Here is a 56,673-nt window from a genome sequence, read left to right as displayed (position 1 = left end):
GTCGAGCATGCCCTCGCCCGTGGGGCCGGCCAGGCGCCCCGGCGCGCTCTCGCGCAACTGCGCGCGCACGAAGACCGTGCCGCCGGGGGGCGAGAATTTGATGGCGTTATCAAGCATGTTGGCCACCGCCTGCTGCACCAGCGAGCGGTCGCCGTAAAAGAACAGGCGGGCGGGCAGGTCGAGTGCGAGGGCAATGCCATGCTCCTCGGCCACGGCTTCATACAGGTCGGCCACGTCGCGCAGCACGGGCACGAGGTCAAAGGTCATGAACGCCGAGCGGCGCGCGCCGGCCTCGATCTGGGCAATGCGCAGCAGGGCCTCGAACACGGCGGTCACGTTATCAAGGTCGCCCACCGCGCGCTCGATCGCGCCACGCAGTTCATCGGGCGTACTGGCATGGAGGGCAGCATCTTCAAGCTGGGTGCGGGCGCGGGCGATGGGGGTGCGCAGGTCATGGGCAATGGCGTTTGACACCTGCCGCACGCCATCCATCAGGCGCACGATCCGGTCGAGCATTTCATTGATGGCCTCGGCCACCTGGTCCATCTCGTCGCCATTGCCGACCAGCGGCATGCGGCGGCTCAGGTCGCCATGCGCAATGGCGGAGGTGGTGCGCGCCACGGTCTTGACCATGCGGCGGAAGATGCGGTGCACCAGCACGGCCCCGCTTATGGCCAGCAGCGTGACCATGACCCACGCCCAGAGCAGCGAATCGGTCAGCAGGTGGCGCAGGATGCCGCGCGCGCGCACATCGCGCCCCACCAGCAGGCGGTAGCCGCTGTCCAGTTGGCCTTCGGTATGGGTCTGCGCCGTGCCGGGCAGGTTATAGCCATGGAGCTGGGCCATGCCGCGCAGCCCGGCGCGGGTATCGGGCAGGTTGTACCACCGGTCGGTATGCTCCACCCGGGCGGGCCAGGCGGAGACGTTGCCGGTCAGGTAATTGCCCTGCGGGTCAATGACCAGGTAGATCGCGTCATCATCAAGGTTCTGTTCAAGCCGGTCCTCGATGGTCAGGGCCAGCGTGGGCAGGCCGCCCATCATCCAGCGCTCGGCCAGGCCGCGTGCGTCGGCGTTGATGGCGGTTTCCACCTGGCGCTCAAGGAACCCGATCGTGCCCCACCACATGAACGACATGAACAGGATGGAAGACAGCGCGAACATCGTGCCATAGGCCAGCGAAAAGCGCAGGCTGGCCGACCGCCACGCCCGCCAGCGCGAGCGGCGCGGCAGGGTGGGGGTGGAAAAGGCGGGCGTTGTCATGGCCACCCGCGCAGGGGGCATCCATGCAGGCACCCCCCATGCAGGTGCCACCGGGCATGGGCCGGGCCATGCGCGCGCCCTGCTGCGGCCCGGCCCGGGGCTGTGCCGTGGGGTGGGCTGCCCTGCGCCTGAGAGGGCGCGCGGCTGCCCCCGTGGTGTGGAAGGTGCGGCCTGTTACTCGGCACGCAGCATGTACCCCGCATTGCGGATGGTATGGATGAGGGGGGTGCCGAAGGGCTTGTCCACCTTCTGGCGCAGGCGCGAGACATGCACGTCGATCACGTTGGTCTGCGGGTCGAAATGGTAGTCCCACACGCCCTCGAGCAGCATGGTGCGGGTCACGACCTGGCCTGCGTGGCGGGCGAGATATTCCAAAAGGCGGAATTCACGCGGCTGGAGGTCGATCTTCTGCCCCGCCCGGCGCACCGTGCGCGAGAGCAGGTCGATCTCGAGGTCTGCCACTTCCAGCTTGGTCTGGGGCGCGGTCTCGGTGCGCCCCCGGCGGCCAAGGGCCTCGACGCGGGCCAGCAGCTCGCTGAAGGCGAACGGCTTGGTCACATAGTCATCGCCGCCCGCCTTGAGGCCCTGCACGCGGTCATCCACATCGGCCAGCGCCGAGAGCAGCAGCACGGGGGTGGTGTTGTTCTGCGCGCGGATGGTCTCGAGCAGGCGCACGCCATCAATGCCGCCGGGCAGCATGCGATCGAGTATGATCAGGTCGAACTTTTCGCTCACGGCCATGAACAGGCCGTCCTTGCCGTTATCGGTCATTTCGACCAGGTGGCCTGCCTCCTTCAGGCCCTTGGCCACGAAAGAGCGGACGGTGGGGTCATCTTCAACAACAAGAATATGCAAAACGGCCTCGTGTCGGTTGGGGCGGGGTCGGTCAGTCGTCCATGTCTTCGTCGGGGCGGTGGCCCACGCAGGCCTCCAGGCTCATGGTATCGTGGCGGCGGCGGATGTGCAGTGTTACGGTAGAGGCAGGCCGCTTCGCCGCGATCGAGCGGATCAGCATGCGCGCGGTGTCGATCGGCTCGTCATTTACCGCCGTAATGACATCGCCAATACGCAGGTGCGCTTTCATGGCCGGGCCGTCGCGGTCTATCCCCACGATCTGCACGCCGCCATGACCCGCGCCGTCGGCCAGTGTAACACCAAGCCAGCCACGGTCTATATGCCCGTTATGGCGCAGTTCTTCCACAATCGGGGCCACGATCTCCGATGGCAGGCCAAAGCCGATGCCCACCGAGCCGCCGGTGGGCGAGACGATGGCCGTGTTCACCGCCACCACCTGCCCGCCCAGATTGAAGGACGGCCCGCCGGAATTGCCGGGATTGATGGGCGCGTCGATCTGGAAAAAATCATCGAAGGGGCTGGTGCCGATATCACGCCCCCGCGCCGATACGATGCCCGCGGTCACACTCGAGCCCAGCCCGAACGGGTTGCCCGCCGCCATGATCCAGTCACCGATATTGACCAGCCTGCTGTCGCCCCACGGCACGAAGGGCATGGGATGGGCGGCATGGATCTGGATCACCGCGATATCGGTCAGGTCGTCGCTGCCCACCAGGCGGGCCGGGAACTCGGTGCCATCGGAGAGCGAGACGGTAATCTGGTCAGCGCCCCCCACCACATGCGCGTTGGTCACGATCACGCCGCCGGGGTCGATCAGGAAGCCCGAGCCCGCGCCCAGCATTTCCTCGCCATGGGCGCGCATGCGTTCGCGGAACTTATGCTCGAACGGTGTGCCCTTCACGCTTGGTGGCAGGGGCTGGCGGGTTGCGGCCTGGTGGCTGTCCTGCGCCTGCGATACGGCGATGTTCACCACGGCGGGGCCAACCTGGCGCACCAGGGGGGCGAAGGTGAGCGGCCCGGTCTGCACCACCGGCGGCACGGGGGGCGCGAACAGCGAGGGATTGGCGGCCACGGCGGGTGCCGGTGCCGCCACGTCCTGCGCAAGCGCCTCCGTTCCCGCGCCGGTCATGCCCAGCAGCAGGACCGGGAACAGGCGTGAAGCCGGACGGGCCGTGGCGATCCATGTCATGCCGGTGGGTGGGGGAATGCGTTCATGATGACGCATGTTATCCGAAAAAAGCGGCAATGCCATGTCTGCATGGCATGGTAGGTGCAGATGCATGCGTTTTTCGGGGCTGTCTGCCAAGACCGCACCCCACGGGCTGAAAACCACAAGGCATCCTGGGTGAAGATTTTTTTAAAAAGCTTTGAAACGATACTGCTTTCTTGGGGAAAGGGGGCAGCTGGAATCTTTTATTATTTTAATCTGGTTCCTACGTCCCCCGGCGCGGGCGTGGCGGCGGAGGGCTGGCTGTAGCCGGGTTCTCGGGCCAGTCGTGGCGGGGGTAGAGCCCGCGCATGTCGCGCCGCATGTCCGCCCATGACCCGGCCCAGAACCCGGCAAGGTCCGCCGTGATCGCCTGCGGCCTGCCCGCGGGTGAAAGCAGAGCGATGCGCAGGTCGAGCCTGCCATCGGCCAGGCGCGGGGTCTGGGTCACGCCATAGAAGGTCTGGGCGCGCGCGGCGGCAACCGGCACGGGTTGCAGGTAGTCGATCGCGGCGCGCCCGCCGGGCAGGTCAAGATGGGTGGGCAGCATGCGGTCCAGCCATTTCAGGCTGGCATGGTCCATGGTGGCGCGCAGCATGGCCAGCAGGTCCATCTCCGCCAGGGCGGACAGGCGGTTGACCCCGGCAAGCCACGGGGCAAGCCATGTTTCGGTGGTGGTGGCGAGTGCTGCATCCGACAGGTCAGGCAGGTCGGGGCGGTCAAGCTGCGTGCGGGCGGTCTCCACCCGCGCCTGAAGCTGGCGGCACGCATCGGACCATGTAAGCGTGGCGGCAAGGTTCTGCGCTGCCTGCGCGCACAGCAGGGCGCAGACCTCATCGGCGCTGGCTGTAACCGTGCGGTCGCGCAGCACGAGGGTGCCCAGCCGCAGCCTGCGCCGCGCCATTACGCTGCCCGTGGTGGTGTCGAGCGTGGTTTCCACCTGTTCCTTCGCACGCGCCAGCAGGATTTGCGGCAGGTTGTCGCGCTCCAGCGGGGCGGCAAGGCAGATCTCGGCGGCCTTGCGCACATGCATGCCCGCCACCGCCAGCAGGGTGCTGCGCGCCAGTTCGTCAGTCTTGGCAAGCCGTGCGCTGCCACCGCCCGCCAGCCGGAAGGAGCCGACATCACCCCGCGCCTGCGCCACCCGGTCGGGGAAGGCGGCGGCAATCAGGGCGGCAGGATCGCCCGCCGCCTCGATGTCGCGGCCCAGCCCCAGCCGCCTGCGATACTGCCGGGCGGCGTGGCGGATGCGCGAGAGAGCCGCGCGGTCGGCATCGGGGTGGTCGCCGCCCGCGATCAGGTCCAGGCGCAGGCGGATATCGGCAGGCGCTGCGGGTGGCGCACCCCGGCTGCCACCTGCGGGGCGACGCGGGCGCAGCGGGTCGCGTTCCTCCAGCAGGGCGGCGATATCGGCGGCCATGGCGCGTTCGGCGGGCGTGCGGGCGGCCAGCATCATGGCGGCTAGGCGGGGGTGCGCACCAAGGGCCGCCATGCGCGTGCCCTCGGCCGTGATCCGGCCCGCCTCATCAAGCGCGCCAAGGGCTTCAAGCAGGGTGCGCCCGGCCTCGAACGCGCCATTGGGGGGCGTATCGGGAAAGGGCAGGTCAGCGGGCGCGGTGCCCATGGCCTCCTGCCAGGCAGCGGCATCAAGCCGCAGACCGGTCAGTTCGGCCTCCATCATTTCCGGCTGGTCATGCGGCGGCATGGCGCGGGTGGTCATTTCCGTCCACAGCCTTATGGCGATGCCGGGCGCCACGCGGCCCGCACGGCCCGCGCGCTGCCGGGCGGCCGCGCGCGAGATGCGCACCGTATCGAGTCGCGTCAGCCCCGTGCCCACGTCCAGCCGGGGCACGCGGCGGAACCCGCCATCAACCACAATGCGCACGCCCGGCACGGTGAGCGAGGTCTCGGCAATGGAGGTGGACAGGATCACCCGCCTGCGCCCGGCGAGGTGGGGCGTAAGTGCCAGGTCCTGCTCGGCAGGGGGGAGTTCGCCATAAAGCGGCAGCACATCGGCATCGATGCCCGCAAGGGCCGTGCGTGCGCGGTGGATCTCGGCCACGCCGGGCAGGAAGGCCAGCACGTCGCCTTCATCCTGCGCAATGGCGGTGCGGATGGCTGCGGCCATGGCATCGGGCAGGTCGCGGCGGTGCACGAGGTCGCGCGTGGCGTGGCGGATTTCCACAGGGAACATCCGGCCTTCGCTTTCCACCAGTCCGGCGTTCATGCGTTTTGCCAGCGCCGCGCCATCCATGGTGGCCGACATGGCCACCAGCTTCAGTTCCGGCCGCAGGCTGCGCTGCAGGTCTAGGCAGAAGGCAAGGGCTGCATCGGCATCGACCGAGCGTTCATGGATTTCATCAAAGATCACGCAGGCCACGCCATCAAGCGTGGGGTCGGACAGCAGGCGGCGCACCAGCAGCCCCTCGGTTATCACCTCGATGCGGGTGCGCTCCGAGGTCGCGCCATCAAGCCGGGTGCGGTAGCCCACCAGCCCGCCAACCGGCTCACCCATCAGTTCCGCCATGCGGGTGGCCGCCGCCCGCGTGGCCAGCCTGCGCGGCTCGAGCATGAGGATGCGCCCCTCGCCACGCCATGGCGCATCAAGCAGGGCCAGCGGCACCAGCGTGGTCTTGCCCGCACCCGGCGGGGCGACCAGAACTGCATTGGATGCGTGCGCCAGCGCGGCCTGAAGGGCGGGCAGGGCATCGGCTACGGGCAGGGCGGCAGCGTTCTGGGCTACAAGCGCATGCAGCCGGTTTTGCAAGGTTGGGTCGAAAGCCATATCTTCATCTTATGGCGTCGGGCATGGTGGCGGGGCAATCCTTGCCGTGCCGTGTGGCTGCGTTTTTCCTCATCCCCTGTTTTCTGGTGGAGTACTGTCCGTGCCCTTTCTGTGGCTTGTGTCGATCCTGTGCATGCTGGTCACGGCCCTGCCGGTTGCCCGCGCAGCCCAGAGCGACCCCGTAACCTCGACCCGCGCCACCGCCACGCTGGTCACGGATGATGACACCTACAGCCCCGGCCGCGCCCTGCATGTGGGGCTGCGCCTGCAGCTTACCCCCGGCTGGCACACCTACTGGCTCAACCCCGGCGATGCGGGCGATGCGCCCACCCTCGTGGTGAACGCGCAGGGCGGGGCCACCGGGCGGGCCAGCACCATTGAATGGCCCACGCCGCGCGTGCTGCATGAGGGGCCGCTGACATCCTACGCCTATACCGGCGACGTGCTGCTGCCCGTCACGCTCACCCCCGTGGCAGGCGAAGGCGAGGGGCCGCTTACGCTCAATGCCGTGGCGGAGTGGCTGGTCTGTGCCGAGGTCTGCGTGCCCGAGCACGGCACGTTCAGCCTGAGCCTGCCGCGCGGGGCGGCCCAACCCTCGGCGCAGGCCGCAGCCTTTGCACAGGCGGCGGCGGCCCGGCCCGTGGCCTCGCCCTTTGCGGCCAGGCTCTCGCCGGAAGGGATCATGCAGTTGCGCGGGCGCGAACTTTCGCCCGACAGCGTGCGCGATGCCTGGTTCATGCCCGAGGTGGCGGGCGCGATCGATCAGGACGCCGCGCAGGCGCTCACGGTGCGCGATGGCGTGGTGCAGCTTGCGCTCCATCCGGGGCCGGAATTCCACGGGGGCGCCAACCTGTCCGGCATCGTGGTGCTGCGTGACGGCATGGGGCGCGAGCGCGGGTTGCAGGTCAGGCCGGAACCGGGAACGGTAAGCGTTCTTGCCGCGCCCGTGGCAGCGCCGGATGCACGCGCCAATGTGGGCGTGCTGCTGCTCATGGCGTTTGCGGGCGGCGTGATCCTGAACCTCATGCCCTGCGTCTTTCCCGTGCTGGCCATGAAGATCCTCGCCCTTGAGCGCATGGCGCGCGGGGCGCGGGGCGCGGCGCTGGCGGGGGCGGCGGCCTATGGCGCGGGCGTGGTGGTGTCCTTTGTGGCCCTTGGCGGCGTTATTGCGGCATTGCGCGTGGCGGGCCATCAGGCAGGGTGGGGGTTCCAGTTCCAGTCCGTGGGGTTCGTGACCGTCATCTGCCTGCTGCTGTTTGCCGTGGCCCTCAACCTGCTTGGCGTGTTCACCATCGGGTTGCGGCTGATGGGGGTGGGGAGCAGCCTGCCCGCCCATGCCGGTGATTTCCTGACCGGCGTGCTGGCGGTGGTGCTGGCCTCGCCGTGCACGGCACCGTTCATGGGGGCGGCGGTGGCTGCCGCCCTTGCGGCCTCGCCCGTGGTGGGCGTGGTGGTTTTTGCTGCCCTCGGGCTGGGGCTGGCCGCACCTTACCTTGTGCTGGCCGCCATGCCGGGCCTGCTGGCGTGGCTGCCCAGGCCGGGCCGGTGGATGGAAACGGTGCGCACCCTGCTGGCGCTGCCGGTGCTGGCCACCTGCGTGTGGCTGGGCTGGGTGGCGAAGCTGGAAGGCGGCATGGATGCCCTCACCCTGCTGGGCGCGGGGCTGGTGCTTGTTGGCATTGGCTGCTGGAGCCTGCGGTGCGCCAACCGGCTGGACCTGCGTGATGCCATGGAGGGCCGGGCCGGGCTGTACCGCGCGGTGGCCACATTGAGCCTGCTGGCGGCCTTCATTGGCGGCGCGGTGCTGCCGCCCGCCACGCTGCATGACCGGGGCACTGCGCGGGTGGCCGATGGCAGCTCCGCCTATTCCCCCACCCGCCTGGCCGAATTGCGCAGGCAGGGGCGGCCCGTCTTTGTGGACATGACGGCGGCGTGGTGCATTTCATGCCTGGTCAATGAGCGCGTGGCCCTGTCGAGCCAGAGCGTGCAGAAGGCCTTTGCCCAGCGCGGCATTATCTACATGAAAGGCGACTGGACCCTGCGCGATGCGGCCATTACCGCCTTTTTGCAGGCCCACGGGCGCGATGGGGTGCCGTTTTACGCCTATTACCCGGCTCACGGGGAGGAAGTGATCCTGCCCGAAATCCTCACCCCCGCCATCGTGCTGGACACGATTGCGCCTGCGGGTAAATGACCTGCACAGGCAGAGCAGAGAAAAGTTTTTGGTAAAGCTTTTTTCAAAAAGCTTTGAAAGAACGCCGCCTTTTTAAAAAAGGCGGTGCCCTGAAACGTTTCTTACTGGCCCGTGCCGCCCGGCAGGCTCAGGGTGCCCGGCGGCGGTGAGCGCAACTGCGGGGTCGGTGCGGCGGTATCGCTGCCTTCGGATGAATATCCTTCGGGGAAAATCGCATCCGGTTCCTCATGGATGGCCTTGGGCCGCGCGGGTGCGGCGGTTGCCGCCGGGGTGGGCGCGGCCTCCGGGTGGTCATCGGTCGGGCCGCCGCCGATGGTCATGGTATCCGCCCCGGTGGCCGGGCTGGCGGGGGAGGTGGTGACGGCGGGCGTATCGCCATCAAGCGGCTGGGCGGCCACGCTGCCCGGCGCCTGCGGTGTGACCAGCCAGTTGCCCAGGTTGGTGCGGATCTGGCTTGCCAGTTCCTGGTTCATGTCCTGCAGCATGAGGTTGGTCAGGGTGTTCAGGTTCTCGGGCGTGTCGCTGTTGCCGTGCTTCTTCTTGGGGTCGAACGAGCGGGTGACCTGGGCCACGGCATAGCCGGTGCGGCGGCCATCGGCGGAGGTCACGTCCAGATGCACGTTCAGCTGCCCGTCAAGGATGCCGCCCGGCTCATGCAGGATGGAAACGCGGTCGATGGTGAACGTGCCGCTGCCGCCGCTGCCTGCGGCCAGCAGCCGGTCATGCGCCAGCTGCTTGAGCAGGTCATCGGGCGGGTTGGGCGCGCGGCCCGACAGGTCGCCCGGCACCAGGCCCGGCCCGCCCCGGTCCACCACCGATATGGTGGCCACATTCAGGCTCAGCGGCGGCTCATCGCCATATTGCGGCCCGGCGAAGGTGGTCGGCTCGTCATGGTGGTGGCGGCTGTAGGCGGGCGCGCTGACCGCAGTGAGCGCAATGAGGGGCAGGCCTGCGGCCAGCACCACGCGCAGGCTGCGGCGGAACGACAGGGTGCTAAGCGGCGAACGGTTCGGTCGCATGGATATATCCCGATAACGGCTGGCGCACGCGGCGCGGTCGGTCGATCAGGAATGTGATCGTGCCATGTCCCGCGCCGGGTGGATAGGGGCTGTGTCAGGCGGTCTTGCCGCTGATCTCGCTGCGCTGGAAGTGGAAGTCATGGTTGCAGAACTGGCAGTTCATGGTGATCGTGCCGTCCTTGGCAATATGGTCGAGGTCATCGAGCGAAAAGGTTTCCAGCAGGCTCGACAGGCGCGCGCGCGAGCAGCGGCAGCCAAAGGCCAGCGCGCGGGGCTGGCCCGTAATCAGTCCCTCCGCATGGAACAGGCGGTACAGCAGGTCGGCCGAGCCAAGCCGGTCATCGAGCACTTCGCGTGCGGTGAGTGTTGTGGCGAGCGTGATGGCGGTCTCCCACGCATCCTCGCCTTCCTCCGGCGTTACGCCGGATTCGATGCCGCCGCCCATGGCGATCTTTTCCATCACCAGCGCGCCCGCGCGCCAGCCGGCTTCCGTCTTGTCACAGAACAGCTTGACCCAGCAGGCATGCTGCTCGGAGGTGGCGAAGTAGTGCGCCGCCATTTCCGACAGGCTCTCCCCGCTGATCTCGACAATGCCCTGATGGATGTCGGTATCGGGCCCCTGGTCCACGCTGAAGGCAATATAGCCCTTGCCCAGCAGGTCGCTCGCCGTCGGGTTGGGGTTGGCCTTGAGCAGTTCGGCCACCGCCTCGTCATCCGAGCGGGCATGAAAGCGCAGCGCGCCCGCATCGGTGCAGTCGGCCAGCAGCAGGCTCAACGGGCCATCGCCCTTGGCCTGTAGCGAGAACGACCCCTGAAATTTGAGCGCCGAGGCCAGGGCCGCCACCAGCGCCAGAGCCTCGCCTGCCAGCCTGAGCACGCAGTCGGGGTTGTCGTGGCGGGTCAGCAGCATATCGGTCAGCACGCCCGGCCGCACGAGGCGGCCGCGCACGGGCCGGTTGTCAAGATAGAACGGCACCACGCCCTGCGGCACGACCAGATCGGGCGTGTCGGGGCGGCTGGTGTCGAGAAAGGCGGGGGAGGAAATATTGGAGGTCATGGCACAAACCCGCTGCATCACGCCCCGCCGTGGTAGCGGGGCGCTGGGAAATCAGAGGTTGGCGGTAATATCCGCCTCCAGCGCTTCAAGGCGCTGGTCGAGGTCTTCAAGCCTGGCGGCAGGCAGCAGGCCCGTGTTTTCCACGGCGCTGAGGGCCTGCTGGCGGCAGCGGTCATGCTCCATGTCCAGGTCCTGCGTGCGGCCCGCACCGGCAAGGCAGTCCAGATAGGCATCGCGGATGGTGTCAAGCCGGGCGTCATGCACCGGCAGGGCCGCGAAAATGTCGCGCGCGCTCTTTTCCGCCCAGCCGGGCACCTCGGGCGTGTCTTCGGTGCCGGTGGGCAGGGCAGGCTGTTCGGCGGGGCCGGTCATGGGTTGGGTTCCTTTCCATATTGCTGCCAGTCCGCGCCACACAGCGCCCAGACCAGAATGCCCTTCTGTGCGTGCAGGCGGTTCTCCGCCTCATCGAACACGACGGAGCGGGGGCCTTCAAACACGTCTTCGGTCACTTCCTCCCCGATATGGGCAGGCAGGCAGTGCAGGAAAAGGGCATCGGGGGCGGCATGCGCCATCAGCGCCGCGTCAACCCGGTAGGGCTCGAACGCGCTCACCCGCTGGTCGGATGCCTTGTCGGACATGCTGACCCAGGTATCGGTAATGATCGCATCAGCGCCTTTTACCGCCACAGTCGGGTCGGTCGTGACCGTGATGTCGGCGCCATGTTCGCGTGCCCAGGCCACGGCCGCGACCGAGGGCGCATGGGTGGGCGGCGTTGCCAGCCGCAGGTGGAAGCCGAACAGGGCGGCCGCCTCGATGAAGGAGGTGGCGACATTGTTGCCATCACCCACCCAGGCCAGCGTGCGGCCTTTGATCGGGCCGCGATGTTCCTCGAACGTCATGATGTCGGCCATGATCTGCACGGGGTGCGAATCCGGTGTCAGGCCGTTGATGACCGGCACGCTGCTCCACCGCGCCAGCTCGCGCAGGTTCTCGGTCCTGCCGGTGCGCAGCACGATGGCATCGACAAAGCGCGAGAGCACGCGCGCCGTGTCGGCAATGCTCTCGCCGCGGCCGAGCTGCATGTCGGATGGCGCAAGCAGCACCACGTTGCCGCCAAGCTGCTGCATGCCCACTTCAAACGACACGCGGGTGCGCGTGGAAGGCTTGGAGAGCATCAGCCCCAGCGCGCGGCCACGCAGCGGCAGGGCCGGGTGCATCGGGCGCGCCCGGTGGTCCTGCATGCGCTTGATGCCGCTGGCCACGTCAAGGATGGCGCGCAGCGTTGTGGCGTCGATTTCCTTGAGGTCAAGGAAATGGCGGGGCGTGACATGGGTGGGGGTGCGCAGCGCGTTCATGCCACGGTCTCCGCATTGGTGGCCGCGAGGTGGGCCTGCACCCGCGCAGCCGCCCGGTCCAGCATGGACAGGGCTTCGGCGCAGTCGGCCTCGGTCACGGTCAGGGGGGGGAGGAGGCGCAGCACGTTGTCGCCCGCCGTCACGCACAGCATGCCTTCGCCCACCGCCGCATTCTGCACCAGCGCCACGTCGGGCCTGCACTTGAGGCCAATGAGCAGCCCGAGGCCGCGATGGGCGGTGAAGATGCCGGGATGGGTTGCGATCAGCTGGTCAAAGCCTGCGTCAAGCTGAGCCGCGCGCGCGCGCACGCCTTCAAGGAAGCCGGGGGCGAGGATGATGTCGAGCACGGCGTTGGCGGCGGCGCAGGCCAGCGGGCTGCCGCCAAAGGTGGTGCCGTGGCTGCCCGGGGTCATGTGCCTTGCAATGGTCTCGGTGGTCAGCACCGCCCCCATGGGGAAGCCGCCCGCAATGCCCTTGGCGGTGGACAGGATGTCAGGGGTTATGTCCGACCATTCATAGGCGAACAGGCGGCCGGTGCGGCCCATGCCGCACTGCACCTCGTCCACGCCCAGGAACAGGCCGTATTCATCGCACGCGGCCCGCAATTCGCGCATGAAGCGCGGGTCGGCCACATGGATGCCGCTCTCGCCCTGCACCGGCTCGATCATGATGCCTGCCGTCTCGGCGCCAATGGCGTCGCGCACGGCGTTCATGTTGTTGAGCGGCACATGGTCGAAGCCTTCCACCCGGGGGCCGAAGCCATCAAGGTATTTGGCGTTGCCGGTGGCCGACAGGGTTGCCAGCGTGCGCCCGTGAAAGGCGCCGTTGAAGCAGATGATGCGCGTGCGCTCGGGGTGGCCGGACTTGGCCTGCGCGCGGCGGATCATCTTGATCATGCCCTCGTTGGCTTCCGCGCCCGAATTGCAGAAGAAGGCGCTGTCGGCAAAGCTGTTGGCCACCAGCCGCTCGGCCAGCTGCTCTGCCTGCGGCACGCGATACAGGTTGGAGACATGCATGACACGCTGCGCCTGCTGCGCGATGGCCTGCACCAGATGAGGGTTGTTGTGCCCGACCGAGGAGGTGGCGATGCCGGAGCCGAAATCGAGGAATCGTCGCCCGTCCACCGTGTACAGCCAGGCACCTTCGCCACGCTCGAAAGCGAGGTCGGCGCGATTGTAATTCGGCATCAGGGCGGAAATCATGGAATGGCCTTGCGATTTCGGTTCAAAGAAAAAAGAATGATGGTCCAGAAACGAAAACAACCCACCGCTCGGGGTGGGCCTCTTTTCGGTCCTGCCTTTCCCGGCCCTCATGCGGGGCTTTCGCCCATGCCAGCCGGGAGCCGGAAAAGCGGGAGAATATGGCGCGCCGGGCCGAAATGCAACCTTCAGCGCCATTTCCACCCCGCGTTCCGGCCATGCCTGCCATACAGCCATAGGCGCGCGGGGGCTGATTGTGGCACACTGCGTACATTATGGTGGCCCGTCCTTCCCGTTCCGCTCCCCGCCCGTTGCCGCCCGCGCCTGATGGCGCGGCGCTGCGCGCGGTGGCGCTGGCCTATCTGGCCCGCTTCTCGGCCACGCGGGCGGGGGTGACGCGGGTGCTGACCCGCCATGTCGAGCGCTGGGCGCGACGCGCGGTTGATGGCGGGATGGACGGCGAGGAGGCGGCCCGCGCCGTGCAGCCCGCCCGCGCGCTGATCGGGCGCATCGTGGCCGACATGGAAGGGCTTGGAGCCGTCGATGATGCCCGCTTTGCCGAATTCCGGGCCCGTTCGCTGGCCCGCGCCGGGCGCTCGCGCCGCATGGTGGCAGCGCATCTGAGCGCGCGCGGCGTGGATGAGGCGACGGCAGGCGTTGCGGTGGAGGAAGCGCTGGGTGCGCGTGATGGCGAGGGGCGCGAGACCGAACTGGCGGCGGCGCTCGTCTTCATCCGCAAGCGCCGGGCAGGGCCTTTCCTGCGGGCCGATGCGGATGAGGCGGAGGCCGCCCTGCGCTACCGCCGCGCGATGGATGCCATGGCGCGCGCGGGCTTTGCGCGCGATACGGCGCGCGCGGCGCTGGACATGGAGCGTGACGAGGCGGAGGACAGGATCATGCGTATGAGGATGGCGTGAGGCGCGTGCTGGCGCGGGGGGCGGCAGGGCTTGCACTCCTGTCGCTTGCGGCGTGCGCCGGGGGCAGCGGGCGGGGCTGGCATGGCGCCGTGCAGTGCGCGCCCTATGCGCGGGAGGTCACGCATGTGCAGCTGCGCGGCGATGCGGCCTCATGGTGGGGGCAGGCGCAGGGGCATTACCCCCGCACGCATGTGCCCCATGCGGGGGCGGTGCTGGTGTTCAGGGCCACGGGCCGCCTGCCTGACGGGCATGTCTCGGTCGTGCGGCAGGTGCGCAGCCCGCGTGAGGTGCTGGTGGACCAGGCCAACTGGGTGCCGGGAAGGGTGGGCCACGGCGAGCCGGTGGTCGATGTATCGGGGCGCAATGACTGGTCGCAGGTCAAGGTATGGTGGTCCCCCATTCACGGCATGGGCAAAACCGTCTATCCTGCCTACGGGTTCATCCTGCCACGGGGCTGAGTGGCGTGCGGCAGGGGTGCTTGCATATCATGCGCTCTCCCCTCACATAGGCGGAGAGGGCAGGCCGCTCCCATGCGGGAGGGCGGCCAACACGGCATTTTGCGTCATGGACGCGGATCGAGGGATGCAATGGGTAGCTTGAGCTGGGGACATTGGCTGATCGTACTGGCGGTGGTGCTGGTACTGTTTGGCGGCGGCGGCAAGATCAGTTCGCTCATGGGTGACATGGCGCGCGGGATCAAGTCGTTCAAGAAGAACATGGCCGATGAGGAACCGCACGAAACCGCGGTCTCCGGCCAGCTCCCGGGGGCGGCCAAGGAAAAGGACGCCTCCTTCACCGAAGCGCCGCAGCCTTCCGCCAATAACGTGAAATGACGCGGCTTTTCGAGCGTGCGTACGGGCCACGTTAAACCATGACGCAGGCAGTTTTTCCCGCAGGGGCGTATTGCCGCGCGGTGGAGCGGATCATCGCCGCGGGCCAGCGCATGGACCGTTTTGGCTGGGTGCCCGCCACGGCGGGCAATATCAGCATCCGCCTGCCTGATGGCAATCTCGCCATCACGCGCTCGGGCGGGCACAAGGGGCTGCTTGGGTCCGACGGGGTGATCTGCGTCGATCCGCAGGGGCGCTCGCTTGCCCGGGGCGACCGGCCCAGCGCCGAGACACTGCTGCACTGCCAGGTCTATGCGCATGACCCGGCGGCAGGGGCCGTGCTGCATGGCCACTCCGTCGCCTCCACCGTGCTGTCGATGGCCGGCGGCGACGCGCTGGTGCTTGAAGGCTACGAGGTGCAGAAGGTCTTCGCCGGGCAGGACACGCATGCCGCCCGCGTAAATGTGCCCATATTCGACAACGACCAGGACATCGCCCGCCTCGCGCGCGTGGTGGCCCCGCACCTTGATGGCATGCGCGCGGGCTACATCATCCGTGGCCACGGGGTGTATGTGTGGGGGGCTGACATGGACATGGCCCTTGCGCGGCTGGAGGGGCTCGAGTTCCTGCTCGCCTGCGAACTGGAAAAAAGGAAGCTCCCATGAGCCGCCTCAATGTCTATGCCGACAACAATCCCGGCACGCCCATCATCCACCTGACCGATCCCGCCCGCATCGCATCCGAACTCGCGCCCATCGGCGTGCGCTTCGAGCGGTGGAACAGCCCGGTCACCCCCGACCGCGCGGCCCCCGAGGCCGAGGTGCTGGCCGCCTACCGCCCCTATCTCGACCAGCTTATGGGCGAGACGGGAGCGGGTTCGGCCGATGTGCTGCGCGTGGGCCCCGATACGCAGGGCTGGGCGGAGGCGCGGCGCAAATACCTGTCCGAGCACACGCATGGCGAGGACGAGGTGCGGTTTTTCGTGCATGGGCAGGGTGACTTCATCCTGCATGTGAAGGGCCGCGTGTATGACGTGCGCTGCACGGCGGGCGACCTGATCTCGGTGCCCGCGGGCACGCCTCACTGGTTTGATGGCGGCGAGACGCCCGATTTCGTGACGCTGCGCATCTTCACCAACCCCGATGGCTGGATCGCGCGCTATACCGGCAGTGACATCGCCGCCAGCTTCCCCGCCGAAGCCTGAGCCGCACCGAAGGAGAACAAGACCGTGACCCAGGCCACGCAGCCGCCAGTACGCGCGGTGCTGCTGGATATCGAGGGGACGACCATTCCGGTTTCCTTCGTCCATGCGACCCTGTTTCCCTATGCCCGCAAGGCGCTGCCCGCCCTGCTGCGCACCCATGCGGATGACCCCGCGGTCAAGGCCCAGATCGCGGAAATCGCGCGTCTTGCCCCCGGCGTGCCCCCCCTGCACCAGCTTGAGGCATGGATGGACGCCGATGCCAAGGTCGCGCCCCTCAAGGCGCTGCAGGGCATGGTCTGGGCGCAGGGCTATGCCGAAGGCGTGCTCAAGGCCGCCCTTTACCCTGACGTGGTGCCCGCGCTGCGCTGCTGGGCGGCGGCGGGGCTGTCGCTCGCGGTCTATTCCTCCGGCTCGGTGGCGGCGCAGAAGCTGATCTATGGCCACACGACCGAAGGCGACCTGAGCAACGTGTTCGTAGGGTTTTACGACCTGCAGATGGGCGGCAAGCGCGATGCCGAAAGCTACCGCCACATCCTTGATGCCGCGCGCTGGCAGGCGGGCGACGTGCTGTTCCTGTCCGATGTGGTGGCCGAGCTTGACGCGGCGGCGGAAGCGGGCCTGCGCACCTGCCAGATCGTGCATGCGCAGGACGGCACGCAGCCCGGCACCACGCACCCGGTGGCAGGCTCGCTGGCCGAGGTGGCGCAGCGTTTCGGCCTGCCTCACCCGGAGGTGGCATGAAGGCCTGGCTGCATACCGACTGGCGGCACACCCCCGATAGCGCGCGGGGATGCGTGGCGGCGCTGGGCAATTTTGACGGCGTGCATCTGGGCCATGCCCATCTGGTCCATGCGCTGCACGCCGCCCGCCCCGAGCGTGAACTGGCGGTGGTGACCTTCGAGCCGCACCCGCGCGAACTCTTCCGCCCGCAGGATCCGCCCTTTCGCCTCACCCTGCCCGAGGAGCGCTTTGCAGCGCTTGCCGCCCTTGGGGTCAGGCATGTGTTCCAGATCGGGTTCGACCCCGAATTCAGCGCCATGGGGGCCGAGCATTTCGTGACCCGCGTGCTGCATGAAGGGCTTGGCCTGCGCCACGTGGCCTGCGGCATGGACTTCGCCTTTGGCCACCGCAGGCAGGGCAATGTCGATTTCCTGACCGAGCAGACCGAGGCGCTGGGCATCGGTCTGACGGTGGTGCCCCCGCTATCCGATTCGCTGGGCCCGTATTCCTCAAGCCGCATCCGCAGGCTGTTGCAGGATGGCTACCCCGAGCGCGCGGCGGAGGAACTCGGGCGCCCGTGGTCGATTCGCGGCGTGGTGCAGCATGGCGACAAGCGCGGCCGCCTGCTTGGCTTCCCCACCGCCAACATCGCCCTTGGCCGCCACCTCGAGCCCGCGCGCGGGGTCTATGCCGTGAGCGTGCGCCTGCCCGATGGCCGGGTCTGCCCCGGCGTTGCCAATATCGGCCGCAGGCCCACCATCAATGACGGGCAGGAAAGCCGGCTGGAAGTGCACCTGCTTGGCTTTGATGGCGACCTGTATGGCCAGACCCTGTCGGTCGCGTTGCACACGCTGCTGCGCGCCGAGCGCCGGTTTGACGGGCTCGATGCGCTCAAGGCGCAGATCGCGCGTGATTCCGCGCAGGCCAGTGCCTGGCTTGCCGCGCGCCAGTCGGCAAGCCCGCCCGCCAAGGCTTGACCGCGCCGCGCCGCCGCACCCATAAGGTTGCGCCCCCTGAGCGTGCATTCTCCGGGGCCAGCTGAACTTTCCCCTGCCAGAAGAACAGAACAGGCCATGTCCGAGTCAAAACCACAGGATCTCTATCGGGAGACGGTCTTCCTGCCGACGACCTCCTTCCCCATGCGCGGCAACCTGCCCCGGCGGGAACCCGAGATTCTGGCGGGGTGGGAAGGCGAGAAGCTCGATGCGCGCCTGTTCGAGCAGGCGAAGGGGCGTGACGTGTTCATGCTCCATGACGGCCCGCCTTACGCCAACGGCCACCTGCATATCGGCCACGCGCTGAACAAGATCCTCAAGGACGTGATCAACCGCGCCCACCGCATGGCGGGGTACGGCATCCATTACGTGCCGGGCTGGGACTGCCACGGCCTGCCGATCGAATGGAAGATCGAGGAGGAATACCGCAAGCGCGGGCAGGACAAGGACAGCGTGCCCGTGCTGCAGTTCCGCGCCGAGTGTCGCGCCTATGCCCAGAAATGGCTCGACACGCAGGCAGCCGAGTTCCGCAGGTTGGGCGTGCAGGCGGAATGGGCGAACCGCTATGCCACCATGGATTTCTCGTCAGAGGCAGCGATTGCGGGCGAGATCGGCAAGTTCCTGCTCAACGGCCTGCTGTACCGTGGCCTGCGCCCGGTCATGTGGAGCCCGGTTGAAAAGACCGCGCTGGCCGAGGCCGAGATCGAATATCGCGACCATGAATCCACCGCCATCCACGTGGCCTTCCCCTTCGTGACCGACCCGACGCCAGCGAAGGCGCTTGAAGACGTGGCCGCCGTGATCTGGACCACCACGCCGTGGACCATCCCCGCCAACCGCGCCATCGCGTACGGTCCCGACATCACCTATGCCGTGGTGCGGGTTGATGGCGTGAGCGAGAACGCGCTGCTGGAGCCCGAAGCGAAGGTGCTGGTGGCCGAGGACCTGATCGCGCCGTTCTGCGAGGCGGCGGGCATTACCGCCCACCACGTTCTCTACACCCTGCCCGGCAGCGCGCTCGAAGGTGCGATCTGTGCCCATCCGCTGCGCGGGCAGGGCTATGATTTCGACGTGCCGCTGCTGCCCGGCGACCACGTGACCACCGAGGCGGGCACCGGGCTGGTGCACACCGCCCCTGCCCATGGTGAGGACGACTTCAGCCTTGGCCGCGCCTATGGCCTGGAAATCACCGAACTGGTGATGGATGATGGCCGCTACGCCGATTATGTGCCGCTTTTTGCCGGTGGCCATGTGTTCAAGGCAGCCGAGCCGGTGTGCCAGGCCCTGCTTGAGGCCATGCAGCGTGCGGTAAGCGCGGGCACCGCGCCCAGCGGGCTGGTGGCGCGGGCGGTGCTGGTGCATTCCTACCCGCATTCATGGCGTTCGCGCGCGCCGATCATCTATCGCGCTACGCCGCAATGGTTCATCCGCATGGATGGCGAGGGCCACCTGCGCGACCGGGCGCTCGCGGCGCTGGAGAAGGTGACCTTCGTGCCCGCGCAGGCGCGTAACCGCCTGACCTCGATGGTGGCGGGCCGGCCCGACTGGTGCATCAGCCGCCAGCGCGCCTGGGGCGTGCCCATTGCCGTGTTCGTGGAAAAGCGCACCGGCGAGGTGCTGCGTGATAAAGAGGTGATGGAGCGCATCATTGCCGCCTTCCGCGCCGAAGGGGCGGATGCGTGGTACAGTTCGCCCGCCTCGCGCTTCCTTGGCGAAGGCCGCAACCCCGATGATTACGAGCAGGTGTTCGACATTGTCGATGTATGGTTCGAGAGTGGCTCGACCCATGCCTTCGTGCTGGGCCATGGCGACATGCCTTTCCCCGCCGACCTGTATCTTGAAGGCTCGGACCAGCATCGCGGCTGGTTCCAGTCCTCGCTGCTCGAAAGTGTCGGCACGCGCGGCGTAGCCCCCTACAAGGCGCTGGTGACCAACGGCTTCGTGCTCGATGATCAGGGCCGCAAGATGTCGAAATCGCTGGGCAACGTCATCGCCCCGCAGGATGTCAATGACAGCCTTGGCGCCGATATCCTGCGCCTGTGGGTCATGAACTCGGACACCAACGAGGACCTGCGTATTGGCAAGGAAATCCTCAAGCAGCAGGGCGAGCTGTACCGCCGCCTGCGCAACACGCTGCGCTGGCTGCTGGGCGCGCTGGATGGCTTTACCGAGGCCGAGCGCGTGCCTTATGCCGAGCTGCCCGAGCTGGAGCGCTGGGTGCTGCACCGCATGACCGAACTCGGCGGCCTCGTGGCCCGCGCGGTGGAAACGCATGAATGGGTGGGTGTCTATCCCGCGCTGCACGGCTTCTGTGCCGCCGACCTGTCGGCCTTCTACTTCGACGTGCGCAAGGACACCATCTACTGCGATGGCCCCCACAGCCTCAAGCGCCGCGCGGCCCGCACCGTGCTCGACCACCTGCACCGCAACCTGTGCGCATGGCTGGCCCCGGTGCTGGTGTTTACGGCGGAGGAAGCCTGGCTGGCCCGCCCCGGCAATACCGAGAGCGTGCACCTGCAATCCTTCGCGGACCTGCCAACCGAGTGGAACGACCCCGAACTGGGCGAACGCTGGGCCATGCTGCGCGCCGTGCGTCGCGTCATCACCACCGAGATCGAGACCGCGCGGCGTGACGGGCTGGTCAAGTCCTCGTTGCAGGCAGCCCTTGAACTGCCCCTGTCGGAGGCGGAAGCCGCACGCTTCGCGGGTGTGGACTGGGCGGAGCTGAGCATTGTCTCGCAGGCGGATGTGACCGTGGTGGCGGGCAGCGGCTCGATCTATCTGGGCGAGGACGAGGCGCAGGAAGGCACGCCCCACGGCATTCCCACCATCAGCGTGGCCACGGGCCATAAATGCGCGCGCTGCTGGAAGGTGCTCGAGGAGGTGGGGCAGGATGCCACCCACCCCGAGCTGTGCCTGCGCTGTGTCGATGTGGTGCAGGGCAAGGCATAGCCGCGATGAACAACCGCGTTCTGGGTGCCGCCTGCCTGCTCGGCGCGCTGGTGGCCGACCAGGCCAGCAAATACTGGATACTCAACATCTATGGCCTGCCGGCGCGTGAAAGCGTGCCGGTGCTGCCGGGCCTGAACCTGACCATGGTGTGGAACCACGCCATCACCTTCGGCATGCTGGGGGGCGCGGGGTCTGCTGGCCGCATCATCTTCTCGGTCGCAGCCCTGCTGATCGTGGCGGGGCTGGGCGTATGGATGGCGCGCACCCGGCGGCACTGGGTGGCGGTGGCGCTGGGCATGGTCATGGGGGGCGCGATTGGCAACGTGATCGACCGGCTGCGTTTTGGCGCGGTGGTCGATTTCATCCATGTCCATGCCCATGGCTGGTCATGGCCGGTGTTCAACATCGCCGATGCGCTGATAGATTGTGGCGTCGCGATCCTGATTATCGACAACCTGCGTGATCGCGATGCAAACTAGGGGAGGCGCGGCGTGCACATGCTTGCCGAACCGTTCCACTAACGGTAATAGGCGAGATATGGCGATTTCAGCTCTCAGACCCCTTTCGTGTGCATTGCTTGTCTCGAGCGGCTTCATGCTCTCGGGGTGCACGGGTGCCGATGTTTCGCGCGCCTTCGGGCTCGAGCGCAGCCTGCCCGACGAATACACCGTCACCACCCGCGCACCGCTGTCCATGCCGCCATCGGATGAACTCGGCGCGCCCAACAGCAACGCGGTCCAGCGCGCGCAGGACACCAACCCGCGCATGCAGGCGCTTGAAACCCTCTCGCCCAACGTGGCGCTGCAGGGGGCCGATGGCCCGGGCAGCACGGGGCAGACCGCGCTCGTGGGTGCCGCGCAGGAAGCCGCGAACGAGCCCGACAAGGGCGAGATGGGCCGGGCCGATACCAGCTTTGTGGACAAGCTGATGTTCTGGCATGGCGGCGGGGCGGGGAACCTGGTCAACGGCAAGGCTGAAAATGCCCGCCTGCGCGAGGATTCGGCCCTTGGCCGCAACCTGACCCAGGGGGCAACGCCCACCGTAAGCGGCCCGGCCAAATAAGGGCCTGGCGCTGCATGGGCGGCAGCCTGCCGCCCCAACCGCCGGTTTATCCGCATGAACACGTCTTCCACGCCTGAACAGCCGGTTATCCGTCGCCTGTCGGAGCAGGTGGTCAATCGCATTGCCGCGGGCGAGGTGATCGAGCGCCCGGCCGCAGCCCTGAAGGAACTGGTGGAAAACGCGCTGGATTCGGGGGCAAGGCGCATCGGTATCCGCCTCGACCGGGGCGGGATCGACCGTATCGAGGTGACCGATGACGGCTGCGGCATGTCGCCCGATGACCTGTGCCTCGCAGTCGAGCGGCACTGCACCTCCAAACTGCGTGACGAGACGCTGGTGCGCATTTCCACCCTTGGCTTCAGGGGCGAGGCGCTGCCCTCCATCGGGGCTGCGGCGCGGCTTACGGTCATGTCGCGGCAGCGGGGGATGGATTCGGCGTGGTCCATCCGCGTGGAAGGCGGCGCAGTGGGGCAGCCCGAACCCTGCGCCGGGCCTGCGGGCACCCGCGTGCTGGTGGAGGACCTGTTCTTTGCCACACCCGCGCGGCGCAAATTCCTCAAAAGCCCCCGCGTTGAATCCGGCCATGCCGAGAACGTGGTGCGCAGGCTGGCCCTGGCTGCCCCGCATGTGGCGTTCCGGCTGGAATTTGACCAGCGCGTGGTCCTTGACCTGCCCGCGCAGGACCGGGCCGCCCGGGTCGCGGCCATTCTCGAGGCCGGTCAGGCCGATGGCCTGCTATTGGTTGAAGGCCAGCGCGGCGACCTGAAGCTGAGCGGCTATATCTGCGCGCCCTCGGTGCACCGGGCTACGGCCAACGGGCAGATGCTGCTGGTCAACGGGCGGCCGGTGGTCGATCCCGTGCTGCGCACGGCGGTGCGGGTGGCCTATCGCAACGTGATGGAGCACGGGCGGCATGCGGTGGTGGCGCTGTCGCTTGAAATCCCGCCAGAGCAGGTGGATGTGAACGTGCACCCCGCCAAGACCGAGCTACGCTATGCCGACTCGGCTGCGGTGCGCGCGCTGGTGATTGGCGCGCTGGGCCGTGCCCTTGGCACCGGGGCCGGTGTGGCCGGCGTGCGGCCCGACCTGCTCCAGTCGCGCGGGCCATCCTCCGCCCGCATCTGGTACCCGCCCGAGCGCGGGAATGACGCGGCAGGCCTGTCCACCCGCATGGCAGAGCCACTGGCGCCAGCCCCGCCAGCCGATCCGGGCCTGCCCCCCGGTTTTGCCGAGTCGTCGCTCCCGCTCGCGGCTATGCCCGCAGCCCGCAAGGCCGTGCCTGAAGCCGTGCTGGAGCATGCCGATACCGCTGCCGCCATGGCTCACCCGCTGGGGGCTGCGGTGGCGCAGGTGCTGGGCACCTATATCCTGTCACAGACGGCGGATGGCGCGCTGGTGCTGGTGGACCAGCACGCCGCCCATGAGCGCCTGACGCATGAGATCCTGCGCGCGCAGTATCTGGACGGCGAGATCCGTGCCCAGCGACTCCTGTTGCCCGAGGTGGTGGACCTGCCCGCCCGGCAGGTGGCGGTGCTGCGGCCTTTCGCGCCCGCGCTGGCGCGGCTGGGCATCGAGATCGAACCCTTTGGCGGCACGTCCGTGCTGGTGCGCGCCCTGCCTGCTTTGCTAGGCAAGGAAAACCCGGCTTCCATGCTGCGCGACCTGGCCGAGGAACTGGAGGCTGACGAGCTTGCCACCCCGGCCCAGGCCGATGCGCTGGACAGCCGCATGGATGCGATCATTGCCCGCATGGCCTGCCATGGCAGCGTGCGGGCGGGCCGCAGGCTCACACACGAGGAAATGAACGCCCTGCTGCGCGACATGGAACGCACCCCGCGCGCGGGCACCTGCTCGCATGGCCGCCCCACCTGGCTGAAGCTGGAAAAGGCCGATCTTGAGCGGATGTTCGGCCGCCGCTAGGCCCCCCGCCGGGGGCTGCAAGGGCGTGGGGCAGGGCAGCGATGGCTGCGGTATGCCGGGGTTCCTCTGCATAATGTGAGCGGGGCGTGGCTGGATTCTTTTCATCCAACGCTCCTAGGGTCAGCGCATCATTCATGGATGATGTGAGACCGAATGTGCATCCGATCCTGCTCTCCCTAGTTACGTATCTGCCCCTTGCGGGTGCAGCGGCCATCATGCTCACGCGCGGCACGGCCCGGACCATCGAGACCGCCGCGCGCTGGGTGGCGTTGTGGACCAGCGGCATCGTGTTCGTGCTGGCTGTTGTCATGTGGGCGCAGTTCAACCCCATGCAGCCCGGCATCCAGTTCGAGCAGCAGGTGGGCTGGGCCAATGGCGCGGGCATCTCCTACCATGTGGGGGTTGATGGCATCAGCCTCATGTTCGTGCTGCTTTCCGCCTTCCTCACGCCCTTGGCCATCATTGGCGGGTGGCGGCAGGTCACGGGGCGGGTGCGCGACTACATGGTGGCCATGCTGGTGCTGGAAACCACGCTGATCGGCCTGTTCTCGGCACTCGATCTGGTGCTGTTCTATGTGTTCTATGAAGCGACACTGCTGCCTGCCAGCCTGATGATTGGCGTATGGGGTGGCCCGCGCCGGGTGTGGGCGTCGCTGCAGTTCTTCCTGTTCACCTTTGGCGGGTCGCTGTTCATGCTGCTGGCACTGCTGGCCATGTGGAACGCCACCGGCACCACCGACATCGTGGCCCTGCAGCATCATGGCTTTGGCCATGGCATGCAGTGCTGGCTGCTGGCGGGCTTCATCATTGCCTTTGGCGTCAAGCTGCCGCTGTTCCCGCTGCATGCGTGGCTGCCCGATGCCTACACGGAGGCACCGACCCCGGCCTCGGTCATGCTGTCTGGCGTGCTGTCAAAGGCGGGGGCGTACGGGCTGCTGCGCTTTGGCGTGATGATGTTCCCCGATGCGGCGCGCCTGTTCGCCCCCGTGGTGCTGACGCTGGGCGTGATCGCGGTGATCTATGCCGCCATCATCGCGCTGGCGCAGACTGACATGAAGCGCGTGATTGCCTATTCTTCGTTCTCGCATATGGGGGTGATCGCCATCGGGCTGTTTACGCTCACGCCTGAGGGGATTGATGGTGCGATTTTCCAGATGCTGTCGCATGGCATCGTGATCGCGGCGCTTTTCTTCTGTGTCTCGGCCGTGTCGTGGCGGGCGGAAACGCGCGAGATCAGCGCATTCTCCGGTGTCGCCCACAAGATGCCGGTGCTGGCCACGCTGGCCATGCTGTTTGTCATGGCCAATATCGGCCTGCCGGGCACGGGGGCCTTCGTGGGTGAATTCCTGGTCATGGTCGGCGCGCTGCATGTCTCGTTCTGGCTGGCCTTCCTCGGCGGCACGAGCATGATCCTGGGCGCGGTCTATATGCTGGTGCTCTACCGCCGCGTGCTGTTTGGCGCGGATCGGGGCGGCATCGTGGCCCTGCTGCGCGACCTGACCGGGCAGGAACTGGCCGTGCTGGTGCCGCTGGCCATCGTCACGGTGTGGATGGGGGTGCACCCCAACTCGTTCCTGCGCGTGTTCGACCCCGCCGTGACCTACCTGCTGCACCCGCTGGCTACCGTGGCGGCAGTCGAGCCCACGCAGATCACGCACGTGGCGGGATAAAAGGTCTGGGTGCCGCCTTTTTCACAAGGCGGCGTTCTTCTGAAGCTTTTTGAAAAAAGCTTCACCAAAAACTTCTGCTTTTAAAGCCCGGCCTTCATCTGGAGGCCGGGTTTTTTCATACGTCGAGGTTATCGACCTGATTGGCGTGTTCCTGAATGAAGCGGAAGCGCAGCTCCGCCTTGCGGCCCATCAGGTGCTCCACGCGTTCGAGCGTAAATGCCCGGTCCTCGGGCGGGGTAATGACCTTGAGCAGCGTGCGGTGTCTGGGGTCCATCGTGGTCTGCTTGAGGTCGGCAGGCGGCATTTCACCCAGGCCCTTGAAGCGCGAGACCTCGACCTTGCTGTTGGGCTTGAACACCTTCTTCAGCTTGCGCTCGCGATCGGCGTCATCCATGGCGTAAATGCTCTTGCTGCCCTGTGTCAGGCGGTAGAGCGGCGGCTGGGCCAGGTACAGATGCCCGCCCCGGATCAGGCCGGGCAGTTCGCGGTAGAAGAACGTCATGAGCAGGGAGGCGATATGCGCGCCATCCACATCGGCATCGGTCATGATGATGATGCGGCCATAACGCAGCTTGCTGGCATCAAAGCGCTCGCCCGTGCCGCAGCCCAGTGCCTCGACCAGGTCGCGCAGTTCCTGGTTGCCACGCAGTTTCTCATTCGAGGCGCTGGCCACGTTCAGGATCTTGCCCCGTAGCGGCAGCACGGCCTGTGTCTCGCGGTTGCGGGCCTGCTTGGCGGAGCCGCCAGCCGAATCGCCCTCGACAAGGAAGATCTCGGTCTCGGCCGCGTTCTCGCGCGTGCAGTCGGTCAGCTTGCCGGGCAGGCGCAGGCGGCGGGTCGCACTCTTGCGCGGCGTGTCCTTCTGCTCCTTGCGGCGCAGGCGCTCTTCCGCGCGTTCGACCACAAAGGCCAGCAGGTTGTCGGCCTGCGGCGGGTTGCCTGCCAGCCAGTGGTCGAAGCGGTCGCGCAATGCGGTCTCGACCAGCTTGCTGGCCTCGCCGCTGGTCAGCTTCTCCTTGGTCTGGCCCTGGAACTGCGGGTCGCGGATGAACACCGAGAGCTTGGCGGCGATGCAGCCCATGATGTCATCGGCAGTGATATTGGCCGCGCGCTTGTTGGCGCGCTGTTCACCCCAGTTGCGCAGGCCCTTGACCAGTGCGTTGCGGAACCCGGTCTCGTGCGTGCCGCCATTGGGGGTGGGAATGGTGTTGCAGTAGGACGCCAGCGCCGCAGGCCCCTGCTCGAGAAAGGCGATGGCCCATTCCATGCGCCCCGTATCCGCGCCATCGGGGCCGGTGGGCAGGTCGGCGTCACCAGCCCACAGGTCGGTCAGCAGGGCGGCTTTCTCGCCCAGTTCATCGCGCAGGCTGTCAGCCAGCCCGCCGGGGAAGTGCAGCACCGCCTCGGCGGGAATGTCGTGGTCCTTGATCAGCGCCGGATCGCACGACCAGCGGATGGTCACGCCACGGAACAGGAACGCCTTGGAGCGGCACAGCCGGTACAGTCGTGCGGGCGAGAAATGCAGCCGCCCGAAAATCTCGGGATCAGGCGTGAAACGGATCTGGGTGCCGCGCCGGTTGTTGACCGGGCCGACTTTTTCCACCCCCGAAAGCGGGCGACCGCGCTCATAGACCTGCCGCCACAGGGCGCGATCGCGCGCGATCTCGACTTCCATGCGCGACGCCAGCGCGTTGACGACCGATGAGCCAACCCCGTGCAGCCCGCCCGACGTGGCATAGGCCTTGCCCGAGAACTTGCCACCCGCATGCAGCGTGGTCAGGATCACTTCCAGCGCTGAGCGGTCGGGAAAGCGCGGATGCGCATCTACCGGAATGCCGCGCCCGTTGTCGCGGATGGTCAGGTAATCCCCGGCCTCGAGGGTGACATCGATGGTGGTGGCGTGGCCGGCCACGGCCTCGTCCATCGCGTTGTCGAGGATCTCGGAGGCGAGGTGATGATACGCCGTCTCGTCCGTGCCGCCGATATACATGCCCGGCCGCCGCCGCACGGGCTCAAGTCCTTCCAGCACCTCGATGGCGCTGGCGTCATAGGAATCGGGACCGTTTTTTGCGGGATCTGGCATGGTGGCGGGGGGAACCTTGTGCGGAGTGGGCCGGGCAGGCGGCGCAGGCGTGGAAAAAAGATCGTCGTTCATGAAGCGTTCTTTGTTCTGTCAGGTCACGTCCTGTCAAGCTGCGCGGCCTGTCTCCTTGCGCTGACTATGCCCGCACTTGCAGGCATGAAAAAGGCCGGACAAAGCCCGGCCCCGATTTTTCTTCAACTCTCTGCTGCGCAGGCTGGCGCGGGTCAGCTCCGCACCGTGCGGCGTGCGGGCGTGCGCGGGCGGGCGGGGGCTGCGGCCGGGCGGTTGGGGGCCGTGCAGGTCAGGTAGGAGGCAGGCTGGATGATGTCCTTGGCCTGGGCGTAGGCGGACAGGTCGGCGGTGCTTTCGAGTTCCTGCACCTCGTCGAACATGGAGACATGCTGCTGGCAGAATGCCGTGCCCGCCTGCAGGCCGCGCTCGGACTGCACGTTGGCGAGCTGCGTGATGTAGTCATCATGCTGGCGCTGGGCGTTGCGGCCATAGGTGGAGGAGAAATACCCGTTGAGCACATGCTCCTCGGCCGCAAGCTTGGGGCGGAACTTGCCAACGAAGTTGTTGTACTTGTCCTGCACGCCACAGGAGAGCGCGGTGACCATGAGCTGGCTCTTCAGCCCCTGCACGTCAAACGCCTCATGCGCGGGCGAGGGGGAGCACGGACCGGCAGCCAGTGCCTGCCCGCCATTAACCAGCCCCACAAGGGCAAGAGCTGCAGCGCCAGCGCGCCAGATCGACATGGACATCAGGACGGGTTCTCCAGAGGTAGTGGGGCGGATGCCAATGGGGGTAATGCACGGACCCCGCATATTCCGGCACGATGAAATCCGGATCAGGTCTATAGCGCAAACAGTCTGTGGCCAAAAGGGCGCGCGGCAGGCCCGCGTTCAAAAAGATGCGTTATGAATGCACGATGGGATGACAGCGCCCCGTGGGCCGGGTATGCCACACGGGCAGGGCATGCATGCCTGCGCAAAAGCTGGCGGCTGGGGCTTTCCCGCCTTGGTGCGTTGTTCTACAGCGTATGCCACGGTGGTTGGCCCGTGCGCCAGCCCTGACCGTTACGGGGCGGCGCAGGCGCAATGGTCCTTAACGGGTGATGTATCAAACACAGCGGAGCTGACGAGTGCGACTGCGACTGTCTGCAATCATGATGACGACGGGCATTCTGCTCGCCGGATGTGACAACAAACCGGCGGTAAACCTTGGTGGCATTGCCGGAACCCCCAATCCCTACAACTACATGAAGGCCTCCGGCCAGTGTCAGGTGGGCAGCCTTGCCGATGCGGGCAAGAACACGAAGTCCACCACCATGCAGGTGCGTAGCGATGATGGCTATTGCGCCATCGAGACGCGGGCCTCGGCAGGCCACCCCTATGCCTCGTTTGGCGTCTCTCCGGCGCCCGATCACGGCAAGGTGTTCATCTATAATTATAATGATCACACTTATGTGACGTACACGGCCAGCACCGCCTATTCCGGCCCGGACAAGTTCCGTGTCGTGCTGATTCCCGGTGGTGGCAAGCCGCGTGAATATATGGACGTGACCACCACCGTCACCGCCGCGAAATAACCCGGCGGCCTGTCGGCCCTGCTGCGGCAGGGCTGGCAGGTGGGGTCAGGTCAGATCGAAAACGTGATCGGCTCGGGCAGCGGGCGGCGCATGCCGGCATGCTCGGCCCGGCGCACAAGGTCATCAAGGCTGATCTTGCGGCACTGTTCATCGATCATCGTGTCGAATTCCTGCCAGCACGGCTCGACAACCTTCTGGAACAGGCCGCCAATCGGGCCGTCATCCGTGTTGTCCTCCGCCGTGATGACCGCAAGGATATCCGCCAGCAGGATATCGCGTCGCGGGCGGCCCAGGCGGTAGCCGCCACGGGGGCCGCGCACGCTTTCAAGCAGGCCCGAGCGTGATAGGGTCTGGAGCAGGGGCTCGATCCCGCGCCGGGCCAGGCCCGCGCGCTCGGCGATGTCGGCAGCGCTGATGGTGCCGTTCCGCCCCGCGTGAAAGGCCACGTCAAGCATGATCAGTATGGCGATCATGGTCCTGTCACGCCGCAGCAGCATATCGTTCAGCCTCGCCTTGCCTGGATGAAAAAACCGGTTTCCCCCATTTACCAGTAATTGGTCGAATGTTCCACGCTTCTGTTCAGGAGGATGCTGGATTATGTCAGACTGCACGCGTGAATAGGCCATTGCCGCACCAAGGAGTGATACCGGATGACGAAAACCACCCCGCCCGATCGCACGTACGGTTTTGCCGCCCCGCGCGGGCGGATATACGACTCCATTGTCGAGACCGTGGGGGGCACGCCGCTCGTGGCGCTGCCACATCTGACCCGCGAGGATGGCCTTGCCGCCCGCGTGCTGATGAAGCTGGAGTTTTTCAATCCGCTCGCCTCGGTCAAGGACCGCATTGGCGCAGCCATGATCGAGGATGCCGAGGCGCGCGGCGAGATCCATCCCGGCAAGACCACGCTGGTGGAACCGACCTCGGGCAATACCGGCATTTCGCTGGCTTTTGTGGCGGCCGCACGGGGCTACAGGCTGATCGTGACCATGCCGGAGGGGGCCTCGATCGAGCGGCGCAAGATGCTGCGCCTGCTTGATGCGCAGCTTGAGCTGACCCCCTCGCGCCTGGGCATGGCGGGCGCCATCGCGCGGGCCGAGGAAATCCTGCAAAAAACCCCCAATGCCTGGATGCCGCGTCAGTTCGACAACCCCGCCAATCCTGCCATCCATGCCGCCACCACGGCGGAGGAGATCTGGGTCGATACGGCGGGCGCAGTTGATATCGTGGTGGCGGGCCTGGGCACGGGTGGCACGGCGAGTGGCATTGCGCACGGGCTCAAGCCCCGCAAGCCGGGCATAGAGGTCTATGGCGTGGAGCCGATGGAAAGCGCCATTCTCAACGGTGATGAGCCGGGGCCGCACGGCATTCAGGGAATCGGGCCGGGCTTCTGCCCCCGCACGCTCGACCTTGCGGCGCTGGCGGGCGTGCTGCCGGTATCGGAGCGCGAGGCCATTGCTGCCGCCCGGCGCTGCGCACGGCTGGACGGGGTGCCGGTGGGCATCTCATCGGGGGCGGCGCTGCATGCTGCCATACAGCTGGCGGGACGGCCCGAGAACGCTGGCAAGACCATCGTGACCATCGCACCCTCCTTTGCCGAGCGCTACCTGTCCACGTCCCTGTTCACCGGGCTGGTCTAGCGCTTCAGGACGCCGCCTTTGTGTAAAAAAGGCGGCGTCCCGACAGTTCCATATGGAAAAAGCGGCTCCCTTGCGGTGCCGCTTTTTTCTTTTCCATGCCCGAATGTGAAAGGGCGGTCAGTGCAGGATGATTTCCACCCGGCGGTTCTGGGCCTCGCGCGTGTTGGCGGCGGTCTGCACCAGCGGGTTGGCGTCGCCATAGCCGTGGATGTCGATGGCGGGGCCAGGCACGCCGTCACGCACCAGTTCGGCCTTGATGACCTGCGCGCGCTTGAGCGAGAGGGCCTGGTTATACTTTTCCCCCTGCGGGCCGGGCCGGGCCGCCGAGTTGTCGGTATAGCCATTGACCTCGATGCGCGTGGTCTGGGTATTGGTCGAGGCCTGCGCGGCCACCGCCACGATGGCGCGGGCGCGGTCGGTCAGGTCGCTGCGGTCCCAGTCAAAGAACACGAGATAGGTCCGGTTCTCGGCCGGGGCGGGCACGGCGTTGGTTGAAGGTGGCGGCGGTGGTGGCGGGGCGGGGTTGAACTCGTAGCGCAGGCCGAGCATCAGCGAATGGTTGAAGTCGGTGCGGCTGTCGCGGTTGCCGTTGCGGAAGCCGAAATCATTGTTCATGGCGGCCAGCGTGGTGGCGCTGCCTGTCACCACGGAATGGTGCGACTGCGGGCCCAGCATGGTCCAGAACCGGTATTCCGCCGTAGCCGACAGGCCCACGACCCACGGCATGGGGAAGGAGAGGCCGAATATGCCCTGATAGGCGAAGTTGCCGTAGCTGCCGCTCACATGCTGGCTGTAGTTCGCCCCGTTCACGTTGCCCGTGATGGTGGTGTTCATGTTCTGCCAGCCATAGCCGATGCCCGCGCCAAAATACGGGAACAGCCAGCTTTTGCCGATATCAAGGTCGAACAGCGCATTGGCCATCAGCCCCGATTCCTGCTGCCGGCCATCGGCATGGGCATGATAGGCGGCATTGCCGCCCACGGTCTTGAGGTCGTTATTGCGGTAATGGCCCTCAAGCTCGACGCGGAAGCCATTGCCAAGCCCCCAGCCGATCGCGCCGAGGCCGATGGCACCGGTGCGAAACTGATCACGTGCCGAAGAATGCCGTATGACCTGGCCCTGATTGAAGGTCGCGCCACCTTCACCGCTCATGTACAGGCCCTGGACAGGCTGGGCGAATACCGGAGCGGAGATCAGCACGGGGCCCAGGGTAACCGAGGCAGCCAATAAAGACCCTGCAAGCAATCCGTACCGCAGATTCATACTCTTCTTCTCCCTTCGACGGGCCTCTTCCGGCATACAGGCCCGGTCGGGTGCACGTGCCATATTCCCTGGACTGATCAGCATCCGCATTCTTTTGCTGAAAGAAACCGCCCCTGACAATCCTTGCCACCACCTTAACCCGCCGCTCGGGGGTGTGTGGCCCACTGGCATGGCTGAGTGTGTGCCAGATGCCACACCTTGCTGGCCGGATCGGTTTCCCTGCTTTCAAACCCGTGGAATCACGTCTTTCATATCAATCTTGCTTCAAACGGCGGCGCCAGATCAGGGGCATCGAATTCAACAACCCACAAGTCAGGGTCGCGTTCCATCTGCCGTGTGACATAGGCGTCAACACCAGCCTGATCAACATCCGTCTCCCCTGTAGCGCGGAACCATGCCCGGCGTCCATCGGGGGTACGGGTCTGGGCCAGCACGCACATCCGCCCCTGCCGCCCCAGAAGCACGGCCAGCACGCCGCCCGCATCGTCATCGCCATGGTGCAGCACCATGCCCGGATTTCCCTTCTGTCCAGCCTGGCGCAGCATTGCCCGGACCCACAGGCCGGTTTTCAGGCGGGGTTCTTCCATGGGGTCTGATCTCTCCGGTAATGCATAAAAACAGAGGGTGGCATGCAGGAATAGCACAGTTTCAACCCGCGCGGGCTGCTCACCCCCCGTTTGGGGGGGCCGTGTCCTCTTCCGGTATGGCCGACAGGGCGGCGCGGTATTCCTCGGGGTTGTCGAGCAGGGAATGGGCGGCATCAACGTCGCTATCGGTGCCAATGGCGGCAGGGCAGGCCTTGCGGATGGCCAGGATGTGCGACAGGTCGGCAGGCGAGCGCACCTGGCGCGCCGCCATCACCCACTGTGCGCTGTCTGCCGTGCCTTCGGCCAGGTTCTGCAACTGGCGCTCGAGTTCGCTTTCGCCCCGGCTGGTGCAGACCTGCGGCATGACGCCCAGCCCCTGCAGCGGCCAGCCCAGCGGCGCGAGCACGCGACTCCATGTAACAAACAGCTCGGCCCCGTTGGGCATCTGGCCGATGGTCTGTACCAGCCCCTTGCCCAGCGTGGCGCTGCCAATCACCACGCCGCGCTTCTGGTCCGACAGGGCGGCGGCGAGAATCTCGGCGGCACTCGCGGTCCGGCCATCGACCAGCACGATAATGGGCAGGCCATTGGTCATGTCGCCGCCCTGCACGGCCCAGACATGGTTGGCCTGCGGGTCGCGCCCCTGCGTAATGGCGGCCACCCCGTGGTCGAGCATGAGGGCCGACGTGGTCACGGCTTGCTGCAGCACGCCGCCCCTGTTGCCGCGCAGGTCGAGAATCAGGCCCGCAATGCCGGGCACGTTCATGGCCTCATCGAGGTACTGGCTCATTTCCTCCGCCGTGTTGGCGGAGAAGGCGGTGATGTGCAGCACCACATGCTTGCCGCTGGTATAGGCGAACACCGTCTCGGGCGGGGTGGAGGCGCGATGCAGGGTGACCGTGGTCTGCCGCCCCTTCGCTTCCACTGTGATGCGCACGAGGCTGCCAGCGGGGCCATTGAGCCACGAGGTTACGGTATCGACCGTGCGGGACTCGGTGGAGCGGCCATTGACCGCGCGCACGATCTGCCCCGCCGCCAGGCTGGTGGGCCAGGCGGGACCGTTGGCGTTGACCGCCGTGATCTTGATTGTGTGGTGGTCCAGCCCCAGCGTCAGCCCCGCCGTGGCCTCGCCCCCGGTGCGGGTGCTGCGGTCCGATACGGCGGCGCCGGGCGGGACATAGCGTGAATAGGGATCAAGATGATTGAACAGCTCATCGAAGAAGCCCTGCAGCACCCCGTCCTGCCCGGTGTTGCGCATGGTGGGCGAATGCCGCCACGCCACATCGAGGATGCGGGTGATGGCAGCACTCCATCCCGCCACGTCATCGGGCGGGGGCACGGGCAGGGCGAGCACGGTCTTCTGGGTGGCGGCAAGTTGCAGGAAGCCGTGCTGCTCATCAATGCTGAGCGAGGGGTCGAGCGCGCTCAGCCCGTTCAGCCCCCACAGGGCAAAATCGTGAATCGCGTGGCTTTCGAGCGTGCGGGGCTGCAAAAAGGCCAGACTCGCCTGCATGACAGAGGACAGCACGGCCAGGTCCATACCGGGCATGTCCGGGTTTTCCACGCTGTCCTCATGCAGCGGTGGCTGCGGGGTGGGCGTGCGCGGGGTGGCGGGCAGGTCATCGGCGCAGGCGGCGGTGGTCAGCCGGGCAATGATGAGCAGCAGGATGAACGTATCACGCGGGAGATGGCCCAGCGTGGACATGCGCCGCCGCCACGTGCCCGTCCCGTCGCCGCACGGCTTCATGGGCCGGGCGATGATGACGGGAAACAGGGCGCGTTTCACGGCCTGCGTTTCCGCAGGCGGGGTGCCACGTCGGGCAGGGCCAGAAGGACGGTGCCCCGGATGGCGCATGCTTCTTCGATCCGTACGCGCAGAGCCTGACCGGGGCGGAATGCCATGGTCGTGTCGCGTGCATGCAATGTCTGCGTTTTTTCATCGTGATGCCATTGATCTTCCGGCAGGGCAGACATGGGCAGCAGGGCGGAGGTTCCTGTTGCATCCAGCACGACAAAAATACCGAATCGGGACAGGCTGGAAATATGCCCGTCCATCTCGGTGCCGATCCGCGCCTCAAGCCAGGTCGCGGCGTAGCGCTCCAGCGTCTCGCGCTCGGCCTGGGCCGCGCGGCGCTCGGTGCGGGTGATGGCCTCGCCTACTTCTTCCAGCGCCTCGTGGCCGGGTGCCGGGCCGGGCTCGAGCCCGGTGGCGACGAGCAGGGCGCGGTGGGTCAGCAGGTCGGCATAGCGGCGGATGGGGCTGGTGAAATGCGCGTAGGCCGCAAGCGAGAGGCCGAAATGACCGACCGGCTCGGGGCTGTATTCCGCCTGGTTCTGCGCGCGCAGGATCAGTTCATTGACCAGGGCGGCCTGATCGGTGTCGCGCACGCTGTCCAGCACGCGATCCAGGTCGGCGGCACGCAGGCTGCCCACGGGCGGCAGCTTCAGGCCCATCAGGTCGAGCGTGCGGCGCAGGCTTTCCAGCCGCTCGGGGGTTGGCGGGGCGTGGATTCGGTACAGGCAGGGAATATGCCGTGCTTCAAGGCAGCGGGCGGCGGCGACATTGGCCGCGATCATGAATTCCTCGACCAGTCTGTGGCTGTCGAGGCGGATTCGCGGCGCAATGGCCGTGATCTGGCCCTCATCCCCCAGCCGCACCAGCCGCTCGGGCAGGTCGAGGTCCAGCGTGCCGCGCGCGCGCCGGGCATGGGTGAGGCAGGTCCACGCGCCAAACAGGCTGTCGAGCAGCCCCGGCGGCAGGGCCTGCATGGTGGTGTCGGGCGTGCCATCGCGCGCGGCCTGTACCTGCTCGTAGGTCAGGCGGCCGGCACTGCGCATGATGCCCCGGCCAAAGCGCGCGTTGCTGGTCATGCCATCGGGCGCCACGTTCATGGTCACGAACAGGCAGCCCCGCTCCTCATCGGGGCGGAGCGAGCACCAGCCGTTCGAGAGATCCTCGGGCAGCATCGGGATCACCCGGTCAGGGAAATAGACCGAATTGCCGCGCAGCCGGGCATCGCGGTCGAGTGCCGTGCCGGGGCGCACGTACCAGGCCACATCGGCAATGGCAATGGTGATGCGAAACCCTTCGCCATCGGGTTCGGCGTAGATGGCATCATCAAAATCGCGTGCGTCTGCGCCATCGATCGTGACCAGCGGCATGTCGCGCAGGTCGGTGCGGCCTGCGGGGGCAACGCCACGGGCGGCCTTTGCCTGGGCCAGCGCCTCTGTGGGGAAGACGTGGGGAATGCCCAGCATGGCGACGGACACCATGCTGATGGTGCGCGCATCGCCCTGCGGGCCAAGCCGCTCGATGATGCGCGCGGGGTGCAGCCCCGGCCCGGACTGGGGCAGGGGGGTGGCGATGACAATCTCGTTATCCGGCGTGCCGTCATCCTCGCCTGCAGGAATGACCCATTCGGCCTTGGCGCGCCGGTCTGCGGGGGTGAGGCGGCCAGCGGGGCGGAATCGGGCCGGGGTGCTGGCTGCCGGGTCATCAGGCGGCAGGGTGCGGAACAGGCCCACGATCTGGGTGGGCGCATCACTCACGCGGCGCAGCGTGCGGCCTTCATATCTGCCAGGCCCCACCCGGCGCAGGCGGGCCACCACGCGCTCGCCCGGGGCAAGGGCGGCGCGGCCGCGCAGTTCGGGGTGCATGAACACGGTAGGCGGCGGGCCTTCGCCATCCCACTGTACGGGCCGGGCGATGGGGTCGCCATCGGCATCGGTGCCGGTGACCTGCACCACCATGGATTCGGGCAGCCGGTCCGATACACGAAAGCGCCGTGCGCCAGCAGGGGCCAGCGTGCCATCAAGCGCCATGTCGCGCAGCATCTGGCGCAACGCCGCCTTGTGCTCCGGCCCAAGACCGAATTCGCGGCTGATCTCGCGCTTGCCGATGCGCCCTGTCGCCCCTTCGATAAACGCACGAAGCTGCTCACGATCGGGCAGGCCACCCGTACGGGCTGGCGGCGTGCCCGTGGGCAGGCGGTCCGGCATCTCGGGAGTTGCTGGACGCTGCCGCTTCATGATCAGTCCGTCTCGCTTTCAGTCTTGGCCGGGGCGGCCTTCTTGCGGGTGGTGGTGGTCTTTTTGGCGGCTGGCTTGGCTGCCGTCTTTTTCGGGGCTGCCTTTTTCTTCGGTGCAGCCTTTTTGGGTGCGGCTTCCTTGCCGTCCTCGCCTTCCGCCGCCTTGGCCTTTATCTTGCGGGCTGCGGGCTTGCGGGCGGTGGTGGCCTTCTTGCCCTTGGCCTTGAGCGGCTTGCCCTTTTCGGTCAGCAGCGTCAGGGCTTCCTCCATGGTCACGTCGTTCATGTCCTGCCCGCGTGGCACGGTAGCCACGATGGAGCCGTGCTGGACATACGGGCCAAAGCGGCCCTTGCGCACCATGACCGGCTCGCCATCCTTGGGGTGCGGGCCGATGGTGCGGATCGAGGCCAGCTTCTTGGCCAGCGCATCGACCGCGCGGTTCAGCCCCACGGTCAGGACATCGTCATCCTTGTCCAGCGAGCCATAGACCGCGCCCATCTTCACATATGGCCCAAACCGGCCCAGCCCCGCCTCGATCGGCTCGCCCAGCTCGGGGTGAATGCCCACGATGCGCGGCAGCGACAGCAGGCCCACCGCCTGCTCGAGCGTGATCTTGTCGCCATCGAGCCCGCGCGGAATGGTGGCGCGTTTCGGCTTGGCCTTCTTGTCCTCGGGGTCGGGCTCGCCCTGCTGCACGTACAGCCCCCACGGGCCACGGCGCACGGTCACGTCCTCGCCCGTGGGGGCCGTGCCCAGCACGCGCATGCCGTCCTTCAGGGCGGCGGCATCATCGCCTTCCTTCGGGTCGGCCACGAGTTTGCGGGTGTACTGGCACGTGGGGTAGTTCGAGCAGCCGATGAACGCGCCATAGCGCCCCAGCTTGAGCCCCAGCCTGCCGGTGTTGCACGCCGTGCACAGGCGCGGATCCTGCCCGTCCTCCCGCGCGGGGAAGAAATAGGGCGAAAGGTCCGCATCCAGCGCCGTAATGACGTCGGATATCTTGAGGTCCTTCGTCTGGTCCACCGCGTGCGAAAAGTCAGACCAGAAGGCGGACATCACATCGCGCCAGTTGGCCCGCCCGCCTGAAATGTCATCAAGCTGTTCCTCAAGCCCTGCGGTGAACTGCGTGTCCACGTACCGCTCGAAGAACGAGGTGAGGAAGGCCGTGACCAGCCGCCCGCGATCCTCGGGGATGAAGCGGCGGTTCTCAAGCTGCACGTAATTGCGGTCGCGCAGCACGGTCAGGATGGAGGCGTAGGTGGAGGGGCGGCCAATGCCGATCTCTTCCATCTTCTTGACCAGCGAGGCCTCCGAATAGCGCGGCGGCGGCTGGGTGAAGTGCTGGTCCGCCGTGACCTCGCCGCGCCCGATGGCGTCGTGCTCCTTCATGGAGGGCAGCATGCGGTCCTGCTCGTCCTCCGCCTTGGCGGGCGAGTCGTCGCGGCCTTCGCTGTAGAGTTTGAGAAAGCCGTCAAACGCGATCATGGAACCCGTGGCGCGCAGGGTCACGCGCTTTTGCCGGTCCACGATGTCAACCGCCACCTGGTCAAGCTCGGCGGACTGCATCTGGCTGGCGACCGAGCGCTTCCACACCAGGTCATACAGCTTCTTCTGCTCGGGCGAGAGGTAGCGCGCCATGTCGGCTGGCGTGCGGCGCACGTCGGTCGGGCGGATGGCCTCATGGGCTTCCTGCGCGTTCTTGGCCTTGGTGGAATAGATGCGCGGCTTGTCGGGCACGTACTCCTCGCCAAAGCTGTGGCCGATATGGCCCCGGATGGCGCTGATCGCCTCGCCCGCCATCTGCACGCCATCGGTTCGCATATAGGTGATGAGGCCCACGGTCTCGCCACCGATGTCGATGCCCTCATAAAGCTGCTGGGCCGTGCGCATGGCCACCTGGGCCCCCATGCCCAGCTTGCGCGAGGCCTCCTGCTGCATGGTCGATGTGGTAAAGGGCGGCGGCGGGTTGCGGCGCACCTTGCGGCGCTCGACCTTCTCCACCCCGAAGTCACCGGCCTCGACCGCGGCCTTGGCCGCCATGGCGCTGGCTTCGTTGTTCAGGTCGAACTGATCAAGCTTGTGGCCATCAAGATGCGTGAGCCGCGCGGTAAAGGCGGCGCCGGCGGGCGTGGTCATGCGGGCCAGCACGGACCAGTATTCACGCGGCTTGAAAATCTCGATCTCGGCTTCGCGCTCGCAGATCAGCCTAAGTGCGACCGACTGCACGCGCCCTGCGCTGCGCGAGCCGGGCAGCTTGCGCCACAGCACCGGCGAGAGCGTGAAACCCACGAGGTAGTCGAGCGCGCGGCGGGCGAGATAGGCCTCGATCAGCGGGAAGTCGAGTTCACGCGGATGGGCCATCGCGGCCTTGATGGCGCTTTTGGTGATTTCGTTGAAGGTGACGCGCTGCACCTCGATGCCCTTGAGGAGCTTCTTCTCCTCCAGGATCGAGCGCACATGCCACGAAATGGCTTCCCCCTCGCGGTCGGGGTCAGTGGCGAGGTACAGATGTGTCGCCCCGCGCAGCGCCTTGGCGATGGCCGCGATCTGGCGGCTGCCGCGCTCATCGGTTTCCCACACCATGGCAAAGCCTTCATCGGGCTTGACGCTGCCATCCTTGGGCGGAAGGTCGCGCACATGCCCGAACGAGGCCAGAACCGTATAGTTATCACCCAGATACTTATTGATCGTTTTCGCCTTGGCTGGCGATTCGACCACCACGACGTCAGTCATTCTGTCTCCGGATCACGATTCTCAAAACCTTGCTCTATCCCGCGCTCAGGCCGGGGGTGGACGCCGCACGACCAGATCCCCCGCGAGGAATTCGATCGTGCCCGCAATCTCCATTTCCGACAGGACGGTCAGGACTGCTGCTGTCGAGAACTGGCAGCGCCGTACGAGATCGTCAACAGGCGATGGCGTGAAAGATAGAAAACCTTCCACCATTTCATGCAGGTCGCCCTGGGCGCAGGGCGGTGGTGGCGGGTCTGGCTGCGGCGGGGCCAAGGCTTGCCCACCCGATGGGGCAGCATTGTGGCGCGGTGGGCAGGGCGGGGCGGAAAACAGGTCGTTTTCCTCTATTGTTTCAGGCAGTTCACGCAATATGTCGCGTTCGGTTTCGGTCACGACCGCGCCCTGACGCAGCAGGTCGTTGCTGCCCCGGCAGCGCGGATCAAGCGGCGAGCCGGGCACGGCGAAGATGGTGCGCCCGTAATCCAGCGCCATGCGCGCGGTAATCAGGCTGCCCGAGCGCAGTGCAGCCTCCACCACCACGCAGCCCAGCCCAAGCCCCGCAATGAGCCGGTTGCGGCGCGGGAAGTGCCGGGCCTGCGGCACCGTGCCCGGCGCGGCCTCGGTCACGACCGCGCCGGTGCGGGCAATCTCGGCCTGCAGGGCAGCATGTTCGGGCGGGTAGGGGCAGTCCAGACCGCCCGCGATGGCGGCAACCGTGCGGCCCGCCGTCATGGCGCCGCGATGGGCCGCGCCATCAATGCCGCGCGCCAGCCCCGATACGGTGTGCACGCCGTGTGCCGCCAGCAGGGCGGCCAGGCTCTCGGCCATGCGCAGGCCGCCTGATGAGGCATTGCGCCCGCCCACGATGCCCACCATGCGGGCGGACAGAAGCGTCACGTCGCCCAGTACCGACAGCACGGGTGGCGCATCAGGCAGTGCGGCCAGCAGGGCCGGGTAGCCGGGCTGGCCATGCACCAGCAACGTGCCGCCCAGCGCCTGCAGGCGTTCAAGTTCGCGCAGGCCGTCATCACGCGGGTAGAGCGGGCCGATGGTGCGGCTGATGCGGGTGGCCCCGCGTTCGAGCATGGCGAGGGCTGCTTCAACACTGCCATGGGTGCGGACGAGCTTGCGGTAGCTGACCGGGCCGATGCCGTCCGTTCGCGCCAGCCGCAGGCAGGCCAGCGCCGTTTCGGCATCGGGGGGATTCATGTGCTTTTCTGGCCGATTCTGGGCTCGGTGCCCTTGAGCAGGCGGGTAATGTTGGCGTGATGGCGGATGAGGATCATCACCGCGATCAGTACCCCGGCCAGATAGGCGGGGGAATGGAAGTCAATGCGGCCGGGCCGGATCATGAGCAGGGGCAGGGCGGCAAAGGCAACGATCGCGCCTGCTGATGAAATGCGCGTGACCTTGGCAAAGATCAGCCACAGCGCGCAGCAGCACAGCCCCACCCCGGGCATGAGCGCCAGGATGCACCCCAGCCCCGTGGCCACGCCCTTGCCGCCCTTGAATTTGAGCCAGACGGGAAAGCAGTGCCCGGCCACGGCAAAGATAGCGGCCAGCGATTCGGCGGCCAGCGTGTGGAACGGGCACAGCACGAAGGCGCAGAACACCGCGAATGCGCCCTTGGTGCCATCCAGCGCCAGCGTGCCCGCGGCCAGCCCCTTGCGCCCCGTGCGCAGCACGTTGGTCGCCCCGATATTGCCCGAGCCGATCTTGCGGATATCGCCCCCACCCGACAGCGCGGTGAGCACCAGGCCAAAGGGAATGCTGCCAATCAGGTAGGACAGGAAGGCGACACCGCCCATCAGCGGCAGGTCGTAGGTAGGAATGCCGTAGATCATGCGGCCTGCGCCCCGAACACGCGCACGCCCTTCTTCCACGTGCCCAGCACGCGGCCTTCCAGCGCGCGGCCATCGAACGGGGTGTTCTGCGCCTTGCCCGGCAGGTCGCCCGCGCGCACCACCCAGGCGGTGTCGGGGTTGAACAGGCACAGATCGGCAGGCATGCCCACGGCCAGCGTGCCCGCCTGGCTGCCCAGCACGGCAGCTGGGCGGTGCGTGAGCAGGCCAATGGCCTCCATCATGCCAAGATGGCCCGCATGCACTTGCGCAAGTGTTATCGCAAGCAACGTGCACAGCCCGGTGCCACCGGCGGCGGCCACGGCAAAGGGCTGGCGCTTGTCATCGGCATCACACGGCATGTGGTCGGATGCGATGGCGTCGATCGTGCCATCGGCCAGGGCAGCGCTTACGGCGCGGCGGTCGGCCTCGCTGCGCAGCGGCGGCGAGAGCTTGGCATAGGTGCGGAAATCCCCGATCACCGTCTCGTTGAGGTCGAAATAGGGTGGTGCTGTATCGCAGCTCACGCGCAGGCCATCGGCCTTGGCATTGCGGATCAGGTCCAGCCCGTCGGCGGTCGAGACATGGCCGAAATGCAGCCGCCCGCCGGTCATGCGCGCCAGCCGCAGGTCGCGTGCGATCAGGATGGCCTCGGCGGCTGCAGGAATGCCCGGCAGGCCGAGGCGGGTGGCCAGTTCGCCATCAGTCGCGCAGCCGCCGCGCGCGAGCGAGGGGTCTTCGGGGTGCTGCACGATCAGGGCGTTGAAGCCTCTGGCGTAGGTCAGCATCTGGCGCATCATGCGGCTGTCGGCAATGGCGTGCGGGCCATCGGTAAAGGCAATGGCGCCCGCTTCGGCCAGCAGGCCGATCTCGGCCATTTCCCTGCCCGCGCATTCCCGCGTCAGGGCGCCATAGGGCAGGATGTCGATCATGCCCGTTTCCTCGCCACGCGCGCGCAGCAGGCGGGCAAGGGCGGGGTTGTCGATGGTCGGGCTGGTATTGGGCAGCACGGCGATGGTGGTGATGCCGCCGGCCACGGCGGCGCGCGCGGCCGAGAGCACTGTCTCGCGGTATTCGTAGCCGGGCTCGCCAATGGTCACGCGCATGTCTACAAGGCCGGGGCACAGCACGAGCTGGCCGCCGCCATCAATCACATCCGCCCCTTCGGGCGCGCCTTCGGCGTTTGGTGCGTCGGTGCCTGCAATCAGGCCATCGTGCACCAGCAGGCGGCCGGGGCGGTCCGTGTTGCTGGCGGGGTCGATCAGGCGCACATTTTCAAAAACAACCGGCTTCATGCGCCTTCTCCCCCGCGTGCGAGCAGGTCGAGCACCGCCATGCGCACCGCAACCCCCATTTCCACCTGTTCACGGATCACGCTCTGGTCGGAATCGGCCACGCGGCTGTCAATTTCCACGCCCCGGTTCATCGGGCCGGGATGCATGACCAGCGCATGCGGCTTCGCCAGCGCCAGGCGCTTGTTGTCGAGACCATAGAAGCGGAAATATTCCCGCGCGCTGGGCACCTGCGTGCCCTTCATGCGCTCGCGCTGCACGCGCAGCATCATCACCACGTCCACGCCGCGCAGGCCGTCTTCCATGGTGTGATGGATGCTGACCCCCAGCGCGCCAATGGCGCCGGGCACCAGCGTGGGCGGGCCCACCACGCGCACCTGGCAGCCCAGTGCGGTAAGCAGGTGAATGTTGGAGCGCGCGACCCGGCTGTGGCTCACATCGCCGCAGATCGCCACCGTCAGCCCCTCGAACGTGCCGAAATGGCGGCGGATGGTCAGCGCATCGAGCAGGGCCTGCGTGGGGTGCTCATGCGTGCCGTCGCCCGCATTGACCACGCTGGCTTGCACCTTCTGCGCCAGCAGCGCGGGCGCGCCGGACTGGGCGTGGCGCACCACCAGCAGGTCGGCATGCATGGCGTTGAGCGTTGCCGCCGTGTCGAGCAGCGTCTCGCCCTTGTTGACCGAGGAACTGGCCACGGTCATGTTCACCACATCCGCGCCCAGCCGCTTGCCCGCCAGCTCGAACGAGGTGCGGGTGCGGGTGCTGTCCTCAAAGAACAGGTTGATGAGCGTGCGCCCGCGCAGCAGGTCGCGCGGGGTCTTGCGCGAGCGGTTGAGCAGGGCGTAGTGCTCGGCCAGGTCCAGTATGGGCATGATCCGGCTCGGATGCATGCCCTGCACGCCCAGCAGGTGGCGTGTGGCCGGGGTGGCGAAGACGTTGCTACCGTGGCTGCCGCGCTCACTCATGGGCGGCAACCGCGTTGATGCGCGCCAGAACCTCGTCACGGCCAAGGGCGAGCAACGTGTCATCAATGCCGGGCGACATGGTGCTGCCGGTCACGGCGGCGCGCAGCGGCTGGGCCACCTTGCCCAGCTTCATCTCGTGCGTCTCGGCAAACTGGCGCAGTGTCGCGTCGATCGCCTCCTTGCTGAAGGGCTCGGTTGCCTTCAGCGCCGCGGCCAGCCTGCCCAGCATCACGCGGTTTTCCGGGGTGAGCTGCTTTTCGGCCTTGGGGTCGAAGGCCAGTGGCAGCGAACGGCCGAGGAAGGCCGCGTTATCGGCCAGTTCCACCAGCGTCTTGGCGCGTTCCTTCAGGCCGGGCATGAGTGCAAGCACCTTGGCGCGGGTGGCATCCGATGTATCCACGCCGTCCATCTTGCCCAGCCGTTCCATCACGTCGTTGGTCAGGCGGGTATCATCGGCCTGGCGTAGCCACACGCCGTTGATGTGCAGCAGCTTGGCGTAATCCATGCGCGAGGGCGAGCGGCCCACGCCATCGAGGTCGAACAGTCTGATCTGCTCCTCGCGCGAGAGGATCTCGGCATCGCCGTGGCCCCAGCCAAGGCGCAGCAGGTAGTTGTTGAGCGCCTCGGGCAGGTAGCCCATCTCGCGGAACTCGACGACCGACTGCGCCCCGTGCCGCTTGGACAGCTTGGCCCCGTCGGGCCCGTGAATCAGCGGCAGATGCGCGAAATGCGGCAGCTTCCAGCCCATGGCGCGATAGATCATGGCCTGGCGGAAGGTGTTGGTCAGGTGGTCATCGCCACGGATGACGTGGGTGATGTCCATGTCATGGTCATCGACCACCACGGCAAGCTGGTAGACCGGCGTGCCATCGGCGCGCAGGATGATCATGTCATCCAGTTCGGAATTGGCCACGCGCACGTCGCCCTGCACCAGGTCGTGGATGGTGGTTTCCCCCTCGCGCGGGGCCTTGATGCGGATGGTGTAGGGGGTGTTGGCGGGAGCCTCGGCGGGGTCGCGGTCGCGCCACATGCCGTTGTAGCGGGGGGGACGGCCCTCGGCCATCGCCTTCTCGCGCATTTCCTTCAGTTCATCGGCCGTGCAGTAGCAGCGATAGGCCAGTCCCTTTTCCAGCAGTTCATGCGCCACCTCGGCATGGCGGGCCTGGCGCGTGGACTGGAAGACCGGCTTCTCGTCGGATTCGATGTCCATCCAGGCCAGGCCGTCGAACAGCACGTCGACCGCCTGCTGGGTCGAGCGTTCGCGGTCGGTATCCTCGATGCGGAGCACGAACTGCCCGCCGTGGTGGCGGGCATAGAGGAAATTGAAGAGGGCGGCACGGGCGTTGCCGATATGCAGCAGGCCGGTGGGGCTGGGAGCAAAACGCGTACGGACAGTCATGAACCGGGTTCCTAGCATGTTTTCGCCCTGCTGACAGGGGGCACTCTGGCGTGAAAACCGTTCCGCCCGCTAGGGTGTGCATTCCTGCCACGCCTTTTACGCGCATCATGGGGGTCTCCTGTCGGGTCTGTCTGCCATTTGCCATCAATGCCGATGCCGCTGGCCTGCCATGGGGGCGTGGGCAGCCGCCCGGCGGGTGGCGATTTTGGGCCGCGCAGTGGCATCCTTCGGGCGGGGTGGTCTGTGAGCCGGGTGCCGGCGCGCCTGCGGGCTGCGTTCACGGCGTGGCTGTGGGGGCAGAACACTCGCCTGGTGCTGTGGCTGCCGGTGGCCCTTGCAGGTGGCATCATTGCGTATTTTGCCCTGCCGTCCGAGCCGGGCGGGGTGGTTGTGGCAGGGGGCGCGCTGGCCTGCATTGCCGCGCTTGCCTGCCGCCTGCTGTGGCCTGGCCGGCTGGCCGTGCGGCTGGGCGCGGGCGTGGTGGGCGCCGGTGCCGTGGGGCTGCTCGTGGCATGGGGGCAGGCATGGCGCATGCCGCCTTTCCCCGACCTGCCGCGCCGGGCGGTGCATCTGTCGGGGGATGTGAGCGGGGTTGAGGTGCAGCGTCTGGCCGATGGCACGCAGGCGCTGCGCGTGGCGTTGCGCGGCGTACGCCTTGAGGATGGGATCAGCACTGGCATGCCGCCCCTGCGGCGGTGGCTGTCCGTGCGGCTGCGGGCCGATGATCCCGCGCGGCCCATGCCGGGCGATGGATTCCGGGTGCGTGCCCTGCTTTCGCCGCCTGCCTTCCCCGATGTGCCGGGCGGGTATGATGCTCAGCGCCGGGCGTGGTTTGCAGGCCAGGCAGGCCATGGCCGCGCGCTTGACCGGGCCACGATTACGCCTGCGCGGGCCGGTGGCGGGGCGGCGGGCTGGCTTGCGGGCCGGCGGCAGGCGCTGGCGGAGCGGATTCGTGCGGCCCTGCCCGGCACGCGCGGCGATATTGCCGCAACCATTCTGGCGGGGGCCGATGGCGTGGTGGCGGCCCCCGAGCGCGAGGTGTTTGCCGATGCGGGGCTGGCCCACCTGCTGGCCGTGGCGGGACTGCATCTGGCGATTGTGATGGGGCTGGTCATGGTGGTGCTGCGCACGGGGCTGGCATTGAGCGAGCGCGCCGCGCTGTACTGGCCGTGCCGCCAGATCGCGGCGGTGGGCGGGCTGCTGGCGGGTGGCGGCTACGTACTGCTGACCGGCGCGCACCTGCCCGCCCTGCGCAGCCTGCTCATGGCGGGACTGGCGGTGATGGCGCTGCTGGCGGGCAGGCGACCGCTGTCGCTGCGTGCGCTGGCGGTGGCCGCGACGGTGCTCATGGCCCTCAACCCGGAGGGCGTGACCGAGCTGCCGCTCCAGATGTCGGTAGCTGCCGTCATGGCGCTGATTGCGGGGTTTGACGCGCTGCGGCCTGCCCTGTCGGGCTGGGAGCATGATGATGTCTGGCTGCGGCGGGTTGCCGCCCGCCTGGCTCACCCACTTGCGGCCAGCGTGCTGGCGGGGAGCGCGTGCCTGCCGGTGGGCATGGCGCATTTCGGCACGGTGCAGCCATGGTTCGTGCTGGCCAACCTGCTGGCGGTGCCGCTCATGTCGGTCTGGATCATGCCATGGGGGCTGGCGGCGCTGGGGCTGATGCCGCTGGGGCTGGAAAAACTGGCCCTTGTGCCCATGAGCTGGGGCATTGGCGTGGTGGCATGGCTGGCGCATCTGGTCGCCCGCCTGCCCATGGCGCGGATGGGCGTGCCTGCCCTGGGCAGTGTGGGGCTTTGCGTGTTCTTCGTGGGGTTGTGCTGGCTGTGCCTGTGGGTGGGGCGGGTGCGGCTTGTGGGGTTTGCGCCGATCGTGCTGGCGGTGCTCTCGCCATGGATGGCGACACGCCCGGTGCTGCTGCTGGCCCCTGATGCGCGCATGGCGGGGATTGTAACACAGGGCCGCCTGCTGACTGGCCCCGGCACGCACCCTGATCCCTTCGCGCTGCGCGAATGGCAGCGCGTGACCGGCCTGCCCGCAGGCGTGCTGCCTGCCGAGGGAAGGGTGGGGACTGTGGCGTGCCACGCCGGGATCTGCCGCGCGGGCGATATCGTGCTGGTTCTTGCCAATCGCCCGCCTGCGCCCGGCCTGTGCCAGGGGGCCGGGCTGCTGGTCAACCTGCCGGGCACGTGGGGGTGTGACGGCGTGCCCTCCATCGGGCGTTTCGACCTGTGGCGCAACGGCGCTTATGGCATTGACCGCCGGCCCGATGGCGGGCTTGTGGTGCAGACGGACCGCGCCGTGCGCGGGGCGCGGCCTTGGGTGATGCGCCCCGGTGGAATGGGGCTGCCCAACCTGCCGCTGGCGCAGGCGGAATAGGGATTCGGTAAAAATGATAAAAGTTTTTGGGTGCCACCTTTTTTCAAAAAGGCGGCGTCCTTTCGAAGCTTTTTGAAAAAAGCGTCTATCTGTTCATGCCGGGGCCAGTCGCAGTTCGTCCTTCAGGCGGTACTGGCACGGTTCAAAGGCGGGGCAGCGCCAGCATTCGGGCTTGCGGGCCTTGCACACATAGCGCCCGTGCAGGATCAGCCAGTGATGGGCCGGGCGCAGCATGTCGGGCGGAATGCGGCGGACCAGCTGGTCCTCCACCGCGCGCACACTTGCCCCGGGTGCAAGCCCCGTGCGGTTGCCAATGCGGAAGATGTGGGTATCCACCGCCATCGTGCTGTCGCCAAAGGCCACGTTCATCACCACATTCGCAGTCTTGCGGCCGACACCGGGCAGGGATTCAAGGGCGGCGCGGTCATGGGGCACCTTGCCATCAAAACGATCAAGCAGCTGCCGCGACAGCGCCACCACGTTACGCGCCTTGGTGCGCCACAGCCCGATGGTACGGATATGCGCCCCCACCTTTTCCTCGCCAAGCGCCACCATGGCCTGCGGGGTCGGCGCATCGCGGAACAGGTTGACGGTCGCCTTGTTGACCGAGGCATCGGTGGCTTGTGCCGAAAGCACCACCGCAACCAGCAGCGTGTAGTCATCCACAAAGTCGAGTTCGCTCTCGGCATCGGGGTTGGCAGTGGCCAGCAGGCTGATGAAGGCGCGGACTTCGGCCAGCGTCATGGCGCGGCGGGCAGGCTTGGCTCTGGTGCGGGCGGGGGGTGTTGGCATCGGCTACTCGCTGGGGTGGATTGGTGCGTATTGTGCGGCGTAAGGGTGGGGTCTGTAAATTGCCCGGGCATCTCATAACCCGGTAGAGGGGCCTTGCATGCCACGCGGGGCGGGGCTAGTCGTTCCAGCCCTTTGCCGTGGCCGGTCCTGGCCGCGTTTTTTGCATTCTGGCGTGGTGGGCATGGCTTCTCCTTCTTCCCGATCCCTCACGCGGCGGCATGAATTTGCTGCCGTCCTGGGCTTTGTGTGGCGCCGGTGGCGGGCGTGGCCTGCCCTGCTGGCCGGCACGCTGGCGGGTATCGCGCTGGCTACGGTTGCGGATGTGATGATGCCGCTGCTGGCAGGCTGGCTGGTCGATGACGTGTCGCACCCCGCGCAGGCAGCGACCATTCACCGCGCCATACGCGATGTTGCGGGGCTGACCGGGCTGGGCGTGGGCGGCATCGTGGCGCGGCGCATGGCTTATGTAACCATCTCGCACCTCACCTCCCGCGTCATGACCGGCATCGTGACGGAGGCGTTTGGCCGCGTGCAGCGCTTCTCCAGCGAGTGGCATGCCAGCAATTTCGCGGGTTCGACCGTGCGGCGCATCACGCGCGGGCTGGGGGCGATCGACACGCTGGGTGACACGGTGCTGCTCATGCTGGTGCCCGAGGTGATCGTGCTGTGTGCCACGACCGGCGTGCTGGCCTTTCACTGGGCGCTGATGGGGCTGGTGTTGGCGGTGGGGGCGGCGGCCCTTGTGGGGCTCTCGGTCGTGCTGACGCTGCATTATGTCGCGCCATCCGCCCGGCTGGCCAATGCGTGGGATACGCGCATGGGGGCCACCCTGTCCGATGCCGTGACGTGCAACGCCGTGGTCAAGGCCTGCGGGGCGGAGGGGCGCGAGGATGCCCGGCTGGCCTGGGTGGCGGGAAGGTGGCGGCAGCGCATGGTGCGCTCGTGGCTGCGCGGCACCGACAGCGCCAATTTGCAGAACCTTGCCGCCCTGCTCATGCGCATGGCGCTGATTGCCGGGGTGGCGGTGTTGTGGGTGCGTGGCCGTGCCGGGCCGGGGGATGTGGCTTATGTGCTGACCATGATGTTCGTGATCCAGGGCTACCTGCGCGATATCGGCCAGCAGATTTCGGTCGTGCAGCGCTCGGTCAACGAGATGGAGGAACTCGTTGCCCTGTTCGCCATGCATCCCGGCGTGGCGGACCGGCCGGGTGCCCCGGCGCTGCGCGTAACGCAAGGGCATATCCGCTTCGAGCATGTGCGCTTTGGCTACGTGCGCCAGCACGGGCGGGTACTGTTTGATGACCTCAGCCTTGATATCGCGCCCGGCAGCCGGGTGGCGCTTGTTGGTCCGTCGGGTTCGGGCAAGACCACGCTCACGCGGCTGCTGCAACGGCTTTATGATGTGCAGGCCGGGCGCATCACTATTGATGGCACGGATATTGCCACGGTGACGCAGGCCAGCCTGCGTGGGCAGATTGCCATCGTGCCGCAGGAGCCGCTGCTGTTCCATCGCTCGCTGGCCGAGAACATTGCCTATGGCCGCCCTGACGCCACGCCAGCCGAGATCGCCCACGCTGCCCGGCAGGCCAATGCGGCGGACTTCATCGACCGCCTGCCGCGCGGCTATGCCACCATGGTGGGTGAGCGCGGGGTCAAGCTCTCGGGGGGCGAGCGCCAGCGCATTGCCATTGCCCGCGCCTTTTTAAGCCAGGCGCGCATCGTGATCATGGATGAGGCGACATCGAGCCTCGACTCCCAGTCCGAAGTGCAGGTGCAGCAGGCGATGGAGCGCCTCATGGCCGGGCGCACGGTGCTGGTCATTGCCCACCGGCTTTCCACCGTGATGGGGCTGGACCGCATCATCGTCTTCCGCCATGGCCAGGTGTGCGAGGATGGCCCCCATGCCGCCCTGATGCAGCGTGAAGGCGGGCTGTATCGTGACCTGTTTGAACTGCAGTCCCTGTAAAAGACTGTTCATTATAGAAAGTTTTTGGTGAAGCTTTTTTCAAAAAGCTTCGAAGAACGCCGCCTTTTTACAAAAAAGCGGCGCCCTGCAAGCTGTCATGCGTGTGCTCATGGAGTGGCGCCATCAGGCAACCGCCCCTGTCTGCCCGGCTTCAGCCCGGCAGCATGGCGCCAAGCGGGCGGCCACCAAACAGGTGCACATGGAAGTGCGGCACTTCCTGCCCACCCTCGATGCCAGTGTTCGACACCAGGCGGTAGCCCGGCGCTTCCAGCCCGAGGTCACGCGCGACCTTGCCCACCGCCCGGGTGAAGCCTGCGATTTCCGCCTCGCTCGCCCCGGCGCTGAAATCGGCAAAGGAAACATAGGCCCCTTTGGGGATCACCAGCACATGGATGGGCGCCTTGGGGGCGATGTCATGGAAGGCGAGGGCGTATTCATCTTCATACACCTTCCTGCACGGCAGTTCCCCGCGCAGGATGCGGGCGAACACGTTCTGCGGGTCATAGGCGCCGGTGCCATTTACGGGCATGGGTCTTGTCTCCTGTTGGGGTGGCTCAGGCCAGCGGGTCGCGCGGGCGCGCGGCTTTCTCGGCCACGCCGCTCGTGCCTTCACGGCGCAGCAGTTCGGCCCAGACCTCGGCCGGTTTCACGCCCGCATCCACCCACATCACGATCAGGTGGTAGAGCACGTCCGCACTTTCGCTGATCAGTTCCTCGCGGTTGCCCGCCACGGCCTCGATCAGGCATTCCACGGCTTCCTCGCCGAATTTCTGCGCAATCTTGCGCCGGCCCCGGGCAAGGAGGCGGGCGGAATGGCTGACGGAGGGGTCCGTGCCCCGGCGCGATTCCACAACATCGAACAGGCGGTCGAGCACATCAGGTGTCGCGGGGCCTACGGCCTCGATCTCGATGGTCGCGGCAGGGGCCTTGCGTGCGGCCGCCTTGCCGGAGGCCGGTTTGGCCGGGGCGGCCTTGGCGGGCGCGTTCTTGCGGGATTTTTCTGGCTTGGCCATGACAATGCTCCGATAGGCGGGAAAGGGAGGATCAGGCGGTCTGTCTGACCGGCAGGCCCGCTTGCGCCAGCGCCTGCTTGACCTGTGGAATGGTGAACTGCCCGAAGTGGAATACGCTGGCCGCCAGCAGGCCGGTCGCACCCGCGCGCGCGCCCTCGACAAAATGGTCGAGCGTGCCGACCCCGCCCGAGGCCACGATGGGAATGCGCACCGCCGCATTCGCCGCCCGCAGCAGGTCAAGGTCGAAGCCCTTGCCGGTGCCATCGCGGTCCATGCTGGTCAGCAGGATCTCGCCCGCGCCACGTTCCGCCACTTCCCTGCACCAGTCAATCACGTTGCGCCCGGTGGGGGTGCGGCCGCCATGGGTGTACACTTCCCACCCGCCATGCCCGTCGCTACGGGCATCAATGGCGACCACCACGCACTGGCTGCCGAATTTCTGCGCGGCCTCGCTCACCAGTTCGGGCCGGGATACGGCAGCCGAGTTCATGGCGCATTTATCAGCGCCCGCCAGCAGCAGGCGGCGCATGTCATCGGTGGTGCGCACGCCGCCGCCCACCGTCAGCGGCAGGAAGATGCGCTCGGCCGTGCGGCTGACCACGTCAAGGATGGTGTCGCGGTTTTCGTTACTGGCGGTAATGTCGAGGAAGGTGAGTTCATCCGCCCCCGCCGCGTCGTACACGGCGGCCTGTTCCACCGGGTCGCCCGCATCGCGCAGCGAGACGAAGTTGACCCCCTTGACCACCCGGCCGTTTTTTACGTCCAGACAGGGAATGACGCGCAGCTTGAGCATCAGGACAGGACCCGCAGGGCTTCACCAAGGTCGATGCGGCCATCATACAGCGCGCGGCCCACGATCACGCCTTCAATGCCCGGCGCCTGTGCCGTGGCCGCCCGCAGGGCTTCAAGATGGGCCAGGTTGCCCACCCCGCCGCTGGCAATGACCGGGATGGAGAGCGCATTGGCCATGTCGGCGGTCTGCTCGATGTCGATGCCGGTCAGCATGCCGTCGCGGCTGATCTCGGTGAAGATGACGGCGGCCACACCGGCATCCTGCATGCGCAGGCCGAGATCGACGGCTTTCATCTCCGATGTTTCGGCCCAGCCTTCGGTCGCTACCTGGCCGCTGCGCGCGTCAATGCCCGCCACGATGCGACCGGGGAACAGGCGGCATGCCTCGCGCACCAGCTCGGGGTTCTTGACCGCGATCGAACCCAGAATCACGCGGCTGATCCCGGCATTGAGCCATTTGCCGATGCTTTCAAGGTCGCGCAGGCCGCCGCCGAGCTGCACCGGCACCGAGGCATTGGCGATGATGGCCTCGATGGCCTCGGTATTGGCCGAGCGCCCGGCAAACGCGCCGTTGAGGTCGACCACATGCAGCCACGAGCAGCCGGCATGGATCCATGCCCGCGCCTGCGCGCCGGGGTCATCGGAATAGACGGTGGCGTTGTCCATCTCGCCACGGCGCAGGCGCACGCATGTGCCATCCTTGAGGTCGATGGCGGGGTAGAGGGTCAGGCTGTGTCCGGTCACGGGGGCATGTCCTGCTGCAGGGATGGGGGTGGAGGCAGCCTGCGGGTGGGCGGGCACGATCCGCTCGTTATCCTGCAGGCGCTTGGTGAAGAACAGGCCGCGCACGGTGCGGCCATCGGTGCGGGCATAGCTGGGGTGGGTGCCCCAGTGGTGGAAGCCACTGCTGCGGAACAGCCGCACGGCCTCGGCCTGGGTCTCGCGCACGTCGAGGTTGATGATCTGGTAGCCCATGCTGCGCGCGCAGTTTTCCACCTCGGTCAGCAAAAGGCGGCCCAGCCCCAGCCCGCGCGCGTAGGGGGCGATGTAGAAATGCATGAGGGCAGCGCTCATGGCCTGCGCCTCGTTGTTGCGCGGCGGGCGCACGAGCTGGGCGGAGCCTACGATCATGTCATCGAGCCGGGCCACGAACATCTGCCGCTCGGGCACCAGCAGCACGCCACGGAAGTAACGCTCCAGCGTCTCGCGCGGGGGCGGGGCCAGCCAGCCAAAGCCGCCGCCATCAAGTATGGCGGCGTTGGTTGCATCACACAGGGCGTGCAGGTCGTCCTCGTGCATGTTGTCGAGCAGGCGTTCGGCATGCAGCGTGCCGGCAAGGGTGGCCTGGCGGGTCATGGCGCGGGGTCCGGCGCGGGCGTCCAGCGCAGGAAGTTGGACAGGATGCGCAGCCCGACCTGCTGGCTTTTTTCCACGTGGAACTGGGTGCCCGCCCGGTTGCCGCGCGCCACGATGGCGGGCACGGGGCTGCCGTAATCGGTGGTGGCCACCATGTCGGCGCTGTCATAGCCCGCCAGTGCGAAGGAATGAACGAAATAGCCATGCGCACCTGCCGCCAGCCCTTCGGTCAGGGGGTGGGCGCCGGGGGTGAAGGCCAGTTCGTTCCAGCCCATCTGCGGCAGGCGCAGGCCGGGGGCCTCCATCAGCGCGATTTCCCCTGCAATCCAGCCAAAGCCGGGGGTGACGCCATGCTCGCGCCCGCGCTCGGCCATGAGCTGCATGCCAACACATATGCCCAGGAACGGCACGCCGCCATCGGTTGCCGCAACAATCGCATCACGCAGGCCGGGCCGGGCCGCAAGCCCTGCCGCGCAGTCGGCAAACGCGCCCTGTCCGGGCAGGACGATGCGGTCGGCCTGCAGGACGGCCTGCGGGTCCGCCGTGATGGTGACGGTGGCGTCGATGCCGCTATCGGCTGCCGCCCGTGTCAGGGCGCGGGCGGCGGAGGCCAGGTTGCCGCCATTATAGTCGATCACCACGATGGACCGGGGGCGGGAGGATGCGGGCGCGGGCATGGTCTGCCTCATGATACGGGGGAAGGGAGGGGAACAGGCCGGTTATGCTCCAGCCAGCGCAGCACGGCGGCGTTGCGGTCCGGCGCATACACGCCCGGCACGGGGGCATAGCCGCGCAGTTGCAGTTCCCATTGCCGGATTTCTGGCGTGTTGAGGGCCAGCAGCAGATGCAGCCCGCCCAGCACGGGCAGGGCAAGGGCCAGCGGCACGAACTGCATCAGCAGAATGCTCACGCCCCCCGCCAGCAGCCCGCTGATGAAACACCCCCGCAGCAGCAGTCCGCCCCAGCCGCACAGCAGCACCAGCCACGACATGCGGCAGGCCACCATTACCGGCCAGCCCCGCGTATCGGCGGGCCTGCCCGCAGGCGGCAGCAGGGCGGAATAGAATGTCACAGGCTGCCCTTGGTGGAGGGGATGATGCCACCCGCGCGCGGGTCGGGCTCGCTTGCGGTGCGCAGGGCGCGGGCCAGCGCCTTGAAGGCGGCTTCGGCAATGTGGTGGCAGTTATGCCCCGCGCGCTGGATGACATGCAGCGTGACCAGCGCGCTCATGGCGAAGGCGCGGAAGAATTCCTCGAACAGTTCGGTGTCCATCTCCCCGATCTTGTCGCGCCCGAAGGTGACGGACCACGCCAGGAAGGGGCGGCCGGAAATATCTACCACCGCCTCGCACAGCGCCTCGTCCAGTGGTACGGTGGCGCTGCCGTAGCGGCGGATGCCGCGCTTGTCGCCAATGGCCTGCGCGAAGGCCTTGCCCAGGGCGATGCCCGTATCTTCCACCGTGTGGTGATAGTCGATATGCAGGTCGCCTCTGGCGGCAATGTCCAGATCGCACATGCTATGGCGGCCAAGGGCTGTCAGCATGTGGTCAAGGAAGCCGATCCCGGTGTCGATGCGGGTCTGGCCGGTGCCATCGAGGTTGATGGTCACGGTAATGTCGGTCTCGCTGGTGGCGCGATGGACCGTGGCTGTGCGCGGGCTGTTCATGCCCCCCTTCTACAGAAGGCCGGGGCCGGAATCCATACCGATCCCGCCCGCGCCGCGCCGCCCGGGCATGCGTATTGGCAGGGCCGGGCGGTTGCGGCATGGTGTCGCGCGCGTTGGCTTCTGGCCTGCTGCTGCGTGTCTTCATATCAAGGGAATGACCATATGACATCGCTCGATCTTCTCCTGTCACGGTTTTCCACCGATGCGCTGGCGGAACCGGCCCCCGCGGGTGACGTGCTCGAGGCCATCCTCTCCACCGCCATGCGTGCGCCCGACCATGGCAAGCTGCGCCCGTGGCGCTACGCCATCGTGCAGGGGGAGGCACGGGTGAAGCTGGCCGAGCGCGTGGTGGCCAGCATGAAGCGGCTCGACCCCGATGTGGCGCCCGCCAAGGTGGAAAAGCGTTTCTCGCGCATGTCCACCATGCCCATGACCATCGTGCTGGGCATGCACCTGCGGCCCGAGAACAAGATTCCCCTGCTGGAGCAGGAACTGGCCGTGGGGGCTGCCGCCATGAACATTCTCAACGCCCTGCACGCCACGGGCTTTGGCGGCGTGTGGGTGAGCGGCGATGTTGCCCATGACCCGGAATTCGCTGCCGAGATGGGCTTCCCCGCGCCGCACAAACTGGCCGGTTTCCTGTTTGTCGGCACGCCCACGGCGCAGGCGAAAGCCCCCTCGCGCCGCCCGGTTGATGATTACGTGGCCCAGTGGACCGGTGCGCCCGCCTCGTTCGGCGCGGATGCGTAACCCCTGAAGGCCACACGGACAGGAACCCAGCCATGACCTATCATGATGTCACCATAATGGGTGGCGGCCCGGCAGGGCTTGCCGCCGCCCTGTCGCTCGAGGCCCGTGGCCTGTCCGTGGCTGTGCTCGAGCGCACGCCGCAGGCCCCGTGGGCGGAGCCGGGCTTTGACGGGCGCGAGATCGCGCTGACCCATCATTCGGTTGCGGTGCTCAAGGAGCTGGGGGCGTGGCCGCATATCCCTGAAGTGGCCATCTCGCCCCTGCGCGAGGCGCGGGTCGAGACGGGGCGGGGCAACCACCCCCTCCAGTTTGATACGCAGGGCCGGGGCGTGGATGCGCTGGGCTATCTGGTGTCCAACCACTGCATCCGCCATGGCTTATATATGGCAGCCAGCCAGCGCCCTGGCATCAGCCTACTTGGTGGCACCGCCACCCGCCATATCCGCCGCATCGGGGAGGATATGGTCGTGGTGCATGATGGGGGCGAGATCACCTCGCGCCTGGCCGTGGGGGCTGATGGCCGGTTTTCCCAGATCAGGCGCTCGCAGCGCATCGGGGCGATCGTGCATGACTTCAGGCGGTCCATGCTGGTCTGCCGCATGGCGCATGACCTGCCGCACCATCATGTGGCCACCCAGTGGTTTGACGAGGGGCAGACCGTTGCCCTCCTGCCGGTCAATGGCGGGGCCTCGTCCATCGTGCTGACACTGCCGACCGAGCAGATCGAGCGGCTGCGCACGCTTGAGCGCGATGCCTTCAATGCCGAGATCATGGAGCGGGTGGGCAGACGGCTGGGCAACATGCGGCTGGTCAGCACGCGGCATGCCTATCCATTGCGGGGCGTGTATGCCCATCGTTTTGCAGCGCCAGGCTTTGCACTGGTGGGCGATGCCGCCGTGGGCATGCACCCGATCACTGCCCATGGCTTCAACCTCGGGCTGAAAGGGCAGGAGACACTGGCGCAGGAAGTGGCTGCGGGCATGGCGCGCGGCGAGCCCGTGGGTAGCCTGTCCGCCCTGCGGCGTTTTGAGCGGCGGCACCGGATGGAAACCGCCCCCCTGTTTGCCGCCACCAATGGAATCGCCACACTTTATACGCGTGATGAACTCGCTTTCCGCGTGCTCAGGCAGGCCGGGCTGCGCGTGGCGGATGCCCTTTCGCCATTTAAATCAGCGGTGACAAATATGCTGATGGACCGGAAAGCGGCGTCCTAGCAGGCTTTTTGGCGCATCGGGGTGTTTGGGGCCGCGACTTTTTTCGCCCCTGCTGCGATTTTCTGATTGACGGTATGTGATGGTGGTCCTATATCCCCAATCACCGGCGGCGCTGAGGAAACTTCT

The 56,673-nt window shown here is 67.2% G+C and carries 50 protein-coding genes (1 of these 50 only partly in view); 20 read left to right on the top strand and 30 right to left on the bottom strand.

What is annotated here, in order from left to right; genetic code table 11:
- From DV027_RS04050 to hrpB, 4 genes are all read right to left on the bottom strand, one after another.
- On the bottom strand, positions 1-1,260 hold the 5' portion of the coding sequence (locus tag DV027_RS04050; RefSeq protein ID WP_130730750.1) for a sensor histidine kinase. The gene continues 324 nt to the left of window position 1, outside the view; only the first 1,260 of its 1,584 coding nucleotides appear in the window; it begins with the start codon at positions 1,258-1,260; its stop codon lies beyond the left edge, outside the window.
- Between the two features lie 174 nt (positions 1,261-1,434).
- A complete protein-coding gene (locus DV027_RS04045; RefSeq protein ID WP_130730648.1) occupies positions 1,435-2,115 on the bottom strand; it encodes a response regulator transcription factor in 681 nt (226 codons plus the stop codon).
- 31 nt (positions 2,116-2,146) lie between these two features.
- Positions 2,147-3,367, bottom strand: coding sequence for a S1C family serine protease (locus DV027_RS04040; protein WP_130730647.1), 1,221 nt, complete (start codon positions 3,365-3,367; stop codon positions 2,147-2,149).
- Between the two features lie 181 nt (positions 3,368-3,548).
- Positions 3,549-6,107, bottom strand: a complete 2,559-nt coding sequence (gene hrpB, locus DV027_RS04035) for an ATP-dependent helicase HrpB (RefSeq protein WP_242621716.1) — start codon at positions 6,105-6,107, stop codon at positions 3,549-3,551.
- A gap of 94 nt (positions 6,108-6,201) precedes the next feature.
- On the opposite strand from hrpB, the gene DV027_RS04030 reads away from it, so the two are divergent.
- Positions 6,202-8,301, top strand: coding sequence for a protein-disulfide reductase DsbD family protein (locus DV027_RS04030; protein ID WP_130730748.1), 2,100 nt, complete (start codon positions 6,202-6,204; stop codon positions 8,299-8,301).
- 101 nt (positions 8,302-8,402) lie between these two features.
- Here DV027_RS04030 and DV027_RS04025 read toward each other — a convergent pair whose 3' ends face one another.
- The 5 genes from DV027_RS04025 to DV027_RS04005 form a co-directional block, all read right to left on the bottom strand.
- A complete protein-coding gene (locus DV027_RS04025; RefSeq protein ID WP_130730646.1) occupies positions 8,403-9,320 on the bottom strand; it encodes a hypothetical protein in 918 nt (305 codons plus the stop codon).
- Positions 9,321-9,414: 94 nt separating this feature from the next.
- Positions 9,415-10,395: an Hsp33 family molecular chaperone HslO gene (gene hslO, locus DV027_RS04020; RefSeq protein WP_130730645.1), complete on the bottom strand. Its 981-nt coding sequence runs from the start codon at positions 10,393-10,395 to the stop codon at positions 9,415-9,417.
- 33 nt (positions 10,396-10,428) lie between these two features.
- Positions 10,429-10,749: a hypothetical protein gene (locus tag DV027_RS04015; protein ID WP_130730644.1), complete on the bottom strand. Its 321-nt coding sequence runs from the start codon at positions 10,747-10,749 to the stop codon at positions 10,429-10,431.
- Positions 10,746-11,732 (bottom strand): ornithine carbamoyltransferase, encoded by a 987-nt coding sequence (gene argF / locus DV027_RS04010; protein ID WP_130730643.1) that lies wholly within the window; start codon positions 11,730-11,732, stop codon positions 10,746-10,748. The genes DV027_RS04015 and argF overlap by 4 nt, the downstream gene beginning before the upstream one ends.
- A complete protein-coding gene (locus DV027_RS04005) occupies positions 11,729-12,934 on the bottom strand; it encodes an aspartate aminotransferase family protein (protein WP_130730642.1) in 1,206 nt (401 codons plus the stop codon). Before DV027_RS04005 ends, argF begins: the two co-directional genes overlap by 4 nt.
- Positions 12,935-13,206: 272 nt before the next feature.
- Here DV027_RS04005 and DV027_RS04000 point away from each other — a divergent pair, with 272 nt between their 5' ends.
- From DV027_RS04000 to DV027_RS03945, 12 genes are all read left to right on the top strand, one after another.
- On the top strand, positions 13,207-13,848 hold the full coding sequence (locus DV027_RS04000; RefSeq protein WP_130730641.1) for a regulatory protein RecX: 642 nt from the start codon (positions 13,207-13,209) through the stop codon (positions 13,846-13,848).
- Positions 13,845-14,306 carry a CHAP domain-containing protein gene (locus DV027_RS03995; RefSeq protein WP_130730640.1) on the top strand — a complete coding sequence of 154 codons (462 nt, stop codon included), beginning with the start codon at positions 13,845-13,847 and terminating at the stop codon, positions 14,304-14,306. The genes DV027_RS04000 and DV027_RS03995 overlap by 4 nt, the downstream gene beginning before the upstream one ends.
- Before the next feature lie 129 nt (positions 14,307-14,435).
- Positions 14,436-14,681, top strand: coding sequence for a twin-arginine translocase TatA/TatE family subunit (locus tag DV027_RS03990; protein WP_130730639.1), 246 nt, complete (start codon positions 14,436-14,438; stop codon positions 14,679-14,681).
- Between the two features lie 38 nt (positions 14,682-14,719).
- On the top strand, positions 14,720-15,343 hold the full coding sequence (locus DV027_RS03985; protein WP_130730638.1) for a methylthioribulose 1-phosphate dehydratase: 624 nt from the start codon (positions 14,720-14,722) through the stop codon (positions 15,341-15,343).
- Positions 15,340-15,882: a 1,2-dihydroxy-3-keto-5-methylthiopentene dioxygenase gene (locus DV027_RS03980; protein ID WP_130730637.1), complete on the top strand. Its 543-nt coding sequence runs from the start codon at positions 15,340-15,342 to the stop codon at positions 15,880-15,882. Before DV027_RS03985 ends, DV027_RS03980 begins: the two co-directional genes overlap by 4 nt.
- 24 nt (positions 15,883-15,906) lie before the next feature.
- Complete coding sequence (mtnC, locus tag DV027_RS03975) at positions 15,907-16,623, top strand: acireductone synthase (protein ID WP_130730636.1); 717 nt, start codon at positions 15,907-15,909, stop codon at positions 16,621-16,623.
- Positions 16,620-17,579 carry a bifunctional riboflavin kinase/FAD synthetase gene (locus DV027_RS03970; protein WP_130730635.1) on the top strand — a complete coding sequence of 320 codons (960 nt, stop codon included), beginning with the start codon at positions 16,620-16,622 and terminating at the stop codon, positions 17,577-17,579. The genes mtnC and DV027_RS03970 overlap by 4 nt, the downstream gene beginning before the upstream one ends.
- A gap of 96 nt (positions 17,580-17,675) precedes the next feature.
- Positions 17,676-20,549: an isoleucine--tRNA ligase gene (gene ileS, locus DV027_RS03965; protein ID WP_130730634.1), complete on the top strand. Its 2,874-nt coding sequence runs from the start codon at positions 17,676-17,678 to the stop codon at positions 20,547-20,549.
- Between the two features lie 5 nt (positions 20,550-20,554).
- A complete protein-coding gene (gene lspA, locus DV027_RS03960) occupies positions 20,555-21,028 on the top strand; it encodes a signal peptidase II (RefSeq protein WP_130730633.1) in 474 nt (157 codons plus the stop codon).
- Positions 21,029-21,122: 94 nt separating this feature from the next.
- Entirely contained in the window at positions 21,123-21,611 is a 489-nt protein-coding gene (locus DV027_RS03955; RefSeq protein WP_130730747.1) for a DUF3035 domain-containing protein, read from the top strand.
- A gap of 54 nt (positions 21,612-21,665) precedes the next feature.
- Positions 21,666-23,531, top strand: a complete 1,866-nt coding sequence (gene mutL / locus DV027_RS03950; RefSeq protein WP_130730632.1) for a DNA mismatch repair endonuclease MutL — start codon at positions 21,666-21,668, stop codon at positions 23,529-23,531.
- A gap of 134 nt (positions 23,532-23,665) precedes the next feature.
- Positions 23,666-25,201, top strand: coding sequence for an NADH-quinone oxidoreductase subunit M (locus DV027_RS03945; RefSeq protein WP_130730631.1), 1,536 nt, complete (start codon positions 23,666-23,668; stop codon positions 25,199-25,201).
- 115 nt (positions 25,202-25,316) lie between these two features.
- Here DV027_RS03945 and parE read toward each other — a convergent pair whose 3' ends face one another.
- Positions 25,317-27,356, bottom strand: a complete 2,040-nt coding sequence (gene parE, locus DV027_RS03940) for a DNA topoisomerase IV subunit B (RefSeq protein ID WP_130730630.1) — start codon at positions 27,354-27,356, stop codon at positions 25,317-25,319.
- A 152-nt stretch (positions 27,357-27,508) separates the two neighbouring features.
- Positions 27,509-28,045, bottom strand: a complete 537-nt coding sequence (locus tag DV027_RS03935) for a hypothetical protein (RefSeq protein ID WP_130730629.1) — start codon at positions 28,043-28,045, stop codon at positions 27,509-27,511.
- A 156-nt stretch (positions 28,046-28,201) separates the two neighbouring features.
- Here DV027_RS03935 and DV027_RS17375 point away from each other — a divergent pair, with 156 nt between their 5' ends.
- Together DV027_RS17375 and DV027_RS03930 are read left to right on the top strand one after the other, a co-directional pair.
- The gene (locus tag DV027_RS17375; RefSeq protein WP_165399100.1) at positions 28,202-28,357 is read left to right on the top strand and encodes a hypothetical protein; all 156 of its coding nucleotides are present in this window, start codon (positions 28,202-28,204) and stop codon (positions 28,355-28,357) included.
- A 92-nt stretch (positions 28,358-28,449) separates the two neighbouring features.
- Positions 28,450-28,872, top strand: a complete 423-nt coding sequence (locus tag DV027_RS03930) for a hypothetical protein (RefSeq protein WP_130730628.1) — start codon at positions 28,450-28,452, stop codon at positions 28,870-28,872.
- Between the two features lie 50 nt (positions 28,873-28,922).
- On the opposite strand, the gene DV027_RS03925 is transcribed toward DV027_RS03930, so the two are convergent.
- The gene (locus DV027_RS03925; RefSeq protein ID WP_130730627.1) at positions 28,923-29,369 is read right to left on the bottom strand and encodes an RrF2 family transcriptional regulator; all 447 of its coding nucleotides are present in this window, start codon (positions 29,367-29,369) and stop codon (positions 28,923-28,925) included.
- A gap of 153 nt (positions 29,370-29,522) precedes the next feature.
- On the opposite strand from DV027_RS03925, the gene cysK reads away from it, so the two are divergent.
- Positions 29,523-30,512, top strand: a complete 990-nt coding sequence (cysK, locus tag DV027_RS03920) for a cysteine synthase A (RefSeq protein WP_110568944.1) — start codon at positions 29,523-29,525, stop codon at positions 30,510-30,512.
- 117 nt (positions 30,513-30,629) lie between these two features.
- Here cysK and DV027_RS03915 read toward each other — a convergent pair whose 3' ends face one another.
- From DV027_RS03915 to gltX, 10 genes are all read right to left on the bottom strand, one after another.
- On the bottom strand, positions 30,630-31,775 hold the full coding sequence (locus tag DV027_RS03915) for an OmpA family protein (RefSeq protein WP_165399099.1): 1,146 nt from the start codon (positions 31,773-31,775) through the stop codon (positions 30,630-30,632).
- A gap of 248 nt (positions 31,776-32,023) precedes the next feature.
- Positions 32,024-32,362 carry a DUF1491 family protein gene (locus tag DV027_RS03910; RefSeq protein ID WP_130730626.1) on the bottom strand — a complete coding sequence of 113 codons (339 nt, stop codon included), beginning with the start codon at positions 32,360-32,362 and terminating at the stop codon, positions 32,024-32,026.
- A 79-nt stretch (positions 32,363-32,441) separates the two neighbouring features.
- Entirely contained in the window at positions 32,442-34,148 is a 1,707-nt protein-coding gene (locus tag DV027_RS03905) for a S41 family peptidase (protein ID WP_408884447.1), read from the bottom strand.
- The gene (locus tag DV027_RS03900; RefSeq protein WP_130730745.1) at positions 34,145-36,361 is read right to left on the bottom strand and encodes a ribonuclease R family protein; all 2,217 of its coding nucleotides are present in this window, start codon (positions 36,359-36,361) and stop codon (positions 34,145-34,147) included. The genes DV027_RS03905 and DV027_RS03900 overlap by 4 nt, the downstream gene beginning before the upstream one ends.
- A 32-nt stretch (positions 36,362-36,393) precedes the next feature.
- The gene (topA, locus tag DV027_RS03895; RefSeq protein ID WP_130730624.1) at positions 36,394-39,123 is read right to left on the bottom strand and encodes a type I DNA topoisomerase; all 2,730 of its coding nucleotides are present in this window, start codon (positions 39,121-39,123) and stop codon (positions 36,394-36,396) included.
- A gap of 45 nt (positions 39,124-39,168) precedes the next feature.
- Positions 39,169-40,332 (bottom strand): DNA-processing protein DprA, encoded by a 1,164-nt coding sequence (gene dprA / locus DV027_RS03890; protein ID WP_130730623.1) that lies wholly within the window; start codon positions 40,330-40,332, stop codon positions 39,169-39,171.
- Entirely contained in the window at positions 40,329-40,967 is a 639-nt protein-coding gene (gene plsY / locus DV027_RS03885) for a glycerol-3-phosphate 1-O-acyltransferase PlsY (protein ID WP_130730622.1), read from the bottom strand. Before plsY ends, dprA begins: the two co-directional genes overlap by 4 nt.
- Positions 40,964-42,259: a dihydroorotase gene (locus tag DV027_RS03880; RefSeq protein WP_130730621.1), complete on the bottom strand. Its 1,296-nt coding sequence runs from the start codon at positions 42,257-42,259 to the stop codon at positions 40,964-40,966. Before DV027_RS03880 ends, plsY begins: the two co-directional genes overlap by 4 nt.
- Positions 42,256-43,221, bottom strand: coding sequence for an aspartate carbamoyltransferase catalytic subunit (locus DV027_RS03875; protein ID WP_130730620.1), 966 nt, complete (start codon positions 43,219-43,221; stop codon positions 42,256-42,258). The genes DV027_RS03880 and DV027_RS03875 overlap by 4 nt, the downstream gene beginning before the upstream one ends.
- Entirely contained in the window at positions 43,214-44,620 is a 1,407-nt protein-coding gene (gene gltX / locus DV027_RS03870) for a glutamate--tRNA ligase (protein ID WP_130730619.1), read from the bottom strand. Before gltX ends, DV027_RS03875 begins: the two co-directional genes overlap by 8 nt.
- Positions 44,621-44,767: 147 nt before the next feature.
- Between gltX and DV027_RS03865 the strand changes: the two genes are divergently transcribed.
- Complete coding sequence (locus DV027_RS03865) at positions 44,768-46,999, top strand: ComEC/Rec2 family competence protein (protein ID WP_242621715.1); 2,232 nt, start codon at positions 44,768-44,770, stop codon at positions 46,997-46,999.
- Between the two features lie 93 nt (positions 47,000-47,092).
- Here the strand turns inward: DV027_RS03865 and nth are convergent, their stop codons facing one another.
- Complete coding sequence (gene nth, locus DV027_RS03860; RefSeq protein ID WP_130730618.1) at positions 47,093-47,791, bottom strand: endonuclease III; 699 nt, start codon at positions 47,789-47,791, stop codon at positions 47,093-47,095.
- A 181-nt stretch (positions 47,792-47,972) separates the two neighbouring features.
- Here nth and DV027_RS03855 point away from each other — a divergent pair, with 181 nt between their 5' ends.
- A complete protein-coding gene (locus tag DV027_RS03855) occupies positions 47,973-49,757 on the top strand; it encodes an ABC transporter ATP-binding protein (protein ID WP_242621714.1) in 1,785 nt (594 codons plus the stop codon).
- Positions 49,758-49,908: 151 nt separating this feature from the next.
- Here the strand turns inward: DV027_RS03855 and DV027_RS03850 are convergent, their stop codons facing one another.
- The 7 genes from DV027_RS03850 to hisB are packed head-to-tail and all read right to left on the bottom strand — an operon-like array spanning position 49,909 to position 54,583.
- Positions 49,909-50,286: a histidine triad nucleotide-binding protein gene (locus DV027_RS03850; protein ID WP_130730616.1), complete on the bottom strand. Its 378-nt coding sequence runs from the start codon at positions 50,284-50,286 to the stop codon at positions 49,909-49,911.
- A 25-nt stretch (positions 50,287-50,311) separates the two neighbouring features.
- Entirely contained in the window at positions 50,312-50,770 is a 459-nt protein-coding gene (locus DV027_RS03845) for a phosphoribosyl-ATP diphosphatase (RefSeq protein ID WP_130730615.1), read from the bottom strand.
- Positions 50,771-50,801: 31 nt separating this feature from the next.
- The gene (gene hisF / locus DV027_RS03840) at positions 50,802-51,563 is read right to left on the bottom strand and encodes an imidazole glycerol phosphate synthase subunit HisF (RefSeq protein WP_130730614.1); all 762 of its coding nucleotides are present in this window, start codon (positions 51,561-51,563) and stop codon (positions 50,802-50,804) included.
- On the bottom strand, positions 51,563-52,918 hold the full coding sequence (hisA, locus tag DV027_RS03835; protein ID WP_130730613.1) for a 1-(5-phosphoribosyl)-5-[(5-phosphoribosylamino)methylideneamino]imidazole-4-carboxamide isomerase: 1,356 nt from the start codon (positions 52,916-52,918) through the stop codon (positions 51,563-51,565). Before hisA ends, hisF begins: the two co-directional genes overlap by 1 nt.
- Positions 52,915-53,595, bottom strand: a complete 681-nt coding sequence (gene hisH, locus DV027_RS03830; RefSeq protein ID WP_130730612.1) for an imidazole glycerol phosphate synthase subunit HisH — start codon at positions 53,593-53,595, stop codon at positions 52,915-52,917. Before hisH ends, hisA begins: the two co-directional genes overlap by 4 nt.
- Before the next feature lie 8 nt (positions 53,596-53,603).
- Positions 53,604-53,990: a hypothetical protein gene (locus DV027_RS03825; protein WP_130730611.1), complete on the bottom strand. Its 387-nt coding sequence runs from the start codon at positions 53,988-53,990 to the stop codon at positions 53,604-53,606.
- Positions 53,987-54,583 carry an imidazoleglycerol-phosphate dehydratase HisB gene (gene hisB, locus DV027_RS03820; RefSeq protein ID WP_130730610.1) on the bottom strand — a complete coding sequence of 199 codons (597 nt, stop codon included), beginning with the start codon at positions 54,581-54,583 and terminating at the stop codon, positions 53,987-53,989. The genes DV027_RS03825 and hisB overlap by 4 nt, the downstream gene beginning before the upstream one ends.
- A gap of 162 nt (positions 54,584-54,745) precedes the next feature.
- On the opposite strand from hisB, the gene DV027_RS03815 reads away from it, so the two are divergent.
- Positions 54,746-55,333, top strand: a complete 588-nt coding sequence (locus DV027_RS03815) for a nitroreductase family protein (RefSeq protein WP_130730609.1) — start codon at positions 54,746-54,748, stop codon at positions 55,331-55,333.
- Between the two features lie 32 nt (positions 55,334-55,365).
- Entirely contained in the window at positions 55,366-56,547 is a 1,182-nt protein-coding gene (gene ubiM, locus DV027_RS03810) for a 5-demethoxyubiquinol-8 5-hydroxylase UbiM (RefSeq protein WP_130730608.1), read from the top strand.
- The last annotated feature ends 126 nt before the right edge of the window (positions 56,548-56,673 follow it).

It is taken from the genome of Komagataeibacter xylinus, assembly GCF_004302915.1.
GTDB lineage: Bacteria > Pseudomonadota > Alphaproteobacteria > Acetobacterales > Acetobacteraceae > Komagataeibacter > Komagataeibacter xylinus_C.
The sequence above is the reverse complement of the archived record's forward strand: the minus strand, read 5'-3'. Positions and strand labels throughout refer to the sequence as shown.

Coding starts and splice junctions, on each gene's coding strand:
- DV027_RS04000 (WP_130730641.1), top strand. CDS start 13,207: ATGGTGGCCCGTCCTTCCCGTTCCGCTCCCCGCCCGTTGCCGCCCGCG.
- hisA (WP_130730613.1), bottom strand. CDS start 52,918: ATGACCCGCCAGGCCACCCTTGCCGGCACGCTGCATGCCGAACGCCTG.
- DV027_RS03900 (WP_130730745.1), bottom strand. CDS start 36,361: ATGCCGGACCGCCTGCCCACGGGCACGCCGCCAGCCCGTACGGGTGGC.
- hisF (WP_130730614.1), bottom strand. CDS start 51,563: ATGCTCAAGCTGCGCGTCATTCCCTGTCTGGACGTAAAAAACGGCCGG.
- DV027_RS03910 (WP_130730626.1), bottom strand. CDS start 32,362: ATGGAAGAACCCCGCCTGAAAACCGGCCTGTGGGTCCGGGCAATGCTG.
- DV027_RS03875 (WP_130730620.1), bottom strand. CDS start 43,221: ATGAGTGAGCGCGGCAGCCACGGTAGCAACGTCTTCGCCACCCCGGCC.
- DV027_RS04040 (WP_130730647.1), bottom strand. CDS start 3,367: ATGGCATTGCCGCTTTTTTCGGATAACATGCGTCATCATGAACGCATT.
- lspA (WP_130730633.1), top strand. CDS start 20,555: ATGAACAACCGCGTTCTGGGTGCCGCCTGCCTGCTCGGCGCGCTGGTG.
- parE (WP_130730630.1), bottom strand. CDS start 27,356: ATGAACGACGATCTTTTTTCCACGCCTGCGCCGCCTGCCCGGCCCACT.
- argF (WP_130730643.1), bottom strand. CDS start 11,732: ATGAACGCGCTGCGCACCCCCACCCATGTCACGCCCCGCCATTTCCTT.
- DV027_RS03980 (WP_130730637.1), top strand. CDS start 15,340: ATGAGCCGCCTCAATGTCTATGCCGACAACAATCCCGGCACGCCCATC.
- DV027_RS03945 (WP_130730631.1), top strand. CDS start 23,666: ATGGATGATGTGAGACCGAATGTGCATCCGATCCTGCTCTCCCTAGTT.
- nth (WP_130730618.1), bottom strand. CDS start 47,791: ATGCCAACACCCCCCGCCCGCACCAGAGCCAAGCCTGCCCGCCGCGCC.
- mutL (WP_130730632.1), top strand. CDS start 21,666: ATGAACACGTCTTCCACGCCTGAACAGCCGGTTATCCGTCGCCTGTCG.
- DV027_RS03970 (WP_130730635.1), top strand. CDS start 16,620: ATGAAGGCCTGGCTGCATACCGACTGGCGGCACACCCCCGATAGCGCG.
- cysK (WP_110568944.1), top strand. CDS start 29,523: ATGACGAAAACCACCCCGCCCGATCGCACGTACGGTTTTGCCGCCCCG.
- plsY (WP_130730622.1), bottom strand. CDS start 40,967: ATGATCTACGGCATTCCTACCTACGACCTGCCGCTGATGGGCGGTGTC.
- DV027_RS03880 (WP_130730621.1), bottom strand. CDS start 42,259: ATGAAGCCGGTTGTTTTTGAAAATGTGCGCCTGATCGACCCCGCCAGC.
- DV027_RS04015 (WP_130730644.1), bottom strand. CDS start 10,749: ATGACCGGCCCCGCCGAACAGCCTGCCCTGCCCACCGGCACCGAAGAC.
- DV027_RS03850 (WP_130730616.1), bottom strand. CDS start 50,286: ATGCCCGTAAATGGCACCGGCGCCTATGACCCGCAGAACGTGTTCGCC.
- DV027_RS04025 (WP_130730646.1), bottom strand. CDS start 9,320: ATGCGACCGAACCGTTCGCCGCTTAGCACCCTGTCGTTCCGCCGCAGC.
- DV027_RS03915 (WP_165399099.1), bottom strand. CDS start 31,775: ATGAATCTGCGGTACGGATTGCTTGCAGGGTCTTTATTGGCTGCCTCG.
- DV027_RS03855 (WP_242621714.1), top strand. CDS start 47,973: ATGGCTTCTCCTTCTTCCCGATCCCTCACGCGGCGGCATGAATTTGCT.
- dprA (WP_130730623.1), bottom strand. CDS start 40,332: ATGAATCCCCCCGATGCCGAAACGGCGCTGGCCTGCCTGCGGCTGGCG.
- hisB (WP_130730610.1), bottom strand. CDS start 54,583: ATGAACAGCCCGCGCACAGCCACGGTCCATCGCGCCACCAGCGAGACC.
- DV027_RS03930 (WP_130730628.1), top strand. CDS start 28,450: ATGATGACGACGGGCATTCTGCTCGCCGGATGTGACAACAAACCGGCG.
- DV027_RS03815 (WP_130730609.1), top strand. CDS start 54,746: ATGACATCGCTCGATCTTCTCCTGTCACGGTTTTCCACCGATGCGCTG.
- hrpB (WP_242621716.1), bottom strand. CDS start 6,107: ATGGCTTTCGACCCAACCTTGCAAAACCGGCTGCATGCGCTTGTAGCC.
- DV027_RS03990 (WP_130730639.1), top strand. CDS start 14,436: ATGGGTAGCTTGAGCTGGGGACATTGGCTGATCGTACTGGCGGTGGTG.
- DV027_RS03925 (WP_130730627.1), bottom strand. CDS start 29,369: ATGCTGCTGCGGCGTGACAGGACCATGATCGCCATACTGATCATGCTT.
- hisH (WP_130730612.1), bottom strand. CDS start 53,595: ATGCCCGCGCCCGCATCCTCCCGCCCCCGGTCCATCGTGGTGATCGAC.
- DV027_RS03935 (WP_130730629.1), bottom strand. CDS start 28,045: ATGTCCATGTCGATCTGGCGCGCTGGCGCTGCAGCTCTTGCCCTTGTG.
- ileS (WP_130730634.1), top strand. CDS start 17,676: ATGTCCGAGTCAAAACCACAGGATCTCTATCGGGAGACGGTCTTCCTG.
- DV027_RS17375 (WP_165399100.1), top strand. CDS start 28,202: ATGAATGCACGATGGGATGACAGCGCCCCGTGGGCCGGGTATGCCACA.
- ubiM (WP_130730608.1), top strand. CDS start 55,366: ATGACCTATCATGATGTCACCATAATGGGTGGCGGCCCGGCAGGGCTT.
- DV027_RS03845 (WP_130730615.1), bottom strand. CDS start 50,770: ATGGCCAAGCCAGAAAAATCCCGCAAGAACGCGCCCGCCAAGGCCGCC.
- hslO (WP_130730645.1), bottom strand. CDS start 10,395: ATGCAGCGGGTTTGTGCCATGACCTCCAATATTTCCTCCCCCGCCTTT.
- DV027_RS03985 (WP_130730638.1), top strand. CDS start 14,720: ATGACGCAGGCAGTTTTTCCCGCAGGGGCGTATTGCCGCGCGGTGGAG.
- DV027_RS04005 (WP_130730642.1), bottom strand. CDS start 12,934: ATGATTTCCGCCCTGATGCCGAATTACAATCGCGCCGACCTCGCTTTC.
- topA (WP_130730624.1), bottom strand. CDS start 39,123: ATGACTGACGTCGTGGTGGTCGAATCGCCAGCCAAGGCGAAAACGATC.
- DV027_RS03865 (WP_242621715.1), top strand. CDS start 44,768: ATGCCGATGCCGCTGGCCTGCCATGGGGGCGTGGGCAGCCGCCCGGCG.
- gltX (WP_130730619.1), bottom strand. CDS start 44,620: ATGACTGTCCGTACGCGTTTTGCTCCCAGCCCCACCGGCCTGCTGCAT.